Raw genomic sequence first — 55,078 nt, forward strand, 5'->3', positions numbered from 1 at the left:
GGCGGCGGCGCGCTCGGTGCCGACCGGTTCGGGGTGCGGGCGGCCGCGACCACGACAGAACCGATCACCGCGCTGACCACCATCATCATCGCCAGTCCGATCATGCGGTGGCCGGCACGCGTCAAGCGAACATCCATGCGTCCCCCGGGCGGTGGGTGGGCTCACTTCCTCCCGTCCACCATGGGCATGCCGGCGGCGAAAGCCAGCGCCCACGCCGTTGCCGTGTCAACAAATCACGGATAGCGGACGCCTCACGGTCCCTCTCGGGGTCTAGAGCACCTTGGAGAGGAACTGCCGCAGCCTCGGCGACTGGGCGTCCGTGAACACCTGCTCCGGTACGCCGGACTCCACCACGACGCCCTGATCCATGAACGCGACCTGGTCCGCGACCTCGCGTGCGAACCCCATCTCGTGGGTGACCACGACCATTGTCATCCCGGCCTGGGCCAGGTCAGCCATCAACCCGAGCACACCCTTGACGAGCTCGGGATCGAGCGCCGACGTGGCCTCGTCGAACAGCATCACCTCGGGCTTCATCGCCAGCGCTCGCGCAATCGCGACGCGCTGCTGCTGACCGCCAGACAGATTGCCGGGGCGGGCCGCTGCCTTCTGAGTGAGCCCGACCAGGTCCAGCTGTTCGAGCGCGGCGGCTCGTGCCTGCTCAGGGTCGAGCCTCTTGATCTTGCGCAGCGGCAACGTGATGTTGTCGAGCACGGACTTGTGCGGGAAGAGATTGAAGTGCTGGAACACCATCCCGATCCGTCGCCGCAGCTCGTCCGGATTGCCTGTCAGCACTGACTTGCCGGCCAGTTTCACGTCGCCGGCATCCGGTTCGAGTAGCCGGTTGATCGCGCGCAGCAACGTCGACTTCCCGGATCCGGACGGCCCGATCACACACGCCGTACGCCCGGCTTCCACCGCGAGATCCACACCTCGCAGCACCTTGTGATTGCCGAAGGCCAGCTCGACCCCGGTGACCTCGAGGCTGGCCGCGGCAAACTGCGCCCCTTGAGTCAGCTCAGCGGTTTGCATGCGCCAGCTCCTCCAGTACGACGTCCTCCGTCTGGGCCGGGCGGCCCTCCCGGAGGCGCTTGTCGAAGTAGTTCACCAGGTGGGTCAGCGGCACCGTGATCAGCAGGTAGAAGATGCCTGCGAGCAGCAACGGGGACAGGTTCCCATTGGTTGCGGCCGCGTCCTGCCCGATCCGGAACAGCTCGCGCTGACTGGCGAGCAGGCCGAGGAAGTAGACCAGGCTCGACTCCTTCACCAGCGCGATGAACTGATTCACCAGCGCGGGCAGGACCCGGCGTACTCCCTGCGGAATGACGACCAACCGCATCCCGTCCGGATAGCTGAACCCGAGCGCCCGCGCTGCCTCGAGCTGGCCCTTCTCCACGCTCTGGATGCCGGAGCGGAAGATCTCGCCGATGTACGCGGCGGCGATCAGGGACAGCGCGAGGATGCCGAGTGGGTACGGGTTCGGTCCCCACCAGTGCCGGGTGATGGGGGACAGGCCCTGGCCGATCAGCAGGATGGTCAGGATGGCGGGCAGCCCGCGGAAGATGTCGGTGTAGATCTTTGCCGGCCAGCGCAGCCAGCGCTTCGTCGACAGGGCGCACACCGCCACGATCATGCCGAGCAAGGTGCCCAGCACGACCGAGGCGGCCGCCAGGATGAGGGTGTTGACCAGTCCCACCTTCAGCATCTCGGGCAGGACTGCCTTCATCGATCCCCAGTCGAGGAAGGTGTCGTTCAGCGTGGACCAGATGTCCATGGGTCAGCCGGCCACCGGAGTACCGGTCGCCTTCGGGACCGTGAAGCTGACGATGCCGGAGCCCGGCTTGAAGTTCGCCGGCACGGCGCGACCCGGGTAGTACTGCTCGACCAGCTTGGTCCAGGTGCCGTCGGCGATCACCTCGTCGAGCGCCTTGTTCACCGCGTCGCGCAGCTTGTCGTTGCTCCTGGCGACGGCGAAGGCCATCGGCGCGTCACTCAGCTCCTTGGCGGTCAGGATCACGGTGCCGCCACCCTGCTCCTTGGCCATCTTCTCGCCGATCTCGGCGGGCGAGACCCACGCGTCCGCCGTGCCGGCCTTCAGCTGGCCGAGCGCGGCGTTGTAGTTCGGCACGCGGACCGGGTTGAGATTCTTGCCGGTGGCGTAGTCGTCCTGGACGGTGCCCTGGACCACCACCACGCGCTTGCCCTGGAGTTGGTCGAACGACGTGATGCCGGAGTCGTTCGTGGTGTTCAGGCCGAGGTAGCCGAAGTCGTATCCATTGCTGAAGGCAACGGTCTTCTTCCGCGCCTCGGTGACCGTGATCGACGAGCTGCCGAGATCGTACTGTCCGCCGTTCACCTGCGACAGCAGCGCGGAGAAATCGGTTCCGACGAACTCGGGCTTCAGGTTCAGCTTCGCCGCCACCGCGGTGATCAGGTCGTTGTCGAACCCGGTGAACTTGCCGTCCTTCACGTACACGTTCGGCGGCGCGTCGGTCAGCGTCCCGATCCGCAACGTCCCGGACTTGATCAGCCCGAGGTCCGGTCCGCCCGCGGCCGAGTCCTGATCGCTGCCGCAGGCAACCATCGAGACCGCCAACGTGACAACGGCTCCCACCGCGACAACCCGACGAAGGGCGCTGAAGGCGCGCACAAGTATCTCCTCACAACGTCAATGAACGCAGGACAATCCGCCCCGCCATCGCAACCCAACTTCGGTCGCGCACCCGGCATTCCATCCCGACACCTACTGAGACGCCGCCAGAGGGTCCACCCATCTCGTGCTATATCAACGCCTAACGCCCGCAGTGGGCAGGCGACGTTGGGTGCTCAAGCGTGGTGTTTCTCATAGTGGGCAAGGGCATCGGCCGTGCGCCCGGTCCCGTACGCCAGCAGCAACTCGGCCACGGCCGGCGAGTGTTCCGCGGCCGCGGCGGCCGCGCTCTGTATCTCCTCAGCGGACGCGACCGCACGGAAGAGATCCTGGATCTCCCGTACGACGGCCCGTGCGGAAGGCGTCGTGTTCGCGGCCTGTTCAGGCGGGACACCGCCGGGCGCTGATGGCCAGGGGTGACTCGTCGGCGCCGGCATTCCGCCAGGTGTCGCGAACGGCGCCACCGAAATCCTGTTCTCGCCGAGTGAGTGAACCGCTCCTCGTGGCAATTGCGCGGTGGTCGAGCTGGTGTAGGCGCCGGTGGCCGCGCGAATCCTGTCCAGTTCGTCGGGAAGGTGATCAGGCTCGATCTCACCGGCCACGGCCAGGTCGGCGAGCTCGGAGACGGCGCGGAGTCGCGCCACCACCGCGGGGTTGCCGATCTTGACCCGTTGCGCGCTCATCAGCTGCGACAGCATTGGAGCCGACAGCCCGATGACCTGCGCGAGGGCGCTCTGAGTCAGACCAAGAGGCCCGGCGACTCGCCGGACGACTTCACCGAGCGGCTCACCGTACAGCTCGATCTGCTGCTGGATGTTGTGGGCTGTCTGATCCATCGGTGTGATCCCCTCTTCCTGCGCACCCGTCCGTGACCGGCTGCAAACATCTTCGCAGTTGCGAACGCAGATTTCCAGTCCGGGTTTGCAACTGCGGAGAATCCGGGGATACCTGAGCGTGACTTGACATTTGCGATCGCAAACTGCGAGGGTTTGCGACAGCGAATCTCACTGGAGGAAACGATGACGGCTCTGCAGGGACACCGCCGCCCCGCGGTGTGGGCGCTTCTTGCCATCACCTTGACCGCGATACTGGCCGGGCTGACGACCGGGACGGCGCTGGCCGACCCTGATCCGGCGAGCGGCAAGCTCGTCCTCGTGCTGGACTCGTCCGGCTCGATGCAGGAGCCGGCCGGCGACGGGCAGACGAAGATTGCGGCGGCCCGGACCGCGCTGACCCAGGTGGTCACCAAGCTTCCGCCGACCGCTGAGGTTGGTCTGCGGGTGTATGGCGCGACCGTGTTCAAGCGCACCCAGGCGGGCGCGTGCACCGACACCCAATTGACCGTCCCGATCGGCACGGACAACCGGCCGCAACTGCAGGCCGCGATCACGAAGTACAAGCCGTACGGCGAGACTCCGATCGGCTACGCGCTGCAGCAGGCGGCCAAGGACCTTGGCCCGAGCGGCCAGCGCACGATCGTACTGGTCTCCGACGGCGAGGCCACTTGTGCGCCGGATCCCTGCGTGGTGGCGCAGTCGATCGCCAAGCAGGGCATCGATCTGAAGATCGACGTGGTCGGGTTCCGCGTCGGCGGGAAAGCACGGACCCAGCTGCAGTGCGTCGCTCGAGAAGGCCGCGGCGACTACTACGACGCCGATTCGACCATCGACCTCGAGGCCGGGCTGGATCGCCTGTCGACCCGGGCCTTCCGCCCTTTCCGGATCTCCGGTACGCCGGTCCAGGGTGCGCCGCAGCAGGAAGGCGCACCGGTGCTTGCCCCGGGCCACTATTCCGACACGTTCGGGGTGGACAGCACGTCGAAGCACTACCTGATCAAGCGGACCATGACCGGTTCGACGCTGCGGGCCGGAGTGAGCTTCCGACGTCCGTCGGGTGGCAGCTTCGTCATCCAGGCCGAGGTGAAGCTCAACACGCTCACCGGTGAGCAATGTGGCTGGAGCTACCCGAGAGCGTTCGACGGTGATCAGGGCCTCGCCACGGGCACGGCCGCGAGCTGGTCGAAGTACAAGAAGACGGACGACGAATGCGCCGAGTCCGAGCAGCTGGTGCTGACGGTAAACCCGGGCAAGGACTTCCGGGAGATCAAGGGAGTGCCCTACGAACTGCGGATCGACGAGGAGCCGCCGGTGGATTCGACCACCAGCCTTCCGGCGGCGGCCGGCGACCCGGTCTGGGTTCCGATGCCCGGTTCGACCCCGCGCGAGATCGTTCCCGGTTCGAGCTTCCCGGATGCGCCGCTGCTTCAGCCCGGGAGCTACAAGACGACGCTGATGCCGGGCGAGTTGCAGCTCTACAAGGTCAAGGCCGACTGGGGCCAGCGCATCCAGGCGCAGATCACGGTGCCGGAGATGGCCGGCGCCACGGCCGAGGCCATCGACGGGATCCGCTACGTGGACACCGCGCTGATCTCGCCGATCGGTGAGGATGTGTACGCCGTCTTCGCCAAGAAGGTGCCAGGTGGTTCGTACACGAAGGCTGTGCTCACCAAGCGTGGCCTGGTCAAGGCCGTCACGACCAAAGAGATCCGCTACCTGAACCGGAACGGAGCCAACAACCAGGACACCGGCACCTCGACCCCCGGCGAGTACTACATCGCGGTCTCGCTGACCCGGAAAGCCGACGACAAGGCCTTCGCAATCCCGCTGACACTGACCGTCGGCCTCCAGGGCACCGCCGGCACCGGAAAACCGCAGTACGTCGATGGCGCAACGCCGGTCTCGGGCGACTCGGTCACGCCCTCACCAACCGCGGACCCCTCAGCGACCCCCAGCAACGGCAACGACGACGGCAACAACACCGAAGCCGGCGGCCCGGTCCAGGGGAGTGCCGACTCGGGCGACAGCACTCCGGTCGGCCTGATCGCAGGCCTCGGCGGAGGCGGTGCACTCCTCCTGCTGCTCGGAGTCTTCGCAGTACTCCGCCTCCGCAAGAAGCCAGCCACCGCCCAGCCGGGCGTGGCAGCCTGGCAGCCCGGGCAGCAGCCATACCCGAACCCAACCCCGCCGCAGTACCCGAACCAGACCCCGCCGCAGTACCCGAATCATCCGCCGCAGCAGGGCCCAAACCAGAGCCACCAGCAACCGCCCCACCAGCCACCACACCGCTGACGCACGCACGAGCCCGGATTACCCCAGGTGGTCCGGGCTCGGGTCTTCTGACCGCTTGGTGATTCGGCGCGACATCAGCCAGACCCCATTCCGAGCACCCCGGGTGCCGGCGAAGTCCCCCGCGGCACCTCACCAACGCCAGACCACTGGCCGCTGCGCGCTCTGCCCCATGTCGGCCGGTCGACGCTCAGCGCGATGCCGGCCTGTTCGTACTCTGCCCGAGCCTGCCTGGGCCTGTCGGAGCCTGCTGATCAGCCCGGCGCATGTCCTGCCCGTCGGCTTCCGGTGCACCCTGTGCCGCGGCTGGTTGGTTGGGGGTTGGGGTGGTGGCGACCCCTGGGGCGGTAGGTTTCGGTGGTGGAGGCGTTTGCGGGGCGGTATCGGCTGATCGACCTGGTTGGGACCGGGGGGATGGGGTCGGTCTGGCGGGCGTGGGACCTGCGGCGGTCGGCGTACGTGGCAGCGAAGGTGCTTGGGCAGCATGATGCGGCCGCGCTGTTGAGGTTCGTGCGGGAGCAGTCGTTGCGGATCGAGCATCCGCATGTTGTCGCTCCGCATGGTTGGGCGGCCGACGACGACAAGGTCGTGTTCGCGATGGATCTGGTTCGTGGTGGGTCCGTCGCAACTCTGCTCGGTGATCACGGTCCGCTTCCGGCGTCGTACGTGGCGGTCCTGCTGGATCAACTTCTGCACGGTCTGTCCGCGGTTCATGCCGCGGGGGTCGTCCACCGGGATGTGAAGCCGGCCAACCTCTTGCTCGACGTCACCGGTACGGGTAGGCCGCATCTCCGGCTGTCTGACTTCGGCGTCGCGGGACTGGTCGACGAGCCGCGGATGACTCGGCACAGCACGATCCTCGGCACGCCGGGGTACCTGGCTCCTGAACAGCTGGCCGGAGCCGACCCCGATCCACGCCAGGATCTGTACGCCGTAGGTGCCGTGGCCGTCGAGCTCCTCACCGGCGAGCGCCCCGGCTCCGACGGCAAGCTCCCGGCCGTCGACGGTCCACTCGGCGAGTTCATCCACCGGAGTACGGCGACCGATCCGTCCGACCGCCCCGAATCCGCCCACGAAGCGGGCCGCCTGTTGGCCGCCAGCGGTGTACTCCCGCCCTCGGCTACCGCTCCATGGGCTGACGACCCTGACGCTCCGGAAGTCTTCGACCAGCTCCCGCCCCTCCCACGTTTGTGGACCCCAACAGGCCCAGCCCCACAACAACCGGCCCCACAGCCGTCGGCACCGGAGCGCGCGGTTCAACAACAACCAGCTCCGGAACAATCGGCTCTGCAACAAGTGGGTCCGGAGAGGGAGCAGGCTTCGACCGACGGCTGGGGACAGACTCCCGCCGGGGACAGGCGGCAGGCGCCCGCCGAACACGGTGAGCAGGCTCGGGCCGGGCACGGTGGGCAGGCTCGGGCCGGGGGCAGTGGGCAGGCTCGGGCCGGGGGCAGTGGGCAGGCTCGGGCCGGGGGCAGTGGGCAGGCTCGGGCCTGGCGCGGTGGGCAGGCTCGGGCCGGGGGCAGTGGGCAGGCTCGGGCCGGGCACGGTGAGCAGGCCCAGGCCGCGGGCAGTGGGCAGGCTCAGGCCGGACACGGCGAGCACGCTTCGGCTGGACGCGGCGGGCAGGCTTCACTTGATGGCCGGGAGCGGGATGCGGGCGGTCGTGGGGAGCGGGGGTCGGGAGCTGGGCGGTCGCGGGGGGTGTTGGTGGGGATGGCTGTTGTGAGCTTTGTGGGGGCGGCTGGGCTGCTTGGGGCGGCTGGGTGGCTCTTGCTCCGATGACACGAGCCGATGCTTTGGTGACTCGGGCCAATCAGGCTCGGGTTCGGCGGTTGGTGGGGGCGCTCGCGGTCACGACCACGGTTGGGTACGGCGTGCTGACGTATGCGTTCAGCGTGTTGCTGGGGCCAATGAGTCGGGAGTTGGGCATCTCGCCGACGACCGCGGTTGGGGCGTCGACCACTGCGGTGTTGGTGAGTGGGCTGATGTCGATTCCGGTTGGTCGATGGCTGGATGCGCGGGGCGGACGTGGGCTGATGACGTCTGGGTCGGTCTTGGCGTCGGTCGCCGTACTGGGGTGGTCGGAGGTGCAGAGCACTGCGCAGTTGTACGGCGTGTTCGTGGCGATCGGGATTGCGTCGGCGATGGTGTTGTATCCGCCGGCGTTTGCGGTGGTGGTTGCTGTGGCAGCGCCGGCGTCGCGGACGAACGCGATCCTTACCATCACGCTGGTTGGCGGACTCGCTAGTTCGATCTTCCTGCCTTTGACCGGTCATCTCGTGCACGGGTACGGCTGGCGTACCACGCTCGTTCTGCTGGCTGGTCTGCTCGCTGTGACCACGGTGCCGCTGCATCTGTTCGCCGTACGGCGGATTGCGTCGCGGCCCGTGCTCACTGGCCAGCGGACCGGGGCACCTGCGCGGGTTCTGCGGGATCCTGGGTTCTGGTTGCTGGCCAGTGCGTTTGTTGTGCACAGTGCGGCGCTGGCGGTGATCTCAGTGCATCTCGTGCTGTACCTGATCAGCCTGGGGCATCCGCCGGCGCGGGCTGCGACCCTGGCTGGATTGCTGGGGCTGCTGTCGGTGACGGGGCGGTTAGTGACGAGTCTGTCGGCGCGGTGGTTGCCGATGGCGACGATCACCGCGGGGATCCTGCTGGTGCAGGGGGTGGCGATCTCGCTGTTGCCGGTGGTTGGGCGGCACATCGCTGGAGCGGTCGGGTGTCTGGTGCTGTTCGGGCTGGGGTTCGGAGTGTCGTCGATCGCGACGCCGGCGATTCTGCTCGATCGGTACGGCGCTACCGGGTTCGGCACCATCTCCGGGATGCTGACGACGCCGACGACGATCGCGAAGGCGCTCGGGCCGTTGGGTGGGGCCGGGCTGGCCGAAGCGCTCGGGTACCGCCCGCTCGTCCTGACCGTCGCCATGGCCTGCGTGGTCGCGGCCGTCGCGCTCGCGCTCACCCGGCGGATGACACCCCGCCGAGTGACCAAGATGTGACCTGGGTCGTGGTGTGGGTTGTGGGGAGAGGCATACTGGAACCACGAGTGAACCCACTCGCGTGCTCCGGGGTCGGTGTAATTCCGAGCCGGCGGTGACAGTCCGCGACCCGGCCGCTGCGGTTTGGCGGTTGGTTGATCTGGTGGAATTCCAGGACCGACGGTGAAAGTCCGGATGGGAGGCGCACGCGATCGGCGGGTGCGCTCTGGCGTCCGGTGACGCGGCCCGCGGTGGGCAGCGATCCGGCGGGTAGCGACCCAGACGGGGAGCAAGCAGGCCCGCGCGGAGCACCTCGGACGGCAGCGCGTGTGTGCCGGTTGTCATGGCCCCGGTAGTGCGTCCGTGACAACGAGGGGCCGCAGTGAGCAACGCTTCGCCGATTGACGTCGCCTGGATGCGGCGTGCGATCGAGTTGGCCGCGAAAGGTATCGGCGGCACGCATCCCAATCCGGTGGTCGGCTGTGTGATCACCGGCCGGGACGGGCATCCAGTGGGCGAGGGCTTCCATGCCGTTGCCGGTGGCCCGCACGCCGAGGTCGAGGCCCTGCGGATGGCGGGGCCGCTGGCCCGTGGCGGTACGGCGTACGTGACGCTGGAGCCGTGTAATCACACCGGCCGGACCGGGCCGTGTGCCGATGCGCTGATCGAGGCCGGCATCACCCGCGTGGTGTACGCCGTACCCGACCCGAACAACCAGGCTGCCGGCGGTGCCGAGAAGCTCAAGCGCAAGAACATCCGGGTCGAGCAAGGCGTCCTGCAAGCCGAGGCCGAGGCGGTCAACCAGGTCTGGCTGCACAGCGTGCGGGTGGGCCGGCCCTTCGTCACCTGGAAGTTGGCCACCACGCTCGACGGGCGGTCCGCGGCTCCGGACGGCACCAGCCGCTGGATCACCGGCCCGATCGCCCGAGCTGACGTCCACCGGCTCCGGGCCGAGTGCGACGCCATCGCGGTCGGTACTCAGACCGTGCTGGACGACGACCCCGAACTCACGGTCCGCGACGAGAACGACGTACCGGCCGCGCGGCAGCCGTTGCGGGTCGTCGTCGGCGATCGCGAGATCCCACCGACCGCGCGGGTCCGCAACGACCGCGCGGAGACTCTGCTCCTGCCTACCCACGATCCCGCCGAGGTCCTCCGGCAGTTGGACGACCGGCAGATCCGGCACCTCTGGCTCGAAGGCGGCCCGACGCTGGCCGCCGCGTTCCTGCGCGCCCAGCTCGTCGACCAGATCGTCGCGTACGTCGCCCCGGCCGTTCTCGGCTCCGGGTACGCCGCGATCGGTGACCTGGGCGCGGAATCGATCGACCACCTGCGGCGGTTCAAGCTAGCGGACGTCACCCGCCTCGGCGACGACGTCCGGCTGATCCTGACGCCGCTCGAATCGCAAAGGAAGCACTGAATGTTCACCGGAATCGTCGAGGAGCTCGGCACCGTCGAAGCGCTCGACCTGCTCGAAGGTGACGCCGCCCGGCTCACCATCCGCGGCCCGAAGGTGACCGAGGACGCCGGTCACGGCGACTCGATCGCGGTCAACGGCTGCTGCCTGACCGTGGTCGAGACCGGCGACGGTACGTTCACCGCCGACGTGATGCGCGAGACGCTCGAGCGCACCAGCCTGGGCCAGGCGACCAAGGGGTCGCAGGTCAACCTGGAGCGCGCGATCGCCGCCCACGAGCGGCTCGGCGGACACATCGTCCAGGGCCACGTCGACGGCGTCGGCACGATCGCGAGCCGGACACCGTCCGAGCACTGGGAGAACGTCCGCGTCGCCGCACCCGCGAACATCCTCCGGTACGTCGCCGAGAAGGGCTCGATCGCCATCGACGGCGTCTCGCTGACCGTCACCGACGTGGACGACGCGACCGGGACGTTCGGGGTCAGCCTCATTCCGACCACGCTCGAACTCACCGTCCTGGGCCGCAACCAGGTCGGCGACACCGTCAACCTGGAGGTCGACGTAATCGCGAAGTACGTCGAGCGACTGCTCAACGGAGGCACCAAGTGAACCCGGTCGACTGGCTGCTGCACGCCCAGGTGACGATCGCCGGCTCGCCCGTACTGGTCCGCGAGATCGTCGGCAACGTGTTCGGCCTCGGCAGCGCCCTGTTCGGCATGCGCCGGCTCGTCGCCGCGTGGCCGGTCGGCATCGTCGGCAACGTCTTGCTGTTCACCGTTTTCGTCGGCGGGATCTTCGACACCCCGCAGGACAAGGACCTCTGGGGCCAGGCCGGCCGCCAGGTGTTCTTCGCGATCATCAGCCTCTACGGCTGGTACCGCTGGTACCAGACGCGCCACCACGGCTCCGCCACGGCGGTCCAGCCGCGCTGGGCGACCGCACGCGAGCGGTTCGAGCTGCTCGGCATCGGGGTCGTCCTCTATGCGATCGCGTACTTCGTTCTGCGCGAACTGGGCTCGTGGGGTCCGCAGTGGGACGCGTGGATCCTGACCGGCTCGATCCTGGCGACGTACGGGATGGCTCGCGGATTCGTCGAGTTCTGGCTGATCTGGATCGCCGTCGACGTGGTCGGCGTACCGCTGCTGGTACAGGCGAAGTTCTACCCGTCGGCGACGATGTACGTCGTCTACGGACTGTTCTGCGTGATCGGTTTCGCGTCCTGGTGGCAGATCCAGAACCGTGAGCGCACCTCGACTCCCGAACCAGTGGTGGTGGGTTGACATGGGTGACGTACTGAAGCTCGACACGATCGAGCACGCGATCGACGAGATCCGGGCCGGACGGCCGGTGATCGTGGTCGACGACGAGGACCGCGAGAACGAGGGCGACCTGATCTTCGCCGCGTCCAAGGCGACGCCGGAGCTGCTGGCGTTCCTGATCCGGTACAGCTCCGGCGTGGTCTGCGTCCCGATGGAGGGTGCGGAGCTCGATCGGCTCGGGATCCCGCTGATGACTCCGCACAACCGGGAGCGGATGCGTACGGCGTACACGATTTCCGTGGATGCTCGCGACGGCATCAGCACCGGGATCTCGGCGGCCGACCGGGCCCGGACGATCCGGGTACTGGCTGACTCCGCGACCGAGTCGTACGACCTGGTCCAGCCCGGCCACGTGTTCCCGTTGCGTGGGCGCGAGGGCGGCGTACTGGTCCGGCCCGGGCACACCGAGGCGTCGATCGACCTGGCCCGGATGGCCGGGCTGACGCCGGCCGCAGTGATCTCCGAGCTGGTGAACGACGACGGCACGATGAAGCGCGGCCCGCAGCTGCGGGCGTTCGCCGACGAGCACGACCTGGTGCTGGTGTCGATCGACGACCTGATCCGCTACCGGCGGCTGACCGAGTCGCAGATCCAGCGCGTCGCAACGACCACGCTGCCGACCCAGTACGGCGATTTTGTTGCCCACGGCTACCGGAACATCGTCGATGGGTCGGAGCAGCTGGCGTTGGTACGCGGAGAGATCGGTGATGGGCCGACGCTGGTACGGCTGCACTCTGAGTGCCTGACCGGTGATGTGTTCGGGTCGCTGCGGTGTGACTGTGGGCCGCAGCTGGACGAGGCGATGCGGCAGGTCGCGGCTGAGGGTGGCGTCGTGGTTTACCTGCGCGGCCATGAGGGGCGCGGGATCGGGTTGCTGCACAAGCTGCAGGCGTACGAGTTGCAGGACGCGGGACGGGACACGGTCGACGCGAACCTGGACCTCGGGCTGCCGGCGGATGCTCGCGACTATGGGACCGGTGCGCAGATCCTTGCCGATCTGGGGGTGAAGGAAGTGCGGTTGCTGACGAACAACCCCGACAAGCTGGCCGGGGTGCAGGGCTACGGCATCGACGTGGTCGAGCGTCGCGGCATCTCGATCGACCCGACCGAGCACAACCTGCGGTACCTGCGCACCAAGCGCGACCGGATGGGCCACCACCTGCCGGGTGGCGTACTGACCGAAGAGAACGGAGCCGGATGATGTCGGGCAGTGGAGCACCAACCATCGAGGTCGTCCGGGCGGAAGGCGCCCGGGTCGCGGTCGTCGCCGCCCAGTGGCACCCGAAGGTCACCGACGCCCTGGTCGCCGGCGCTCTGCGCGCGCTCGATGACTCGGGCGTCACGGACTACACCGTGATCCGGGTGCCGGGATCCTTCGAGCTCCCGGTCGCGTCATTGCACGCAGCAAAGAACGGGTACGACGCGGTTGTCGCGCTCGGCGTCGTGATCCGTGGGGACACGCCGCACTTCGAGTACGTCTGCCAGGCGGCGACCGAGGGGCTGATGCAGGTCGGCGTGACCACGGGGATCCCGGTCGGCTTCGGCGTACTCACCTGCGACAACGACCCCCAGGCCCTCGACCGCGCCGGCTTGCCCGACAGCCGAGAAGACAAGGGCTACGAGGCAACCCAAGCAGCCCTCTCCACCCTAGTGGCGATCCGAGAGCTGTAGCTGACCTGTCGCACGCGTGAGGTGATCTGCCCCACGCGTGCTACGCAGCCACTCCTGCGTCGCAGCCGCTCCGCGCGCTCCCGCCCGCCCAGCTCTTCCTTGCGGGCTGCTGCGCGCTGCCGCGCGCCCGCGAGCTGCGCGCTGCCGCGCGCGGGTGAGTGCCGGGGCGGGCACGGTCCCGGTGGATTGATGTCGTTACGGGGATCGTGGGTGAATCCGACGCGTGGTCTGCAGGTCGGGTTCGCGGATGACGGTTCAGGTGTGAGCGCGTCGTCTCGGAGGCCATCTGCGGACCGGATTGGGTCGAGTCGTGGCGATCGGCGGCAGCGCGGTTTGCCGAGTCGTGAATCCGTGCGGTCGACACGCGGTTCTAGCAGGCCGCGATCCACGACTCGATGCCTGACGGGATGAGCCGTCCGGCGGGTCGGCGGCCGCCTCCGGGGCCACGAGCCGCCGACCGCGTGGGGACACCACTACTTGATTCGGGTGTGTTGCATTTTCCAGTTGGGGAGCCAGGTTTGGCCGTTGTCTGTGGAGAAGGATTGTTCCCAGGCGGCCTTGTCGACGCCTGGGGTCCAGAGGAAGCGGACGTCGATGGGCCGGCCTTCCCAGATGTCCGGGCCTTCGAAGGTGCCGGTGCCGTCGGGACCGAAGGAGCCGATGACCGGGGTTTCCAGTTGGCCGCGGAGGCTGTTGATCCAGTGGATGGCCCAGGTCTTCGCCGACGGGTTGTAGATGCGGAGGGTCGCGCCCCGGAAGCCTTCGGTGGGGAACCAGCCCTCGTCGAAGCTGATCGCGCCGTCGAAGTACGTCGTGACCTGCATCTCGGACTGCATTTCGTACCACTCGGCCGGCTCGCCGAGCGCGGGGCGGCGGCGCTGGTTGTGCATGTCCCAGCGGCCGACCAGGAAGTCGAAGTCGCCAGTCACCTTCGGTACGTCGAGAGCAGGTGGCGGCGTGGAGCGGCGGGTGAAGTCCATGATCCAGTTGGTTTCCCAGGTTTGACCGCCGTCGTTGGAGTACGCCTGTTCCCAGTGCGCGGTCTCCGGGGTGATGTCCGACCATTCGTAACTGCAGAGGATCGGCTTACCGTCTAGCTCGTCGTCACCAACGAGCCGGCAGCGAGAGCCGTCCTCCGACCAGCCGCCGCGCACCGGCGGGTACAGCCGCATCGTCCGGCTGTCGACCCACCAGATGCTCCACTCCCGCGCGACCGGGTCGAACAGCCGGACCGACAGCCCATACGACCCCTTCGTCGGGAATCGCATCTCGTCGATACTGATGGCGCCGTCGAAGTACGTGTGCGCCGTCGTGGTTCCGTCGTACTCCAGCCACTCGTCGCATCCGGCGAAGGCTTGTTTCAGGGTTCGGTGCCGGACGTCGAAGTACCCGTTCAGGAAGTCGAAGTCACCGGTCACCTTGGTCCATGTCGTCATGCAGCCAGCCTGCGACCAAAACCTGACAATCCATGGCAGTGTTCCGGGTTAACCTCGGAGCATGCGTTCAAGTCGGTTGCTGTCGATCCTGCTGTTGCTGCAGACCCGCCGGCAGCTGACCGCGCGCGAGCTCGCCGATGAGCTCGAGGTCTCGCTGCGGACCATCTACCGCGACGTCGAGGCGCTCGCGGCGGCCGGCGTGCCGGTGTACGCCGATCAAGGGCGGGCCGGTGGTTATCGGCTGGTCGAGGGGTACCGGACCAGGCTGACCGGTCTCACCGAGCAGGAGGCGGCAGCGCTCTTCCTGGTCGGTATGCCGGGCGCGGCCGCGGCTCTCGGGCTGACCGCCGAGACCAGCGCGGCCGAGCTGAAACTCCTGGCGGCGTTGGCGCCGGACCAGCGGGATCGCGCCGGCCGGTTGAAGAACCGCTTCCATCTCGACCTTCCCGCCTGGTACCGGGACGCCGAGACCTCACCACAGCTGTCCGCCGTCGCCGACGCGGTGCTGCATGATCGACGAGTCAAGGTGCTGTACCGCCGATGGGAGGCACCGCGTGAGGTCGAGCGCGTGCTGGAGCCGTACGGGCTCGTGCTCAAGAACGGCAGCTGGTACGTCGTTGCCGCGACCGCCGGCGGGATGCGTACGTACCGGGTCTCCAACATCCTCGAGCTCACGCCCACCGAGGAGGAGTTCGAGCGGGCGGACGGGTTCGACCTGGCCCAGTTCTGGCAGGAGCACCTGGAGGGCTTCGACCAGATCCGCTTCACCGCCGAGGCCGTTGTCCGAGTGTCCGCGCGATTGGCCGGGCAGATGTACGACGTCTCTTACCCGGCTCTGGTCAGAGCGGTAGCCGCCGCGGAGCCCAACGAGGACGGCAGCGTCGTGGTGACGATCCCCATCGAATCCATCCCCAACGCGGCGGCCACCCTCTGCCGCTTCGGCGACAGCCTGGAGGTGCTGGAACCACCAGAACTGCGCACCGAACTGGCAACCCTCGGCCGAACGCTGTCCACCCTCTACTCCTGAGCCGACGATATGTCTGGTAAATATCTTATGAGTTCCGTACTATATGAAATACAGAGGAGATGAGTGCAGGGAGGCACATGATGTACCGGGTGGTTCGTGGTGTGAGTCTGTTGTTCAGTGGGCTGTTCGCCGGCTTCCTGGTGTGCGTCCTGGTGCTCGAGAATTCGCTGCGGGGTTTCGATGCGTCGGTCTACACGCAGGTGCGGCTGGTGGAGCTGGACTCGCTGGACACGCTCGCGTCGGTGACCTTGATCCCGGCGATCGTGACCACTGTCGTACTGGCGATCCGGTCCCGGGGCACCGATCGCCGGGTAGTGCTGGTGGCGTTCGCGTTGCTGCTCATCGTGTTCGCGACGACGCTGGCGATCAATCTTCCGATCAACTCGGATCAGGCGTCGTGGTCGGTGCAGAACCCGCCGGCCGACTGGTCCGGTGTGCGTGACCACTGGCAGGTCGCCCACCTGATCCGCACCGTTGCCGCGCTGCTCGCCTTCGGTTCATTGATCGCGTCCGCGCTCACCCATCGTGCCCCTGCGCATCACGATGCCCGGCCTGATCCCGTTGTCAGTGCGCGGATCAGGTCGTGAGGGACGGCGTGGGCGGTGTTGCCGCCGTACCCGGTGGTGGTGTGGGCCATCGTGAGGGAGTTGAGGAGAGCTTCCTCGACCGATTCGGTGACCGCCTGGAACGGTTCGCGGAGGTCGCGGTCGGCAAAGACTCCACGGCGAGTGGTGAAGGCGATCGCGTAGTCGCCACTGCCGGGTGCGTAGTCGGAACCCACGCGAGCCAGAGCGAAGATCGCCCGCCGAGCGAGCCGACCCAGCTGACGGGCATCGACCCCAAGGTCCGTGGCGACGACGATCATGCAGGAGTTTCCTTCGGCGTCGATCGGCTCGGCCGGGATCGGGGTGCCGAGGACGGTGAGCAGCCCGGAGAAGTTCGATTGCACGAGGGCGCCGACCGTACCGTGCTCGACGACGCGGGACGCCGTACCGATGCCGGCCTTGAAACCGAGGGCCGCGGTACCGGTGCCGGCTCCGACGCACCCCTCGGCGGGAAGGTCTGACGAGGCGGAGTCGAGGGCGGCGTGGACGTGCTCCGGGGTGATCGGGCGGCGGCGGATGTCGGAGAGGAACCTGTCATTGGTCTCGCCGACGACCGGATTGAGGCTGGTCGCCTCCGGGTCACGATCGAGCAGCCAGCCGACCAACGCGTCGGCGACCCGGAAGACACTGAGCGTCCCGGTCAGCAGGATCGGCGTCTCGATCACCCCGAGCTCGTCCACCTGCGTCGACCCGACGAGTTTCCCGTACCCGTTGCCGACCGCCACCGCCGCGGGCAGGCCGTCGGCGTATCCGGGCGGCACGATCGCGGTGACACCGGTGTTCAGATCACCGGTGGCGATCGTGGTCTGGCCGACCCACACACCTGGTACGTCGGTGATCGCGTTGAGTGGACCGGTGGGCAATGAGCCGACGACGACGCCGAGATCACGCACTCTCCTGCCTGTCTGCATCAGGCGTGGCGTCCTAGCGGAGACCGGTCGCCCACGAACCACAAGTGACCGAACGGGTCCGCGAAGGTGCCTTGGCGGTGCGGACCCCACGGCATCTCGTGGACGCGCACCGGGTCGCCCCGGTCGTCGGCGCCGGCCTCGACGGCGCGCTCTACGAAGGTCTCCGGATCATCGACGAAGACCTCGACCCGGACGGTCGGGGCACCGGTGCCCGCAGGTGTGTCCCACCCGTTGTTCTCCGGTTCGCCGAGGAAGAAGGCCGCGCCACCGACCGTGAGGCCGATCACGCTGCCGAGGTTCCACAACTGCTCGGCGCCCAGGGCCCGTGCGTACCATTCCGCGGCCGCCGGGGCGTCCGGGACCGCCAGCATCACCGAGATCTGTACTTGCTCGTCCATGACCCCAGTAACCCACGGTTGAGGTCCGGTGGGCGGACCTGAGGGTCAAGTCCTGGGCGCGGCCCTCTAGGCTGGGCGGGCGATGAAGAGTTTTGAGGAGCTGTTTGCCGAGCTGGGTGAGAAGGCGGCGACGCGGCCGGAGGGTTCCGGGACCGTGGCGGCGCTGGACGCCGGCGTGCACGCGATCGGCAAGAAGCTGGTCGAGGAAGCCGCCGAGTCCTGGATGGCTGCCGAGTACGAGAGCAAGGACCGGGCCGCGGAGGAGCTGTCACAGCTGCTCTACCACGCCCAGGTGATGATGCACGCGCTCGGACTGGACCTCGACGACGTGTACCGACATCTGTAGGAGCGCCCCGACAGACACCGGTTCACCTCTTCGAAGAAAGGGCAGTGCCATGCTGCGCGTCGCAGTACCCAACAAGGGCTCGCTGAGCGAGGCCGCCATCGAGATGCTCACCGAGGCCGGCTACAAGCAGCGCCGGACCACCAAGGACCTCACGCTCACCGACACGGCCAACGAGGTCGAGTTCTACTACCTGCGCCCACGCGACATCGCCGTGTACGTCGGCGCGGGCACCCTCGACGTCGGGATCTCCGGCCGCGACCTGGTGCTCGACTCGCACGCGGACGCCGACGTGATCATGGGCCTCGGGTTCGGCTCGTCCACGTTCCGGTTCGCCGGCCGGCCGGGTGCCGCCGACTCGATCAAGGACCTGGCCGGCAAGCGCATCGCCACGTCGTACGCCGGGGTCCTGCAGGATCACCTGGCCGAGAACGGGGTCGAAGCCGCCGTGGTCCGCCTGGACGGCGCGGTCGAGTCGGCCGTCCAGCTGGGCGTCGCGGACGTGATCGCCGACGTCGTCGAGACCGGTACGACGCTGCGCCAGGCCGGACTGGAAGTGTTCGGCGACCCGATCCTGCAGTCCGAGGCGGTGCTGATCAAGCGGAACGGTGTCGAGACCCCACCGAACGGGATCCAGCAGCTGGTCCGCCGGCTCGAGGGCGTTCTGATCGCCCGCAACTACGTGATGATGGACTACGACATCCGCGCCGAGGATGTCGACGCGGCGACCGCGGTCGCGCCCGGACTCGAGTCGCCGACGGTCTCACCGCTGCACCGGCAGGGCTGGGTCGCCGTCCGGGTGATGGTTCAGCGGGCCGACGCACAGCGATTGATGGACCAACTGTGGGAGGTGGGCGCGCGTGCCATCCTCACCACGGACATCCACGCCTGCCGGATCTGACATGACCGCGCCCGGCCGGCTGTTCAGCTTCCACCCGCGGATCGTGTCGCTGATGGCGGCCGGGATGGGCCTGTCGCTGATCGCGGTCTTCGGGGTGATCTGGTTCCGGTTGCCGGAGGACGCGCGGGACACGTTCAGCTGGTTCCAGCGGCTGACGTTGCTGGCGTTCTTCGGCGCGATCCTGTGGATCCTGTACCGGATGACGACCCTGCGGGTGACGGCGTACGCGGACCGTTTGCACGTGCGCAACGTGTTCAAGTCCTACACGCTGCCCTGGACCGAGGTGTCCGCACTGCGGTTCCGCTCCGGCGACGCCTGGCTCCAGCTCTTCGATGCCGACGGCAACCGGCTCGGGATCCTCGCGGTCCAGGCCGCCGAGGGGCTCCGGGCCGGCCGGGCGGCGAAGGAACTGGCGGCGGTCGCCCGTGAGCACGGCGCCGGCCCGGCCACCAAGAAGACTGACGCCTAGGCGGACACCCGGAACGTCGTCGTGTGCGACTCACCAGGCTTCAGCACGACGAGGTTCTGCCCGGTGATGAACGCGTTCGGCGGGCAGGTCATCGGCTCGACGGCGAGCGCCGTACGCCCGATCGCGGCGCCGGTGTAAAGCTGCAGCCACGGCGTGTCACTGGACAGGACCGCGCGAGCGCCGGAATCCGGGTCGCTCAAAGTGACCGACCACGAGCCGCCACCGAGCCCGGTGAACGTGTTGTCGATCTCGAGGCCACCGATCGCCCGGCCCGACCGGAAGTCGTACGGCGACCCGTCAACCGGAGCCAGCCCGATCGGCATCATCCGTTCGGGAGACACCTCGAGCCACTCCGCCGCGCTGAACTCCAGCACGCACTCGTCGATCACCCGGCCGACGCTGAGGTAGGGGTGCGTCCCATACCCGTACGGCGCGTCACTCGAGCCGACGTTGGTCGCGGTGGCGGTCACGGTCAGTCCGTCGTCGCTCAGGCGGTAGCCGAGTCGGAGATCGAGCTGATGGGGGTATCCGGGCTGGCCGTGCAGCCGGTGACCCGCCTCGACGCTCGCGGCATCGCCGTCCACCCGGGACCAGTTCGCCCACCGGGTCAGGCCGTGGATCGCGTTCTGCCGGGCCGGCTCGGTCAGGTACAGCTGCTGGTCGATGTCCTCGAACGAGTACTTCCCGTCCGTGATCCGGTTCGGCCACGGGAACATGTGCTGCCCGATCCCCGCGTGCGCCGGCTCGTCCTCGCCGTACCCGAGCAGGACCGGGCGGCCGTCGTACGTCAGCCCGCGCAGGCCACCGCCGACGCTGACCACAGTCGCCTCGTAGCCGCCGGCCTCGATCGTCCACTGCTCCCCGGAGGGCAACACGCTCATACCCCCATCCTGACAAAAGTTCTTCGTGGTTGCTGTCCATCGGGGGCGAACCCGTTCGTGGTGATGCTGTAATCACGCCTACAGGAGGTTCTGATGAAGTACATGCTCTTGATCAACGCCGGCGAGCTCGACCTGAGTGGGGGAGCGGTCGGATGTGAGCCCGAGGACTGGATGCGGTTCGACAAGGAGATCACCGACTCCGGAGTGGTTGTGGCGTCGGAGTCGCTGGCGGACCTGGTCACCGCGACCCGGGTACAGGTCGCGAACGACGGCAAGCGGACCGTGACGGACGGGCCGTTCGCCGAGACCCGTGAGGTGCTCGGCGGGTTCTACGTGATCGACGTACCCGATCTGGACGTCGCTCTCGACTGGGCGGCCAGGTGCCCGGGCTCGCGGGCCGGCGGCTCGGTGATGGTCCGCCCGGTCGCGGAGTTCTGAGGTGGACCAGGTCGAGGAGGTCTTCCGGGAGGAGCGCGGCCGGCTGCTGGCAGCGCTCGCCCGGCGGTTCGGCGACCTCGACCTGGCCGAGGAGGTCACCTCGGAGGCGATCGAGGCGGCGCTGGTGCGCTGGCCGGTCGACGGCGTACCGCGGAATCCGGGCGGCTGGCTGATGACCACCGCCCGGCGGAAGGCGGTCGACCGGTTACGGCGGGACCAGGTGTACGCCGCCAAGCTCGCCGTACTGCAGGTCGAATCGGACCGGGCGGAGCTGCCGCGTCCAGGTGGTGGGTTGCCGGACGAGCGGTTGGAGTTGTTCTTCACCTGCGCGCATCCGGCGCTCGCTCCCGAGGACCGGGGTGCGCTGACGCTGCGGTGCCTGGCCGGGCTGACCACGCCGGAGGTGGCGCGGGCGTTCCTGGTGCCGACCGCGACGATGGCCAAGCGGATCGTCCGGGCGAAGACGAAGATCCGGGAGGCGCGGATCCCGTTCCGCGTCCCCGGCCCGGACGAGTTGCCCGAGCGGCTGCCGGGCGTACTGCAGGTGATCTACTCCGTCTTCACCGAGGGGTACGCCGCCAGCTCCGGCCCGTACCTGCAACGCCTCGACCTCGCCGAGGAGGCGATCCGGCTGGCCCGGATCCTGAACCGACTGCTCCCGGATGAGCGCGAGGTCACCGGCCTGCTCGCCCTGATGCTGCTGATCCACGCGCGCCGCGACGCCCGCAGCGAACCCGACGGCTCGATCGTCCTGCTCGAGGACCAGGACCGCAGCCGCTGGGACCAGGACATGATCGTGGAGGGCCGCGAGTTGGTGGTCGCCGCACTTACCGGCGGCCCCGCCGGACCGTACGCCGTCCAGGCCGCGATCGCCGCCCTCCACGACGAGGCAGCCGACTTCGCAGGCACCGACTGGCCGCAGATCGTCATCCTGTACGACGTCCTGCTGGCGATCGACCCATCTCCGGTGATCGCGCTCAACCGCGCAGCCGCGATCGCGATGCGCGACGGCCCCGAGGCCGGCCTGGCGCTGCTGGACGAGCTGGCCGCGGAGCCGCGACTCCGGGACTACTACCCGTCCGCACTCGCCCGCGCCGACCTCCTGCACCGCCTCGGACGCTTGCCCGAGGCAACCACGGCGTACGAGCGGGCGCTCGGCCTGGCCGGGTCGGAGCCCGAGCGGGCCCATGTCCGTGACCGACTGGCCGAAGTGGAGCAGACTGTGGCCCATGGAGACGGTGTATGAAGCAGCGGGTGGGGCCGAGGGGATGCTTCGGCTGGCGCATGCGTGGCATGAGCGAGTGATGGCGGACGAGGTCGTGAGCCACGCGTTCCACGGTGGAGCGCGACCGGACCACACCGAGCGGCTGGCGGCGTACTGGGGTGAGGCGCTCGGCGGGCCGCCGGCGTACTCCGGGAACTACGAAGACGAGACGTATGTCGCCCGGTTGCACAGCGGGAACGGTGAGCACGACGAGATGAATCGCCGCGCGATCGCCTGCTTCGATGAGGCGGTCGCGGATGCCGGGCTGGCCGGGGACGGCCGGTTGCCCGCGGTGCTGCACGACTACTTCGCCTGGGCGACCACCACCACGATGTACAGGCATTCGGGCGAGGACATCCCCGACGGCCTCAGCATCCCGCACTGGTCGTGGGGCGGTCTGGAAGAGTGACGGACCGTCTGTCCAGAGTCGCCCAGGGGTGGGACGAAGCAGCCGACGGCTACGAGGCGTACTTCGTCCCCCGCTTCGCCCCCTGGGTGAGGGCCGCGGTGGATGCGCTCGATGGGCTCCCTGACGGACCGATCCTGGTGCCGTGCTGCGGCACGTTCCCCGAACTCGACCTGCTTGCACCGCGATTCCCCGACCGGAAGATCGCCGGCATCGACCTGTCCGCGGAGATGGTGCGGCTAGCTCGGGAGCGAGCGAGCCGGCTGCCGCTGGTCGAGGTCCTCCAGGGTGACGCCGCCACCCTCGACCCACGATGGTCCGCCGCCTGCGCGGCTGTCGTATCTGTCTTCGGCTTACAGCAACTGCCCGACCCGAAAGCCGCCATCCGATCCTGGTACGACGCACTCCGGCCGGGCGGCCGCATGTGCGTCGTCTTCTGGCCCGAGGTCACCGAGGAGACCGGGCCGTTCGCCTTGGTCGCCAAGGTGATCGGTGTCCGGAGCGACCACTCCTGGGAGGACGGACTGCTCTCGGACCTCGACCGTGCCGTCATCGAGCGGGACGAGCTCGTGTCCTACCCGATGACCCACGCCGACGCGGCGGAGTACTTCGACACCGCCAACCGCTCCGGATCGATGCGAGCGCTCGGGTTGGCGCGTGGCGACGCCTACATGGCGGAGCTGCGAACGGAGTACCTGAAGCTGGCGCCGGCGGGGGAGTGGACCCACCATCCGCGGGCGCGGCTGATCTCGGTCAGGAAGCTGCCGAGTCGTGAGGCGGTAACGCCACCGACTTCGTGATGATCTCGAGCGCCGGGTCGTGCGGGACCGTCGGGTTGCCGTCGACGATGACATGCGCGCGGGAGCGGGTCGCCTGGTCGGCGAAGTGGTCGCGCTCCCACCGCATCCACTCCAGCCAGTGGTCGCGGAGGGCCTCGCCGTCGCGCTCGATCCCACGATCCAGCCGGACCTCGTTCGACGTTTCGATCCACAGTCGCAGGGACTGCCAGTGACCGGCGTCGCGGTCGCAGGACGTGACGCCCTCGACGATCAGGAGCTCGACGGTGACGGGTACGACATGGAGCTCGGCGTACGCACCGACATGCCAGTCGTAGCGGCGGTAGCGGCCCTCGCGTCCGTCGGCGATCCGCTGCAGCACGTGGTCGCGCAGCAGGCTGAAGCCGCGGACGGCGCCGTTCCAGCCGTCGTACAGGTCGTCCATGTGGATGACGTAGGTATGCAGTCCGCGGGCCTCGGCCCGGGCCTGCACGTTCGCGGCCAGGCAGGACTTGCCGGATCCGGCCGGTCCGTCGATGCCGATCAGTCTGGTCCGGCCGAGGTGCGGAGGGCCGGCCTGGACGTTGTCCAGGAGGGAGTCGATGGTCAGGGGCGAGCCGTGGTCAGGGGCTTTGTCAGTTGATTCCATGTCGTTTCAGAATGTCCTCGATCTCGTCGAACTCCGACGATTCCTGCTGCTTGGCCTTGGACCCCTTGGACGGCTTGGCAGCTTTGGCGGGAGCGGCCGACGCGGGTGCGGGACCCGTCGCGGTCAGCTCACCCGCGGGCGAGGCGGGTTTTGACTTCGGTGCCTTCTCCGGACGACGACCGCGGGCCACGCCGGAAACGACGTACAGCACCACGGAGACGCCGAACAGTGCGACGCCGGCCCAGACCGTCGGCGAGAAGATCAGGTGGGTGACCCAGCTCACGGTCGAGCGGATGACGTCCCAGACCAGCTCGAGCAGCCCGGTCAGGTACAGCGAGACCGGGAGCAGGGACCAGGCCACCCCGCGCGTGCCGGCCGCGACCCCGCGGCGCCGCCACGCGGCCCACGAGCCGATCAGGCCGAGCAGCGTCAGGCCTACGCAGAACGGCAGCAGCGTCAAATCGTTGAAGTCAGGCACATACCCAGGCTCGCACAGTCGGCGCCGGAACCAAGAGGGGAAGAGCCCTGACGTACCCCTGAAACTGGGGTCCGGACCGCCAGGCCATCACATCCGGGTCCTACCGGGCTCGCCCAGGCGTGGCGCGGCCGATCCGGGGCGATTGTGATGGCCTGGCGGTCCGGACGTCCCCCACTCACCAACCTCCCGTACACCCGCGCTGCGTCGCCGGGACCCGGCTCGTCGGCGCCGATTCGGGGTGGTTGGTGAGCGGGGGCGGTCCGCGGGAGAGAATGCAACGGTGCAACCAGAACGGCGACTGGCTTTTACCGGGTTCGACAACGATGACGGCTCGGCTGATCCGGCGCTGGCCAGGGCGCTTGCGCAGGGTGATCACGGCGCGGTGCTGTCGGCGCTGACCAAGGCGCGGCTGCTGGTGCCGGTGGTGGCGATGCTCGGCGAGGTCGAGTACGACGAGAACGGTCTGGCGCACGACAAGACGTCGGACATGGCGGTCGCGTTGCTGCAGGGGCAGGACGGCCGGAACGCGTTGCTGGCCTTCACCGGGACCGAGAGCCTCGCGCGCTGGAGTCCGGAGGCTCGGCCGATGCCGGCGCAGACCCAGCTGGTCGCGACCGCGGCCATCCAGGAGGGCGCCGCCGCGATCGTCCTGGATATCGCCGGCCCGGCGGCCGGGGTGATCGAAACCGACGACGTACGGCGCTTGGCCGCCGGCCTCCAGGTGGTTCGCCTGGAAGACGGCGGCTACGCCTGGATCGGCACCCCAGAGCCAGCGGACGGGTGAGCCTCAGCCGACCGGCTTCGAAGCCGTGGGTGACACCGGCCAGCGCGGTGACCGCGCCGGCACCGGTGCCGTAGACCTTACGGACGTCGGTGAGCTGGACCGGCGTGCTCACTGCGAGACCAGTACGTCGGTCTTGCGGTGGTAGGACTCGTTGGTCCACCAGAGGATCGCGACGACCATGCCGAGGCCGATGTCCGACCACAGCCACCAGGGCCAGTCGAAGTGCCCGAAGACGGCGAGGATCACCCAGATCACGAACTGCACGACACAGGTGACCAGCCAGACCGCGCTGACTGCTCGCAGTGCGGTGGTGAGACCGCGCGGCGGGAGTGCGTCGGCCACTCCGTCGAAGACCTGACGGAGCTCGCCGCGGGTGCGGGCCGCGTCCAGGTGCTCGAACCGGTCGAGTGCCTGCGGCGGCGTGAGCTTGCCACGCCGTACGGCGCTTTCGAGCTTGGACGCGGCCGACCGCCGGTCGGAGGCGGACAGCTGAAGCTGGTCGGGGAGCAACAGCGGGTCGAGGACGGTGTTCATCAGCTTTACCTGCTTTCTCGAGGGGTATTGTGAAAAAGCGTAGGGATTGAACAATTTCCGCCCCAGGGTGTTCGGGGCCCTGTCCGGGGTGGTGCTAGTACCCCTCTTCAGGGCGGCCGGCGTACGCGAGGATGGAGACCATGACCGAGAACCTGCCGCCGGGGCTGGCACTCGCGTGGGGTGTGCAGCCGGTGCAGCGGCGTGGGCCGAAGCCGGCCTTGTCGGTCGACCGGATCGTGGCGACCGGGATCGAGTTCGGCGACCGACAGGGGTTCGAGGCGATCTCGCTGCAGAAGATCGCGGCGCACTTCGGGGTCAGTACGAACGCGCTGTACAGGTACGTCCGATCCAAGGACGAGCTGATCGTGCTGGTGCACGACAAGGCGGTCGGACTACCGCCGGCGCTTCCGTCCGGCTGGCGGGAGGCGGCGACCGCGTGGGTGAAGGCCCAGGTTCAGCTGTACGCCGAGCGTCCCTGGCTGCTCGATGTGCCGATCCGTGGCGCGCCTGTCACGCCGAACCTGCTGCGCTGGGTCGAGGCGATACTCCAGGCGCTGGCCGAAACCGGGCTCAGCCAGCACGACAACCTTGGTTGCCTGGTGCTCCTGGACGGGTACGCGCGCAACTACGCCAGCCTGGCCCGGCAACTCGGTGCCAGCGACAACACGCCCGTACAGGCCGAGCAGGTCGGCCGCTTCCTCGTGCCTCGGCTGATCGAGGACGGCTACCCGATGCTGACCGCCCTCTACACGAACCAAGAGTACGAGGACGGCCTCGACGACGACCTGGAGTTCGGCCTGACCCGGATCCTCGACGGTATCCAGGTCCTGATCGGGGCCTAAGGCAACACGATCCGGACCGGGCCGTCGGCGCGAGCCGCGACCCACTGCCGGTGGAATTCGCTGCCGGGGGCAACTTCCGGGCGGCGGTGCGGTTCGGTGCGCAGGTTGACCGGCGCGGTCAACGTGGTCGCCGTCTGCGCGCGTACGCCGTTCGCCCGCGCGTCAGCGATCACGTCCGCCAGCGCTTGCGCGGCCGGCCTGCGCTGGTGGTCGACGGTGAACAGGCCGAGGTCGTACTCGCGGTCCGGAAAGTCCAGCAGCCGCCGGTCGATGTCATGCGACGACCACCAGGTGACACCCCAGAGCGCCGGATTCGGCAGCACCGTCTCGACCGTCCGCCGGGTGAACTCGGCCTGCAGTTCCACCGGGATGTCCGGCCCGGGTACGCCGATCTCCTGCAACCACACGGGTCGCGCGGGATCCAGCGAGGTCGCCGCAGCGAGCTCGACCAGGTAGTCCGCATGGCTGAGCGTGGCCGGCCCAAGAGGACCGTCCACCCGTGAGACTCCGTTGAAAACCCACGAGTGGACAGTGCTCAGGTCACCCAGATCCACGACGTCAACGGGATGGAAGGGGTGGTCCGCCTGGTACCAGGCGTCGTCGAACAGCGAGTGCAGGGCGAGTACGTCGGGCGCCGCCTTCTTCACCGTGGTGAGCAGGTCCTGCGCCCAACCGGTCGAGCTCTCGAAGTTCGTCGGGCTGTCGGGCCAGAGGTTGTTGACCTCGTTCCCGAGCGTGATCGCGAAGACGTTCGGCCGCGTCGCGACCGCTCGCGCCACGGTGTCGACGTACGCCGAGAGCCCGTCGCGGATCGTGGAATCGTCGAACAGGCTGGCCTTGTGCCAGGTGAGCACCCAGGACGGCAGGAAGTCGAAGCTGGACAGGTGCCCCTGGATCAGGTCGACCGCGACGGTCAGTCCGTGCTCGGCGGCCGCGTCGATGGTGTCCAGCAGGTCCTCGATCGCACGCTCGCGGATGATCGCCCGGTTCGGCTGGATCCAGGGCCAGACCGGGAACAACCGGACGTGGTCCAGGCCGATCCCGGCCAGGTCCGCGAAGTCCCGGCGTACGGCGTCGCCATCGTAGTCGAGCCAGCTGTAGAACCAGCCGGCCGACGGGACGTGGTTCGCGCCGAACCGGGGCAGCACGGAATCCGAGGGCATGCGGACGATGCTAAAACGGTTTAGGACCGACGGGCAACTGAGGGTCCGGTTCCGGCCTTGGCCGGCCCGCCTCAGGACGGGGGAGCGGTGGACTCGCGGACGGTCAGGACCGGGTCGGCGGTGCGGCGGTTGATCACCTGGGTGGGGTCGGCGATCGTCTCGAGGAGGACCTCGGCCGCCTGCCGGCCGAAGTCGAAGGTGTCCCGGGACAGCGCGGTCAGGGCCGGATGCATCAGCTGGGTCAGGATCGAGTCGTCGAACGCCACGATCGACAGGTCGCCAGGGACCGAGACGCCCATCTCCATCGCGACCCCGAGCCCGGCCACCGCCATCACGTCGCTGTCGTAGACGATCGCGGTCGGGCGATCGGCCTGGGACAGCAGCTTGCGCGTGGTCGCCGCGCCTTCCGCGTCGCTGAAGTCGGTGGTCAGCGAGGGTGCATCGAGCAGCCCGAGCCTCGGTGCGGCGTCACGGACGGCCCGGATCCGGCGCTGGGTGTGCTGGAAGACCGGCGTACCGGCGACGTGGGCGATCCGGCGGTGACCGAGCGCGGCCAGGTACTCCACGATCGAGAGCATCGCGTCCCGGTCGTCGGCCCAGACCGAGGCGAGCGCGCCCTTGCCGCCACGGCCGCCGATCACGACGGCCGGCAGCTCCAGCGCCTTCAGCTCGTCGACCCGCGGGTCCTTCACGGTCAGGTCGACCAGGATCACGCCGTCGACCCGGTGCTCCGAGGCCCAGCGCCGGTACACCTCGAGCTCGGTCGCGGTGTCCTCGACGATCAGCAGCTGCAGCGAGATCGACTCCGCGGACAGCCCGGACTGCACGCCCGACAGCAGGTGAGCGAAGAACGGCTCGACCCCGAGCGTGCGGGCCGGCCGCGCGATCACCATGCCGACCGAGTCGACCCGGCCCTCACCCAGCGCGCGGGCAGCGCTGTGCGGCCGCCAGCTCATCTGCTCGGCGATCTTCAGGATCCGCTCCCGGGTCGCGTCGCTGACACCCGGCCGCCCGTTCAGCGCGAACGACACCGCGCCCTTGGACACCCCGGCCCGATTCGCGATGTCCGCGATCGTCGGTCTCGCCATCGTCGTACCTCCTGAGTGTCGCGCCCTTGACAGCGGATTCTACGATGTGGATAGTTCGGGAGCTATACCGGTTTATCAATTCCAGGAGAATCCATGCGTAGACGTCGTCTGGTGCCGGTGGCCGCTCTTGCCGCCGCCGCACTCACACTGGCTGGTTGCGGCCTTGGCTCCGAGGACTCCGGCAGTAGCGGCGGCGCCAAGCCGACCGTCGACGCGAACGCCCAGGTGACCGGTGAGGTCAGCTTCCAGACCTGGGCGCTGAAGCCGAAGTTCACCTCGTACGTCGAGGGCGTGATCAAGGACTTCGAGGCGAAGTACCCGGGCACCAAGGTCACCTGGCTGGACCAGCCGGGCGACGGTTACGACAAGAAGGTGCTGAGCCAGGCCTCGGCCGGCCAGCTGCCGGACGTGACCAACCTGCCGCCGGACTTCGCGCTCTCGCTGGCCAAGCAGGACATGCTGCTCGACGTCGGCGCCGCGGACCCCAAGATCAAGGACGAGTACGTCGAGGGCGGCGTGCAGGCGTACGAGTACCAGGGCATGGACGGCACCTTCGGCTACCCCTGGTACCTGAACACCGACATCGACTACTGGAACGCGACCAAGTTCGCCGCGGCCGGACTGGATGTGAAGAACCCGCCGAAGACGTTCGACGAGCTGCTCGCGGCCGCCAAGGTCATGCATGACAAGACGGGCGGCAAGGAGTACCTGATGAGCCGGCTGCCCGGCATCGGTGACTTCACCAACGCCGGCGTCAAGATCCTGTCCGACGACGGCAAGAAGTTCGTCTTCAACACTCCCGAAGCCGCCGCGCTGCTGGACAAGTATCGCGACGCGTACAAGGCCGGCTACCTGCCGCGCGACATCCTGACCCAGGAGTACCTGGGCAACTCCAAGCTCTTCACCCAGAGCAAGGTCGCCTGGACCACCGGCGGCGGCAACGCCATCCAGGACTTCCAGAAGGACAACCCGTCGCTGAAGGGCAAGGTCGTCCCGTCACCCGCGCTCGACACCCCGCCGCTGTACGTGCAGGGCCTGTCGGTCTCGGCCAAGACGAAGAACCAGGCGGCCGCGATCGCGCTGGCCCGGTTCGTCACCAACGCGGAGAACCAGGCCGCGTTCGCCAAGATCGTGAACATCTTCCCGTCCACGAAGGCGTCCGCCTCGGACCCGTACTTCTCCCAGAGCGACGGTACGCCGGAGAGCGACGCGAAGGTGCTCGCGTTCGAGTCGCTGGCCAAGGCCAAGGTGCTGCAGCCGCCGGTGATCAGTGGCGCCACCAACGACTTCATCGGGCAGCAGATCTCGCTCGCGATCTCGGGCAAGCTCTCGTCCCAGGCGGCCCTCGACGCGGCGGTGGCGAAGGCCAACCAGCTCCTCACTCAGTAATGCGTTATCAGCGGTGGTTCACCCCGTGGGTGCTGGTCGTACCGGCACTCACGTGGTTGCTGGTGTTCAACCTCTGGCCGTCGATCAACACCGTCATCCTGTCGTTCACCAACGCCAGACCGATCGGCGGCGGCACCTTCGTCGGGCTGAAGAACTTCGAGACTCTCCTGCACGACGAGCAGTTGCGCTGGGCGCTGCTGAACAGCGTCATCTACATGGTGGTCTGCCTGCCGTTCCTGACCGTCCTGCCGCTGCTGCTCGCCGTACTGGTGGAGAAGAAGCTGCCCGGGATCACGTTCTTCCGGACCGCCTTCTACACCCCGGTGGTGGCCTCGGCCGTGGTGGTGGCGCTGATCTGGCAGTGGATCCTGGACGACCGCGGTCTGGTCAACGGCCTGGCCGAGAAGCTCGGGGTCATCTCCGGTCCGTTGCCGTTCCTGTCCGACCAGTGGCTGTTGTTGCTCAGCGCAATCAGTCTGACGGTCTGGAAGGGGTTGGGGTACTACATGATCATCTACCTCGCCGCGCTCGGGAACGTCGGCCGTGAGCTGCACGAGGCGGCCGCGGTCGACGGTGCCGGACCGTTCCGGCGGTTCGTGCACATCACGATCCCGGGAGTCCGCGGGACGATGATCCTGATCTCGATCCTGATCTCGGTGTCGGCGCTGCGGGTGTTCTCCGAGCTGTTCATCCTCAGCGGTGGCAAGGGCGGTCCGGGCGGGCGGGACAACTCGGTGGTGATGCTGATCCAGCAGTACAGCCAGGGCTTCGAGGGCAACCTCGGGTACGCGTCGGCGTTGTCGATCGTGCTGTTCTTCGTCACCGTCGTACCGATGCTGGTGCTGGCCCGCCTGAACCGTCGAGGAGCCGAAGCATGAGTGTTGTCACCGATCCGGCCCGGCCGGCTGTTGTCGCTTCGGATCCTGGTACGCCGGGGGGCCGCAAGCGCCGGAGTGGTTCGTTCGGGTTCAACACGGTCTCGCCGCGCGAGAAGGTGGTCCGCTACCTGCTGCTGGTGTTCGTGCTGCTGATCACGATCGGGCCGTTCCTGTGGCAGTTGTCCACGTCGCTGAAGGGATCCGGGGAGGACATCTACACCCGGATCCCGCGGCTGCTGCCGGCCCAGCCGACGTTCGATCACTACAAGGCCGTGACCGACACGATCCCGGTCTGGGATTACGCGCGGAACTCGCTGGTGGTCGCCGTACTGGTTGTCGGTGGCAACGTCATCGGCGCGTCGCTGGCCGGGTTCGCGTTGTCCCGGTTGCAGTTCCGCTTCCGGCGGCTGGTGCTCGGGTTGTTCCTGGCGACGCTCGTACTGCCGGGCGAGGTCACGATCATCTCGCAGTACGTGACGGTGCGGGAGTTCGGGCTGGCGAACACGCTGTTCGGTGTCGCGTTGCCCGGCATGATCGGCGCGCTGAACGTGCTATTGATGTACAACGCGTTCCGGTCGCTGCCGATCGAGGTCGACCAGGCCGCGATCGTCGACGGCGCGAACGCGTGGCAGCGTTTCCTTTATATCGGCCTACCGTCGGTGCGGGGGACGATCAGCGTGGTCGCGATCTTCGCGTTCATCGGTGCGTGGGACGACTTCCTCTGGCCGCTGATCGTGCTCACGGATCCGGACAAGTACACGCTGACCGTCGGTCTGCAGTACCTGTCCGGCACCTTCAGCAACAACCCCCGCCTCATCGCCGCCGGCACGATGATCGCCTTCATCCCCATCGTCATCGTCTTCGCCACCCTCCAACGCTTCTTCTTCAAAGGCGTCGAGGAGGGCGCCGTCAAGGGCTAGCCCGAGCCCCACGCGTGCTCCCGGGGCGAGCGGTCGGCTCGGCCAGTCGTCGGGGGCTTGGACCGGGACCGGTGGGCCTGAACAGGTTATTGCCTGTTCACGCCCACCGGTTGTTGTTCAAGCTCCCGGCTAGGCGCCGCCGTGAAGCCCGGCGGTGTGCGCTGCCGCGCTTCATCAACCACACCGCGGTCCCGGGGCAAGGTGGTTGCTTCAGGCTGCTCGCCGGCGTGTGTGGTTGTCCCACACCGGCCAGGCCGGCCTCACCGAAGTCACCGTCGACCGCGGGGTGCTCCCGCGGTCACCCGCGCATCGTGCACGGTGCGCGCTCGGGTGAGGTCGGCCAGTCGTTGGGGGCTTGGACTGGGTGCGGTGGGCTTGGACAGGTTATTGCCTGTTCACGCCCACCGTTTCCTGTTCAAGGCACCGGCTGGTGTTCCGTGTCGGGGACCCATTCGAGGAGGTCGCCAGGTTGGCAGTTGAGGGCTTGGCACATGGCTTCCAGGGTGCTGAAGCGGACTGCTTTGGCGCGGCCGTTCTTCAGGACCGCCACGTTGGCGGGGGTCAGGCCTACCTTCTCGGCGAATTCGCCGACGCTCATCTTGCGCTTGGCGAGTTCGACGTCGATGCGGACCACGATCGGCATCAGATGACTGCTTCCATGTCGGTGCGCAGCGTCGTCGCCTGTTGCAGCAGCGCTCGCAGTACGACGACCAGCAGGATGAGTACGCCGCCGACCAGGACCATCCCGGTCATCACGATCGGCAGCGCCGGATCGGTGGCCAGTAGACCGAGGTATACGTACACACCGAAGAACAGCACCCAGCCGACGCCGAGCGTGCAGACGATCGCGTCGACCCACGCGAACGCCGCCGCGCTGAAGATCCGGTCCGCCGTGACGAGCGTGAGCAGTTTCCAGGTGCACACGATCACGACCTGGACACACATCAACTCGACGATCGACCAGATCGTCAGCGGCCAGCGCAGGTAGGCCAGCTCCGGATCCTCCCGCGCCATGTACGCGAACTGTCCCGGCATGCTCATCACCTGCGCGACCACCAGCCCGGCGAACAGCAGGACGAGCAGGACGCGGAGCGGCAGCACCACCCGATTCAGCAGTCTCATGGATCGACTGTCGGCTGTTATCTATCGATTGTCGATATTCTGAAAGTCCCATGATCACGAACTCGTTCGTAACGAACATGTTCGTTATTGTCGAGGGCATGATGGATGAACCCAGGAGTCGGCGGGAGCGGCCGGCTAAGGCGGCGTTGACGCGGGGCGGGATCGTGGCGGCGGCGGCTGAGGTGATGCGGGCCGAGGGGCTGGGGCGCGTGACGATGCGGCGGTTGGCGTCGGAGCTCGACACCGGGCCGGCCTCGCTCTACGTGTACTTCCGCAACACGGCCCAGCTGCACGCCGCCGTACTCGACGATCTGCTCGGCGCGGTGGACTTGTCGCCGGTCGACGCACCTGGTGATTGGCGTGACCGGCTCGAGGCGGTGCTGACGTCGTACACGCGGGTGCTGTTCGAGTACCCGACGCTCGCTCAGTCAGCGGTCACCGCGCGGCCATCCGGGGAGAACTACCTGAGGTTGGTGGAGGGGTTGCTGGCTCTGCTCGACGAGGGCGGCGTACCGCCGGGACAGGCAGCTTGGGGCCTCGACCTGCTGCTCCAAGTGGCGACGGCGACGGCTGCTGAGCATGCGGGCGGTGACGACCCGGAGCAGTGGGATGCGGTGGGCGCTGCCCTGCGCGCGGTCCGGCCGGAGACGCACCCGCGGATCGCCTCGCTGGGGGAGGACCTGCTGAGTGGCCCAGGACCGGCCCGGGCGTCGTGGGGGATCCGCGTTCTGATCAACGGAGTGCTCGCCACTCCACGTACGGGAGGGAACTGATTATGCATCACGAGATCGCAATCGTCGGCGCCGGGCTGGGTGGCTTGACGCTGGCGCGAGTACTGCACGTGAACGGCATCGACGCCGCTGTCTACGAGCTGGACGCATCACCAACGGCCCGCACCCAGGGCGGCATGCTCGACATCCACGAGGACTCCGGCCAGGCAGCGCTGCGAGCGGCCGGCCTGTACGACGACTTCCTGCGCATCGTCCTGCCCGGCGGCGAAGCGATGAAGATCTACGACCGGTACGCCGTACTGCACCACTCGGATGAGCGCGAAGACGGCGGACGGCCCGAGGTGCACCGCCGCGACCTGCGCGACCTCCTGATCGACAGCCTCCCGGGCGGCATGATCCGTTGGGGCTCGAAGGTCGTCGACATCACGGACGGCAGCGGCCCAGGTCCAGATGCGAGTCGGGCGGTGCGGCTGGCGGATGGTTCAGGTCCGCGTTGGGAGGTGCGGTTGGATGACGGCAGTTCGTTCACCGCCGAGCTGCTCGTCGGTGCCGACGGCGCGTGGTCCAAGGTCCGACCACTCGTCTCCGACGCCACACCGACGTACGCGGGCCTGTCTTTCGCCGAACTGGACCTCCTCGACCCCGACCTCCGGCACCCCGAGAGCGCCGAACTGATTGGCGGCGGCCTCATGTTCGCCCTCGGCAACGGCTGCGGCTTCCTCGCCCACCGCGAACCCGACCGCCTCCACGTGTACGCCGCCCTGCAGACAGACGCGGCCTGGTCCGCCGACGACATCACCAGGGACGCCCTCCTGGCCGAGTTCAAGGACTGGGATCCCCGCTTCCTCCGCCTCATCCACGACGCGGACACCGAGCCGTTCCCACGCGCGATCCACTCCTTGCCGATCGGCCACCAGTGGAAACGGGTCCCCGGCATCACCCTCCTAGGCGACGCCGCCCACCTCATGTCCCCCTTCGCCGGCGAAGGCGCCAACCTGGCCATGCAAGACGGAGCCGAACTGGCAGCAGCCCTCCTAGCCCACCCCGGCGACACCGAAGCAGCCCTGACCACCTACGAAGCAGCCCTCTTCCCCCGCTCCGAACTTTCGGCCGCCGAATCCGCCGCCAACCTCGACCTCTGCTTCGCCCCCGACGCCCCCGCAGGTCTGCTGAACTTCTTCACGAGCCACGCCTAATAGTTGGCCCGAGGTCACTCGCCCCGCTCGAGGCAGAACTCGTTGCCTTCCGGATCCGCCATCACGACCCAGCCCCCAGGAGTCGACTCCCGCCGGTCGTCAAGGATCCGCGCCCCCAACCCCACCAGCCTGGCAACTTCCTCCTCCTGCGACCCCTCCGCAGGCAGGAGATCAAGGTGAATCCGGTTCTTCACAGCCTTCGCCTCGGACACCTCGACGAACACCAGACGCACGCCTTCGTCCTCATCGTGCGCAACAAGCCAAAACGGATTCCCCGGCATCTCCACCAGCGACGCCGGCCACCGCGTAACCCCACTCCAAAACCGCGCCAGCCCCGCAGCATCCCCACAATCAAACGTCACATTCAAAACCGCACTCCGCACATCCACCTCGATTCACCCGGACCCGTGCAGGCAGCGTCACAGAACCCCCTGAACCCGTCCACGGGATATGCGCTGCGCCTTTGACGCCGCAAACGACCTCACCAACTCCCTGCCGGTCGGTGTGCTCGCGGTTCCATGCACCTTCGGCACCCACGTACTGCAAAAGTAGGCGCAAGTGTATACTTTTGCAGTATTGAGAAGGAGGTTCGAGGTGTCTCTCCTGGATCTGGCTGGCCTTGCGAGTGAGCAGTGGGGTCTTGTGACGACGGCCCAGGCTGGCGGCGTGGGGGCGTCGACACAGACGATGGCTCGCTGGGCGAACGAGGGTGCGCTGACTCGTCTGAGCCATGGCGTCTACAAGGTCGCAGGGAGCTCATACGACCCCCGTGACGAACTGCGGGCCGCTTGGCTGGCGCTCGACCCTGGGCGTCTCGCGGCGGAGCGGCTGGTTTCCGAGCCGATCGACGCTGTCGTCTCGCATAGCGCAGCTGCTCGCGTGCACCGTCTAGGCGACATGAGCGCGGACAGACATCAGTTCATCGTTCAGGGGCGCAAGCAAACGCGGCGGGCGGACGTGCAGATCCGGCGCAGGAGTGGCGGGATCGATCCGAACTCCTGGCGAGTCGTCGACGGCCTCCCGACGACAACTGTGCTGACAACTATCGTGGATCTGGCCACGGACCATGTCGATGGGGGACACCTGGCCGGCGTCGTTCGCGACGCCATCGCGACCTCTGCTGTCGATCTGCGCGAGCTCAGTACGGCGCTCAGGCCTTTCGCCCATCAGTACGGCGGGCGTCTCGGCGACGGCGACGCTCTCATCGAGCGCTTTCTGGACGAGGCCGGGATCCCTCAATCAATGCTGGACGCTGCAGACCTCTTGACGTCGATGTCGCGGGCCGCCTTCTCGGATGCGGACCTCCGAGAACTCGCAGAGAAGCTGGCCAGCTCCGACGTGCGCAAGATGCTCGAGGCTCTGTCCAAGCCCAGCACGCAGCGCAACCTTGCTCAGCTGAACGAGACCCTCGAGGCGCTCCGGAGAGCCGCCGGATGAGAGATCAGCCGTATCGCAACGCGGCAGCTTTCCGCGCCGGCGTCGAGGCACGGATCAAGGCTGAGGCCAAGGCGCATCGGACCCGAACAATGGAAGAAGTCCGACGACAGTTTCTGCTGCAGCGATTTCTCGCTCGCGTGTTCGCCGATGCGGAGACGGGCTGGGTCCTCAAGGGAGGCACCGGACTGCTGGTTCGGGTGCCAGACGCACGACACAGTAACGACATCGACCTCCTCTACCCGGACCCCGAAGGACAGCTGGTCGACGCGGTCGCGGATCTACGTCGTCGAGCTGCAATCGCGCCAGCCGGCGATCTGCTGGGATTTGAGCAGGCGGAGCCACGCCTCGGTGGAGGCCAAGGTGTGGACCACGTTGTGGCACAGGTGAAAGTGTCCGCCTATCTCGGCGTCACTGAGTACGGCCGGTTTCCGATAGACCTGTCGCTGAATCAACGGATCGCGGAGCCGGTCGAGCGTCGGCGTCCGCGGCCGGTTGTCGAGCTACCGGGCTGCGACCCGCTGCCGGAGTTCGTTCTCTACCCACTCGCCGAGCAGATTGCCGACAAGCTCTGCGCGATGTATGGGCTGTACGGTCCGAACCGGGACCAGCCCTCGACGCGTTACCGCGACCTGGTGGACCTGGTCATCATCGTTACCCACGAGGCGATCGACGCGATGAGAGCGACGGAAGCGCTGAACGACGAGGCCAAGCGGCGTGAGCTCAACCTCCCACACAAGCTCGTGGCTCCGAGCGAGCACTGGGAAGCCGGGTACGCGCGCACCGCGTCCGGAACCATGCTGACCCCTGAACTCCGGACGATCGACTCCGCCCTGGAAACCGTCGCCAGATGCATGGAGCCAATCCTCGGGGGAACGGCGGAGGGCACTTGGAATCCAGCGTCGATGCGGTGGGAGTGAGGTCAATCGCTCGCCCGGGGTCCACGGGTTGTCGATGAAGCGCGCGTGGGTGGGCTACCTGCGTGCCGCGGTGGGGTGGACTGCGCCGGTGTATTTCTCGCCGGGGCCTTGGCCTGGCTCGTCCGGGACGGAGCTGGATTCCTTGAAGGCCAATTGGAGGGAGCGGAGGCCGTCGCGGAGGGGGGCGGCGTGGTGGTGGCCGAGGGAGGGGGCGGCGGCGTCGAGGAGGCCGGCCAGGGCGTCGATGAGGGAGCGGGCTTCGTCGAGGTCTTGGTGGTCGGGGAGGTCCTCGGCCAGGCCGAGGTTGACGGCTGCCGCGCTCATCAGGTGCAGGGCCGCGGTCGAGATGATCTCTACGCTGGGTACGTCGGCGATGTCGCGGGAGACTGTGGACAGCGGGTCCGGGCGGCCCTCGTCCGCGGCAGCTGGGTGGTCGGCGTCCGCGGCCGCCGGCTGATCGGAGCGGTCCGGCTGCGAAGTGGCACCTGAGTCGTTCATGCTGCTACTCTTGCACGGCGACCGACCTGGTCCGCTGGTGACCCCTGAGCGGAATACTCGAGGGACTCCAGTGGTTCAAGTCCAAGCGGAGGGCCACCTCCCACCCAGTCGATGAAGAGTCGGCGGGTCCCGGTCACGCTGAGAGATTCTGGAGGACATCCGGAGAATCGAAGCGATCGTACGGCGTACCACCCGGAGGGGTTGGGGCGTCGTCGATCTGGGAATTGGGCCTTCGTGTGATCGCACGAGGGCCCTCGTGTTTTCCAGGGGCTGTCGGTGATCACGAGGTGGCACCAGTACGAGGACAACCCAGGAGGACCCATCACCATTGAACTGCGCGTCAACGAGCGCATCCGCGTTCCCGAGGTGCGACTGGTCGGACCGAACGGTGAGCAGGTAGGCATCGTCCGGATCGAAGACGCACTTCGGTTGGCACAGGAAGCTGATCTCGACCTGGTCGAGGTTGCGGCCACGGCACGTCCGCCGGTCTGCAAGCTGATGGATTTCGGCAAGTACAAGTACGAGACCGCGCAGAAGGCGCGCGAGTCCCGCCGGAACCAGACCAACACCGTCATCAAAGAGATGAAGCTGCGGCCGAAGATCGACCCGCACGACTACGAGACCAAGAAGGGTCACGTCGTTCGGTTCCTGCGTGCCGGGGACAAGGTCAAGATCACCATCATGTTCCGCGGTCGTGAGCAGTCCCGCCCCGAGCTGGGGTTCCGGCTGCTGCAGCGGCTGGCCGAAGACGTCAGCGAGCTCGGCTTCGTCGAGTCGTCGCCGCGTCAGGACGGCCGGAACATGATCATGGTGCTCGGACCGCACAAGAAGAAGTCCGAGGCGCGCGTAGACGTGGAAGCCGAGAAGGCCAAGAAGCAGGCCGAGCACGAGGCCGAGCAGGAGGCCGAGCGGCTGGAGCGGGCCGAGCAGCTGAAGCAGCACGAGGCTGAGCGGGCCGCCGGAGCAACGAAGAAGCCGAAGGGTCCGGCAGACAACCTCGATCCGGAGTGATGTGTCGCTCCGGTCGTCAGGCCGGAGCCGTCACCCGATCGAGTCAACGAAAGAAACCAGGAGTACATAGCCATGCCGAAGATGAAGACCCACTCGGGGATGAAGAAGCGTGTCCGGATCACGGGCTCGGGCAAGCTGCGCCGCGAGCAGACCGGCAAGCGTCACCTCGCCGAGGCGAAGTCGACCAAGCGCAAGCGCCGCCTTTCCGGCACCGTCGAGGTCGCGCCGACGCATGTGAAGAAGGCCAAGAAGCTCCTCGGTCTCTGAGGCTCGCTGTCTCCGGGCCTTCATCCCGCCCTTCCCCCGAACATCCCCGCCGAGTGGGCGCAGTCCGTCTCCGGCGCAGAAATACAAGGAGTAACACCTCATGGCACGCGTGAAGCGGGCAGTCAACGCCCACAAGAAGCGCCGGGTCGTACTCGAGCAGGCCAGCGGTTACCGCGGCCAGCGCTCGCGGCTGTACCGCAAGGCCAAGGAGCAGGTCACCCACTCGCTCGTCTACGCCTACCGGGACCGCAAGGCGCGCAAGGGTGACTTCCGCAAGCTGTGGATCCAGCGGATCAACGCCGCGGTCCGCGCCGAGGACCTGACCTACAACCGGTTCATCCAGGGCCTGCGGCTGGCCGAGGTCGAGGTCGACCGCAAGATCCTCGCCGACCTGGCCGTCAACGACCCGGCCGCGTTCTCCGCGCTCGTGCAGGTGGCCAAGGCCGCCCTGCCGACCGACGTGAACGCGCCGAAGTCCGACGTCTCCGCGGCCTGAGCACCACCCCTTCAGTAAGCACTCCCAAGTGGCGAGCCCTGGTCTGCTGACCGCACAGTCCGTGCGGATCAAGCAGGCCCGGCGGCTCGCCACTCGTGCGTTCCGGCGCAAGTCCGGCCGCTTCCTCGTCGAAGGACCCCAGGCGGTCCGCGAGGCTCTCGAACACCGCGAACTCGTCATCGAGGTGTACGCCGAACCGGCCGTCGCCACCCGGCACCGCGATCTCCACGACCTCGCCGCGGCCGCCGGCGTGCCCTGGTTCGAGGTCAACCGTGCCGCCGTCGAGGCGCTCAGCGAGACGGTCACCTCCCAGGGTGTCGTCGCCGTGTGCTCTCTGGTGGATGTGCCGCTCGCGCTCGGACCCACCGTGAAACTGGTCGCGGCCGGGGTCCAGGTCCGTGACCCCGGGAACGTCGGCACCCTGATCCGGACCGCGGACGCGGCCGGCGCCGATGCCGTCGTACTGTCGTCGGAGTCCGTCGACCCGCACAACCCGAAGGCGGTCCGGGCCAGCGTCGGCAGCATCTTCCACGTGCCGGTCACCACGGACGTCGACATCGTCACCGCCGTACAGACTTGGCATGAGCAGGGCCTGCAGGTGCTCGCCGCCGATGGGTACGGCGCCACTGACCTGGATACCTGTATCGACAACGGCACCCTCGCGAAACCCACCATCTGGTTGTTCGGCAACGAGGCACACGGCCTCCCCGACGACATCAACGCGATCGTCGACCACTCGGTGAAGGTCCCGATCTACGGCCGCGCCGAGTCCCTCAACCTCGCCACCGCCGCCGCGGTCTGCCTGTACGCCTCGGCCCGGGCGCAGCGCCGGTGACGGAGCTGCCGTTCGACGTGCCGGGACGCTTCTGGCGCGGGAACCTGCACACGCACTCGGACCGCTCGGACGGCGCGTTGCCGCCTGCGGAGACCGCCCAGGTGTATCGGGAGGCCGGGTACGACTTCCTGGCGATCACCGATCACTTTCGGCCGGAGTACGGGTTTCCGATGACGGATACGCGGGAGTTGCGGTCGGACGGGTTCACCACGCTGCTGGGGGCTGAGCTGCACGCACCGCGGACCGAGGTGGGCCAGTCGTGGCACATTGTGGCGGTCGGGTTGCCGCTGGATTTCCGGCCGCCGACGGAAGCGGAGACGGGGCCTCAGCTGGCGCGGCGGGCGCGGGCGGCGGGGGCATTCGTCGGGATGGCCCACCCCTCGGCCTCGCTGCTGACGGCGATCGACGCCGAGAGTCTGGACGCGGCCCACTCGGTCGAGGTCTACAACGCGCTGGCCGACCGGGAGAACCGTGGCGACAGTTGGCACCTCACCGATGTCCTGCTGAACCGCGGTCACCGACTGACGACGTACGCCGCAGATGACGCGCACCTGCAACCCCAGGACCCGCCTCCGTGCCAGGCGTGGGTCCACGTCCGCGCCGCGGTACTCGAACCGGACGCTCTGGTGCAGGCGCTCAAGGCCGGCCACTTCTACTCGAGCACCGGGCCCGAGTTGCACGACGTACGTATCGAAGGTGACGTGATAGTCGTCCGTTGCTCGCCCGCGACAAAGGTACTGCTGAGCGGCGGCACTCCCGGTGCAGAGGTTGCCCAGGGCACCGAGCTGAACGAGTGCTCGCTCTCGGTGACCATGTTCCGCGGCACCCATTGCCGAGTCACCGTCGAGGACGCCTCCGGCGGCCGCGCGTGGACCAACCCGATCCACCTGCCATCACAGCGCCATAGTTGACGGCCCGACGGGCCGCATGTCAGCGTTGGCTCAGCGCGCGCCAGGGCGCCTCCTCTCCGCGGCAAGCACCGAGTGCACCTGGAAAAAAAGCAAGATCCATGACGGCCGGTGAACCCTTCGGGACGGCCTGATTCAGCGGAGCGGGCTGCCCTGGAAGGACCGTCGATGTCGACCACACCGCTGCCCGCCAAAGCCAGCCTCAGTCAGCTGCGCGCGCGGGCGAAGGATCTCCGCAAGGCCGTGACCAAGGGCCGCCCGGACGCGATCGAGCGAGCCCGCACCCATCACCCCGCCTACAGCGAAGAAGCGTTCACGCTGCGGGACGCGCAGTTGACCATCGCCCGCGAGTACGGCCTGGCCAGCTGGCCGGAGCTGATGGAGAAGGTGGCCACCGAACTGGTCGAGGGCCGCGAACTGCACCGGTACTTCGGTGTCGAGCTGAACAACGAGACCTGGGACCTGCTCGAGCAGATCGACGAGACCAGCCCGCTCCTCGACCAGGAACGCGTTCTGTACGGCGCGTACGCCGCCTGCCTGCACTGGCTCGAAGCCGGGAACGAGGCGAACCACGCCCGCGGCGAACACCTGATCGCCCGGGTCGCGCTCCGGATCGGCCGCGCCGACCTGGGCCTGGAGCACGCACGGCGTTGTCTGCAACTCGTCCAGGACCATCCGGATCAGATGGACGATTGGGACGAGCCGTTCGCCCGGGAAGCCCTCGCGCGTGCCCTCGCGGCGACCGGCTCAACAGCTCAGGCGCGAGCTGAGCGCCGCCGGGCGGAGGAGCTCACGGAGCTGGTCACGGATCCCGGCGACCGCGAGGTGCTCGTGACCGAACTCGGCAAGGAACCGTGGTTCGGGCTCACTTCTTGAGGCGCGCCTCGAGACCGTCGAGCAGCGTGTCGAGGCCGAAGACGAAGGACTCGTTGAATGTCGTGTTGATGTCCCGGTCGGCCCGTCGCCGGACCGATTCCTGCATGTCGGGGAGGTCGGCGGTGAGGACTTCAGCCTGCTGCAACAGCTCGCCCGCCATCTGGTTCAGGGACTGGCCCGCCCTCCTGGCCATCTCGCGGGTCGCGACCTCGGAGCTCGCGGTGCCGAGCACGTAGGACATCACGCTGCCCATCGCGAAGTCGACGTCCCGGCCGGAGAATCCGGCCGCGCCGAACAGCACCAGGCCGCGCGCGCCGAGCGTCATCGCCTTCGGTCCGACGCTCGGCCTGGTGTACATCACCTCGGGCAGCCAGGGGTGCCGGAGTACGGCCGCACGCAGGCTGTGGCCGAACAGCATCGCCCCGCTGCGCCAGCCGGCCAGCTCCGGGTCCGGTACGTCGATCTCGCCCCAGATCTCGTCGATCAGCAGGTCGATCAGATCGTCCTTGGTGGGAACGTGCCAGTAGAGGCTGGTCGCGCCCGCATCGAGCTTGGCGGCCAGCTTCCGCATGCTCAACCCGGCCAGACCTTCGGCGTCGAGGGTGGTCATCGCGGTCTGGACGATCTGCTCCCGGGTCAGCGTCTCGCGGGCGGGCGCAGCGGCCCGGGACTTGCTCCAGATCGACTCCATGACCCCATCCTAGCTAATCCACTGGAACACTGTGCGAGTTCGTCGTACAGTGTGCGAGTGACTAGTACACCGTTCGAGTCCCCTGCTTCTCATTCATCAGCGACCGGCCATCCCCGCCGCTGGTGGATCCTGCTGATCCTGTGCCTGAGTCTGATGGTTCTCGTCGTCGACAACACCGTGCTCAACCTGGCCATCCCGTCCCTGATGCGGGACCTGGACGCGACCCCCGCGGACATCCAGTGGGTGATCGACGCCTACATCCTGGCGTTCGCCGGGCTGCTGCTGACCGCGGGCAGCCTGTCCGACCGGTTCGGGCGGCGGAAGATGCTGCTGCTCGGACTGGTGATCTTCGGTGCGGCCTCGCTGCTCGCGACGCTGGCCCAGAACCCGTGGCAGCTGATCGCCTGCCGCGGGCTGATGGGTGTCGGCGGCTCGCTGCTGATGCCGAGCACGCTGTCGCTGCTGTTCACGGTGTTCCCGCCGGAGGAGCAGCGCAAGGCGATGGCCGGCTGGTCGATGGTGGCGATGGTCGGCGTGGTCGCCGGTCCGACGGTCGGCGGCGTACTGCTGAACCACTTCTGGTGGGGCTCGATCTTCTGGCTGAACGTGCCCATCGCCGTACTCGCGATCATCGGAACGCTGGCCATGATCCCCGAGTCGAAGGGCCCGGCGCGGAACGTCGATCCGGGTGGTGCGGTGCTCTCGATCATCGGTATGGCCGCGATCGTCTGGGCGATCATCTCGATCCCGGCCGACGGACTCGGCTCGGCGAAGGTGGTGGGTGGGTTGGCCGTCGGCGTGGCCGGGCTGACCGGGTTCGCCCTGTGGGAGAAGCGGAGTGAGCATCCGATGGTGCCGCTCGCGCTGTTCCGGGACCGGAACTTCAGTGGTACGAGCTTCTCGATCGTCCTCTTGTCCTTCACCGCCGGTGGGTTGCTGCTGGCCCTGACGCAGTACCTGCAGTTCGTGCTCGGGTACACCCCGCTGAAGGCCGGCCTGGCGCTGATTCCGTACGCCGTTGCCGCGACGGTGTTCAACGCACTTGGGGCGACCCTCGGGAAGAAGATGGCGGATCGCGCGCTGATCGTGATCGGTCTGGCGATCATCGCCGGCAGCTTCGGCATCCTGACGCAGGTCTCCGACTCGAGTGGGTACGGCCTGCTGATCATCGGCCTGCTGGTCATGGGTGTCGGCGGTGGTCTGGCCGGTCCGGCGGCGTACACACACCTGATGCAGGCCGTGCCGCCCGAGCATCGCGGGGTCGGATCCGCGATGAACGACACCGTTCAGCAAGCGGGTGCCGCGTTGTCGGTCGCCGTACTGGGCAGTGTGCTGGCTGCGGCGTACTCCTCGTCGCTGCCGGACTCCGTTCCCGAACCAGCCCGTAAGTCGATCGCGGACACGCTCGCGCTCGGCCCGGATTTCCTGGCTCCGGCCCGCACCGCCTTCACCGACGCCATGTCGATCTCGATGACGGTCGGGTGCATCGGGGCGCTGGCCGGTGCGGTGGTGGCGTTGGTAGTTCTGCCCCGTCGGCAGGCCGCGGAGCAGGCGGCTGACGCTGTCCCAGCGGTGAATGACGTGGTGCACTGAAACGGCTGAGTCCACAGGTTGTGGACAGCCGATTCACGCTCTCGGTGTTCTGGTTCCTAGACTGCAATCCGCAGAAGTTCCGAACCCGAGAGCGAGCCATGTCCGGTCCCAACACTGATTACGACCCGGTCGAAGTGACGCCGCTGCATGCCGAAGAGCTGGAGCGGAGCCGCGACGAGGCGCTGAAGGCGTTTACCGGGGCGGTCGATCTGGCCGCCCTGCAGGAGGCGAAGGTCGCGCATCTCGGCGAGAAGTCGCCGATCGCGCTGGCCAACCGGGAGATCGGCGCGCTGCCCCCGCAGGGTCGCAAGGAGGCCGGACAGCGGATCGGTGCGGCCCGCAAGGCCATCAACGAGGCCTTCTCGGGCCGCCTCGCCGTTCTCGAGGCCGAGCACGAGGAGCGGATGCTCGCCACCGAGCGGGTCGACGTGTCGCTGCCGTGGCACACCCCCGAGCTCGGCGCGCGGCACCCGCTCTCGCTGATTTCCGAGCAGGTCGCGGACGTGTTCACCGCGCTCGGCTGGGACGTCGCCGAAGGCCCAGAGGTCGAGTCCGAATGGCTGAACTTCGACGCCCTGAACTTCCAGCCCGACCACCCGGCCCGGCAGATGCAGGACACCTTCTTCGTCGAGCCGGCCGGCTCCGGCAAGGTGCTGCGCACGCACACGTCCCCGGTGCAGGCCCGCTCGATGCTGACCCGCAAGCCCCCGATCTACGTGATCTGCCCGGGCCGCGTGTTCCGCACCGACGAGCTGGACGCGACCCACACGCCGGTCTTCTACCAGGTCGAGGGCCTGGTGGTGGACGAGGGCATCACGCTCGCGCACCTGAAGGGCACGCTCGACCACTTCGTCGTCTCGATGTTCGGCGAAGGCCTGGAGGCCCGGCTGCGGCCGAACTTCTTCCCCTTCACCGAGCCGTCGGCCGAGGTGGACCTGAAGTGCTTCGTCTGCCGCGGCGCGTCCGTCGGCAACCCGGACCGCCCGTGCCGCACCTGTGGCAGCGAGGGCTGGATCGAGTGGGGCGGCTGCGGCGTGGTGAACCCGCGCGTCCTGCGGGCCTGCGGCATCGACACCGACCGGTACTCGGGCTTCGCCTTCGGGATGGGGCTGGAGCGGACGCTGATGTTCCGCAACGGCGTCGAGGACATGCGGGACATGGTCGAGGGTGACGTGCGGTTCAGCCGCCAGTTCGGGATGGAGATCTGATGCGGGTCCCACTGTCATGGCTTCGTGAGTACGTCGACCTGCCGGCCGAGGTGACCGGCCGTGGTGTCGCGGAGAAGCTGATCCGGGCCGGCCTCGAGGTCGAGACCGTCGAGGAGTCGGACCTGACCGGCCCGCTCGTGGTCGGCAAGGTGCTCACGTTCGAGGACGAGCCGCAGAAGAATGGCAAGACCATCCGCTGGTGCTCGCTCGACATCGGCAAGGACGAGCCGCAGTGGGTTGTCTGCGGTGCGAACAACTTCGCGGTCGGCGACCTCGTGGTCGTCGTGCTGCCCGGCGCGGTGCTCCCGGGCGGGTTCGCGATCTCGGCGCGCAAGACCTACGGCCACGTCTCCAACGGCATGATCTGCTCCAGCACGGAGCTCGGCCTCGGCGACGACGGTACGCACGGCATCGTCGTACTGGAGCCGGGTGAGGCCACGCCCGGTGACGACGCGATCGAGCTGCTCTCGTTGCGCGACGACGTCCTCGACATCGCGGTCACGCCGGACCGGGGCTACTGCCTGTCCATCCGTGGCGTGGCGCGCGAGGCGGCCACGGCGTACGGCGTTCCGCTGAAGGACCCGGCCGGCCTGACGCTGACCGGCTCGGGCGACGGGGGCTACCCGGTGCGCGTCGACGATGCCGAGGGCTGCAGCGTGTTCGTCACCCGCACGGTGACCGGTATCGACGCGAAGGCGCTGTCGCCGCGGTGGATGCAGAAGCGGCTGCTCGCGGCCGGGATGCGGCCGATCTCGATCGGCGTCGACGTGACGAACTACGTGATGCTCGAGCTCGGCCAGCCGATCCACGGGTACGACAAGGACCGGCTGAGCGGCGAGATCGTCGTACGGCGGGCGACCGCCGGCGAGAAGCTGATGACGCTGGACGACCAGACCCGCGAGCTGGACACCGAGGACTTGCTGATCACCGACGACTCCGGCCCGATCGGTGTCGCGGGAGTCATGGGTGGTGCGTCCACCGAGATCTCCGACGCGACCACCGACGTGGTGATCGAGGCCGCGCACTTCGATCCGATCGTGATCGCCCGTGCGTCGCGACGGCACAAGCTGTCGTCGGAGGCGTCCCGGCGGTTCGAGCGCGAGGTCGACCCGCTGCTGCCGCGGTACGCCGCCCAGCGGGTCGCCGACCTGCTCGCCGACCTGGCCGGCGGCACCATCCAGCCGGACGAGACCGTCATCGACACCCACGCCCTGCCCGAGCCGGTCACCATCCGAGCCGACCACGCCGCCCGCGTCGCCGGAGCACCGATCTCGATCGAGGAGACGATCCGCCACCTCGAATCGGTTGGTTGCAAGGTTGCGCCGGCCGCGTCGGATGCGATCGCGGCGCCGCTGGCAGCGGGTGCGCATGCTCCGGCTCTGGTTGTTGCTGGAGAGACTTCGACACTCGCCGGCGACGATCTGCTGACTGTGACTCCGCCGTCGTGGCGGCCGGATCTGCGGGATCCCAACGACTTTGCCGAGGAGGCTATTCGGCTGTTCGGGTTCGACAACGTTCCGTCGATCCTGCCGACTGCTCCGGGTGGTCAGGGCCTGACGGTGTCGCAGCGTCGCCGCCGCCGGATCGCGACCGCGCTGGTCGGGGCCGGCCTGACCGAGGTCGTGTCGTACCCGTTCACCGGCGAGGCCGACTTCGACGCGATGGGGCTGCCCGCCGACGACTCTCGCCGTACGACGGTCAAGCTGGTCAACCCGTTGTCCGACGAAGAGCCGTCGATGCAGACCACGCTGCTCGCGACCCTGCTCCGGACCGCCGAGCGCAACGTCGGCCGCGGCGCCGCCGACCTGGCGATCTTCCAGACCGGCCTGGTCTTCCACCCGAAGCCGGACCCGAAGCCCGCGCCGCTGCTGTCGGTCGCGCAGCGCCCGAGTGACGCCGAGGTCCAGTCCCTGGACGACGCTCTGCCCGAGCAGCCGCTGCACGTCGGTGTGGTGCTGACCGGGTCGGCGACCCCGACCGGTTGGTGGGGCAAGGGCCGTCCGGCCGGCTGGTCCGATGCGGTCCAGCTCGCCCGGATGATCGCCGCGTCGGTCGGCGTCGAGCCGGTCGTGAAGAACGTGGAGCTGGCGCCGTGGCACCCGGGCCGGTGTGCGGAGTTCTCCGTCGACGGCAAGGTGGTCGGTCAGGCCGGCGAGCTGCATCCGAAGGTCTGCCAGGCATTCGGTCTGCCCGCGCGGTCGAGTGCGGTCGAGCTCGACCTCGATGCGCTGATCGCCGCCGGTCCGGAGTCGATCACGGCCGAGCCTTTCTCGTCGTACCCGGTGGCCAAGGAGGACGTGGCGCTGATCGTCCCGGCCGACGTGGCCGCGGCGGACGTGCAGGCGGCGCTGGTCGAGGGTGCGGGCGGGCTGCTGGAGTCGATCCGGCTCTTCGACCTGTACACCGGTGAGCAGATCGGCGAGGGAAAGAAGTCGCTCGCGTTCGCGCTCCGGTTCCGTGCACCGGACCGCACGCTGAAGGAGAACGAGGTCGCCGACGTGCGGCAGGCCGCGGTCCAGGTGGCCGTCGATCGCTTCGGCGCCGTCCAGCGGGTCGGCTAGTCCCATGAGCACGGGCGCGGCGGCGCGCTTGCGGCGGGCAGTGCGATGAGCGCCGGTCACCCGCGGGTGGCGGTTGCTGCGCCGAACAAGGCCGCGGCGGATGCGGGTGTGCGGGTCGCGGCCGAAGGTGGGAACGCGGTGGACGCGGCGATCGCGGCCACGCTGGTGACGATGGTGAACGAGATCGGCGTGGTCTCGCCGGCCTCAGGCGGTTTCGTCACCCTGCAGGTGGCCGGCGGCGACGCGGTCACCATCGACGGCTGGGTGGAGATGCCCGGCCGCGGCCTGCCCACCGAGCGGTTCGGCCAGGGCGTCTGGGACGTCACTACCGACTACGGCGGCGGTACGACGACCACCGTCGGCCACGGGTCCGTGGCGACGCCCGGCGGGATGAAGGCGCTCGACCTGGCCCACCAACGGTCCGGGAAGGCGCCCTGGCGCGAGGTCGTCCAGCCCGCGATCGATGTCGCCCGCAACGGGTTCCCGCTGAGCCGGACCTCGGGCTACTACCTGGGCTTCACCCACGAGATCATCTTCGGCTGGCACCAGCCGAGCCACGGCGTCGTGCACTCCGACGACGGTTCGGTGATCAAGGCCGGCACCACGGTCGTGATCCCCGAGCTGGCCGAGGCGCTCGAGCTGATCGCCCGCGATGGCGCCGAGACCCTGTACACCGGCGAGCTCGCCCAGCTCCTGATCCATGACATGGCCCAGAACGACGGCATCCTCACCGCGCAAGACCTGGCCGCGTACGAGGCCGTCGTACGACCGGCGCTGATGGTCCGGCAGAACGGCTGGCGACTGGCGACCAACCCGCCGCCGGCCGTCGGCGGCGTCGCGGTCGCGGCGATGCTGGCGTTGCTCGACGGCGTGCCGGCGGACGGCAGCTGGCGGCAGTCCGAGATCGAGCGGCTCGTCGAGGTGCAGCACGCCGTACTCGGGCGGCGGCTGGCGGAGCTGGACGCGGAGGATCAGCGACAGCTGGAGGGCAGGAAGCTTTTGGACCTCGCCGCGGCCGGCGATCTGCGGGCATTGACCTCGCCGAGTACGGCGACTGTCTCGGTGGTCGACGACGAAGGCGATGCCTGCGCGATCACGGTGTCGTCCGGCTATGGCTCGGGCGTACTGACGCCAGGCACCGGGATCTGGCTCAACAACGCCCTCGGCGAGCAGGAGCTGCTGCACGGCGGCCCGCACAGCCTGGCGCCAGGCACTCGGCTCACCTCGAACATGGCACCGAGCGTCGCGCGCCGCGAGAGTGACGGCGCGGTCCTCGCGATCAGCTCACCGGGTTCGGACCGGATCCCGACCGCGCTGGCCCAGGTCTACGCGCTCTACACGCATGGCGGGTTGCCGCTGCGCGAGGCGGTCGAGCATCCGCGGCTGCACGTCCGCGTCCGCGAAGACGTGGTCGTCGACTACGAGGACGACCTGCCGGTGTCCGGCTCGACCTCGCTACCGACCCGGCCGATGCCGCCGCACTCGATGTACTTCGGCGGCGTCGCGGCCGCCTTCTGGGACCCGGCCGACGGCTTGCTCGCGGTCGGCGACCCGCGCCGCACCGGAGCGGTTGCCATCTCGCCGGACCAGTAAGGTCAACCCTCAGTCCACTGAACCGGAAGGCAGCCGATGCGGGACCCCGAGCTCTCCGTCGTCGTACCGATGTACGACGAGGAGGACGTGCTGCCGATCTTCTTCGACCGGATGCGCCCGCTGCTCGACAGTCTCGGCATCAGCTACGAGGTGCTCGTCGTCGACGACGGCAGCCGGGACAAGACCGCCGCGCTGCTGCTCGAAGCCGCCAAGGACTGGGCCCAGCTCCGCGTCGTCAGACTCCTGCGGAACAGCGGTCATCAAGCCGCTCAGTCGGCCGGCTTCCGGCGCGCCCGCGGTCGGTACGTCGTCACGATCGACGCCGATCTCCAGGACCCGCCCGAGGTCATCGCCGAGTTCCTGGAGACCGTGCGTGCACAGGACGTCGATGTCGTGTACGGCGTTCGCTCGGACCGCTCGAGTGATTCGTGGGCGAAGCGGACGACGGCCCGGCTGTACTACCGGCTGATGTGCCGCCTGGTCGGCAAGAACATCCCGTTCGACGCGGCCGACTTCCGCCTGGTCTCGCGCCGAGTGGTCGACGCGGTCAACGCACTGCCGGAGGACGGCCGGGTGTTCCGGTTGGTGATCCCCTGGCTGGGGTTCCCGAGCACCGAGGTGAAGTACGTTCGCGCCGAGCGGGCCGCCGGGACGACGAAGTACAACCTCTCCAAGATGCTGCGGCTCGCGTTCGACAGCGTGACCGCGTTCTCGGCCGCGCCGCTGCGGCTCGCGACCTGGCTCGGGCTGCTCGGCGGCGGGATGTCCGCGCTGTTCGTCATCGGCGCGCTCGTCATCAAGCTGACCGGTCGCGGCGTCCCGGGCTGGACGTCGACAGTGCTCGCGGTCAGCGTGATCGGCGCGATCCAGCTGTTGTGTCTCGGTGTGCTGGGTGAGTACGTGGCCCGGTTGTTCCAGTCCAGCCAGCGGCGGCCGCAGTTCCTCGTCGGGTACGACAGCCTCGAAGACCAAGGGCATCAGGAACCGGTCCACCACAGATGAGGCGGTTGCTCCCGTGGCTGCTGCCGTTGCTGGTCGCGGCCGCCGGGCTCGCGTCGGTCGATGTCGGCCCCGGCCCGATCCTCAAGTACGCCGGCTACTTCGCATTCGCGATCGCACTGCCCGGCACCCTCCTGCTCCGCGCGGCCTGGCGTAGTACCGGCAACTGGGCGGAGGATCTCGGTCTCGGCGCCGTGGTCGGCGCGACCTGGCAGCTGATCGGCTGGGCGATCTTCACCGCCCTCGGCTGGCAGCGTTGGCTGATCGTCTGGCCGGCGTTGGTGCTGATCGCCTTCGCTTTCGTACGACGGGATTGCTGGCGGATCGCGGATCCCAAGCCGTTGCCGGCCGCCTGGACCTGGGGACTGGCCGTCTCGTCGGCGGTCGTGCTCGGCGCGGCCACCCTCGGCGTGATGGCGTACCACCCGATGCCGCCGAACGGATCGGCGTACTACCCGGACCTGCTTTACCACCTGTCGATGGTGCAGGAGCTGACCCGGTCGGTGCCGCCGGAGCTACCGCAGGTGGCGGGGGAGCGGCTGGAGTACCACTGGTTCGCGAACGCCGACATGGCCGCGGCGGTGGACATCACCCGGCTGACACCGATGGTCGTGCTGTTCCGGCTGTGGCTGCTTCCGTGGCTCGTGGTCGCGCTGCTGGTGTGCGCGACGCTGGCGCGGATCGTCAGTCGGACCTGGTGGACCGGCGTACTCGCGGCCCTCGCGCTGGCGGCGCCGCAGCTGTACCTGTTCGTCGACACGAGTGTGAATCTGGCGCCGCCGGTCAGCTTCCTCAGCCCGTCGCAGACCTTCGGGCTGGTCGCCGGTGTGACGGCAGCGGTGTTCCTGATCGAGTTGTTGTTCAGGAACGCGCGGGGCTGGTTGTGGGTGGCCACCATCGCGGTCGCGATCGTCGGCGGTGGGTCGAAGCCCACAGTGCTGCCGCTGCTGGCCGCGGCGGTCGGGCTGGCCGCGGTGTACCTGCTGGTGACGACCCGGCGGGTGCCGTGGCGGCTGGTCGCGACGGCGGCGTCGCTGGTCGCGGTGGGTGCCGCAACGCTGGTGACGGTTGCCGGGAGCACCAATGGATCGGGGCTGCAGTTCCTCGCGGTGCTGAAGTCGCTTCCGGTCTACACGGCCGCGACTCACGATGCGACCCCACCGGGCGAGGGTGGTCTGATCTTGCCGGCCCTGGCGCATGGCGCGGTGATCGGGACGCTCACGCTGCTGCTGGGTTTGCTGCTCACCCAGCAGGCGATGGCGTTGGTCGGCTTCGGAGTCGCCGGCCGCCGGGATCCGGTCGCGTGGTTCCTGCTCGGCGCGATGATCGCCGGCTGGGCGGGATACCTCCTGATCGACCATCCGTCCGTGAGCGAGTCCTACTTCATCTACACCACCGCGCCGTTCAGCTTGGCGGGTGCGGGCTGGTTCGCGGCGACGAGTGTCCGCGCCGCCGCTAGGCCTGTCCCGATAGCAGTGACTGCGTTCGTCCTCTCCCTCGTGTACGCCGTTCTACTGGTGTGGGCGAGAGGTGTGCCGGCCGCGTCACCGGGCCGTCAACTCTGGCTGAGTACGCGCGTGCTCCTCGTCGTACTCGCGTTGACGATTGTGCTGCTGGTGGTGTGGCGGCTGTTTCTCCGGCAGGCGGGTGGCGGGCTGCTCGTCGTACTGGTGCTGCTGGCGACGGCGCCGCTCAGTTCGTTCCTGCAGAGCGCGGTGCATGGGGATACCGAGAAGGCGCCGACGTACCGGGCGGCCCGGTGGTGGGTGTATCCCGATGAGGCGACGGCGGCGTTGTGGCTCGGAAAGAATTCCGCGCCGACCGATGTGGTCGCTGCCAATACGTGGTGCCGGCCGGCAGGCCCGCAGACGCCGGGGTGTGACGCGCGCGGGTATCTGGTCAGCGGCATCGCCGGTCGCCGGACACTGATCGAAGGCTGGGCGTACACGAACCAGGCGATGGCCGCGCAGGGTGTCGGCGGCCGGCGCTACACCGAGCAGCCGTCGCCGTGGCCCGACCGCGTCGCCCTCACCAACCAGGCACTCGCGGCGCCGACCGCGGACGTGCTGCGGCGGCTGCGCGACGAGTACGGCGTTCGCTGGTTGTACGCCGATGCCCGCGACGGGACCGTGTCACCCGCGCTGGACCGGCTGGCCGTGCTGCGACACAGCGCCGGAAAGGTTCGGATCTTCGACCTCGGAGAGTGATTGTCCCGTAACATTGGGTCTGCGTAGACCGTTACCTCTACGCAGGCCCGCCCGCCCCGCGGCCGATGCATGCGGCAACGTGATTGCTCGGGAGGGCGGCACTTCATGCGGGCGACACGACCCGGCCATCGGCCGGCCCGAGGCGGCCGCGCGCAGCGCGGGCTGTGCGCGGCGCTCGCGCTCGGCCTCGCCTTCCTCTCCACCTCCTCCGCCGTCCGGCCGCCGGAGGCGGCCGGCTATCAGGTGCCCTCGGCACCTTTCACCCAAGGTGACAGCGCGACGGCAACCATGCCGGGGTCGGGGCTGAAGCAGACAATCACGGTGACCGGGCAGACTGAGCTGGGGGATGCGACCACGGTCGGCGTCCGCGGGACCGGGCCGACCACCTACCAACCCGCGCTCGCCACGACCACGCCCGCGCAGGATCTGATCGTCAACACCGGCACATGTGCGTCCACTGGGAGTTGTGGTGACCGCGGCACGGTGACGATCGCGTTCAGCCGGCCGGTGCGCAACCCGGTGCTACACCTCGCGGGCATCGGCGGCGCGGTGACCCAGACCGTGAGCGGCACCCCGACCGCCCAGTCCGAGCTGCACTCGATCCTCAAGCTCACCACCGCCGGCCTCAGCCTCACCAAGGTCGGCCAGGGCAATAACCTCGCCGTCAGCAGTGACACGATCACCGCGGCCAACCACGACGCCGGCCCGAACTGCGTCAACGCCAAGACCGGCACCGGCCCCGACGCCTCCGCGACTGCCGCCTGTGGATCGGTCCGGGTGAACGGCGTCGCCACCTCGATCACCTTCGATGTCACCGCGTTCTTCACCCAGCACCCGAAGCTCCCGGCCTTCAACACCGGGTCCTCCGGTGACGCCTTCTCGATTCTCGCGTCCACGGGCGAGGACTTCGGCGATGCCCCGGCGTCGTACGGCGCCGCCTGGTCCGTGCTCAGCGACGTACGACTCGGCAAGGACGCGACTGAGGACAACATGACCGTCGCCAACGGCACCACCGGCCCGACCACACCGGACCAGGCCGACGACGGCGTCACCTTCGAGCCGCTCCGCACCACAGCGACCACCTACGCCGCCGAGCTGAAACTCACCGGCGCCTCGACGGCCGGCCGGGCGTGCGCCTGGATCGACCTCGACCACGACGGCACCTTCGACCCGGCCGAACGCTCCTGCGCCGCGTTCGCTTCCGGCCAAGGCGCCGTCACCCTCAACTGGTCGGAGCTGAGCCCACGCGCGGGAGCGACGTACGCGCGGGTGCGGGTCGGCTACACCGATGCGCAGGTGGACAAGCCGACCGGTCCGTCCGACGCCGGCGAGGTCGAGGATCACCCACTGGTGATCACGCCGCCGCCACCGCCGATCCTGCTGGATGACACTGCGACCACCGCGTTCAACACCGGCATCACGGTCGATGTCCTCGGCAACGACAAGCCGGGTGACCCGGGGACGCCGTTGAAGCCCGGGACGCTGTGCCTCGTCGACGGCAAGAACTGTGTGGTGATGGTGAACGTCGTCGGCCAGGCCAAGTACGTCGCCCAGAACAGCAAGATCCACGTCGAACCGGTGCCGGGCTTCGTCGGCTCGGGCACTCCCGTCGCCTACCGCGTCGCCGACAGCAACGGAACGATGGCGACCGCGAAGCTGACCCTGACCGTCGCGCTGCCGGCCCACCCGGTCGCCACGCCTGACACCGCGACCACTCCGCAGAACGTCAGCATCCCGCTCAAGCCGCTGACCAACGACCGCGCGGCGCCCGGCGTGAAGCTCGTTCCCGCCTCGGTGGTGCTCCGTGACCCGGCCGACGCGACCTTCAAGAAGAAGGTGGTGATCGCCGGCGAGGGCGAGTACGCCGTGAAGCCGGACGGCGGCGTGGACTTCGTACCGACACCGCAGTTCACCGGCGTGGGTACGACGATCGGCTACCGCGTCACCGACAGCACCAAGCAGACCGCCGAGTCGACGCTCACGGTCACGGTCACGCCGGTGAAGCCGACCGCCAGCGGGGATTCCGTCTCGACCCCGTTCGACACCGACGCCGTCGTACCCGTGCTGGACAACGACCTGCCCGGATCGCCAGACGCGCCGCTCGATCCCGCCAGCCTGCGGCTCGTCGACCCGGTCAGCCAGAAGCTGGTCGACAAGATCACCCTGGCGCGGCAGGGGACGTACCTGGT

General features: G+C 68.4%; 58 protein-coding genes and 1 riboswitch (2 of these 59 running past the window's edge). Of the genes, 39 read left to right on the forward strand and 19 right to left on the reverse strand.

From position 1 onward, the window contains the following. The 5 genes from AB0E63_RS14430 to AB0E63_RS14450 form a co-directional block, all read right to left on the reverse strand. Nucleotides 1–137: the beginning of a polysaccharide deacetylase family protein gene (locus AB0E63_RS14430; protein WP_360365420.1), read on the reverse strand. It extends 601 nt beyond the left edge of the window; only the first 137 of its 738 coding nucleotides appear in the window; its start codon is at nt 135–137; the stop codon falls past the left edge of the window. A 133-nt stretch (nt 138–270) separates the two neighbouring features. After that, on the reverse strand, nt 271–1,032 hold the full coding sequence (locus AB0E63_RS14435; protein WP_360365421.1) for an amino acid ABC transporter ATP-binding protein: 762 nt from the start codon (nt 1,030–1,032) through the stop codon (nt 271–273). After that, complete coding sequence (locus tag AB0E63_RS14440) at nt 1,019–1,774, reverse strand: amino acid ABC transporter permease (RefSeq protein ID WP_360365423.1); 756 nt, start codon at nt 1,772–1,774, stop codon at nt 1,019–1,021. The genes AB0E63_RS14435 and AB0E63_RS14440 overlap by 14 nt, the downstream gene beginning before the upstream one ends. 3 nt (nt 1,775–1,777) lie before the next feature. Beyond that, nucleotides 1,778–2,650: an ABC transporter substrate-binding protein gene (locus AB0E63_RS14445; RefSeq protein ID WP_360365425.1), complete on the reverse strand. Its 873-nt coding sequence runs from the start codon at nt 2,648–2,650 to the stop codon at nt 1,778–1,780. Between the two features lie 176 nt (nt 2,651–2,826). Next, complete coding sequence (locus tag AB0E63_RS14450) at nt 2,827–3,486, reverse strand: DNA-binding protein (RefSeq protein WP_360365427.1); 660 nt, start codon at nt 3,484–3,486, stop codon at nt 2,827–2,829. A gap of 183 nt (nt 3,487–3,669) precedes the next feature. Here AB0E63_RS14450 and AB0E63_RS14455 point away from each other — a divergent pair, with 183 nt between their 5' ends. From AB0E63_RS14455 to ribH, 8 genes are all read left to right on the forward strand, one after another. After that, entirely contained in the window at nt 3,670–5,778 is a 2,109-nt protein-coding gene (locus AB0E63_RS14455) for a VWA domain-containing protein (RefSeq protein WP_360365429.1), read from the forward strand. Between the two features lie 357 nt (nt 5,779–6,135). Further along, a complete protein-coding gene (locus AB0E63_RS14460) occupies nt 6,136–7,560 on the forward strand; it encodes a protein kinase (RefSeq protein WP_360365431.1) in 1,425 nt (474 codons plus the stop codon). Next, a complete protein-coding gene (locus tag AB0E63_RS14465; protein WP_360365433.1) occupies nt 7,557–8,777 on the forward strand; it encodes an MFS transporter in 1,221 nt (406 codons plus the stop codon). The genes AB0E63_RS14460 and AB0E63_RS14465 overlap by 4 nt, the downstream gene beginning before the upstream one ends. Before the next feature lie 57 nt (nt 8,778–8,834). Further along, a riboswitch (FMN riboswitch) is annotated at nt 8,835–8,968 on the forward strand. Nucleotides 8,969–9,138: 170 nt separating this feature from the next. Beyond that, a complete protein-coding gene (gene ribD, locus AB0E63_RS14470) occupies nt 9,139–10,176 on the forward strand; it encodes a bifunctional diaminohydroxyphosphoribosylaminopyrimidine deaminase/5-amino-6-(5-phosphoribosylamino)uracil reductase RibD (RefSeq protein ID WP_360365434.1) in 1,038 nt (345 codons plus the stop codon). Next, nucleotides 10,177–10,782 carry a riboflavin synthase gene (locus AB0E63_RS14475; protein WP_360365436.1) on the forward strand — a complete coding sequence of 202 codons (606 nt, stop codon included), beginning with the start codon at nt 10,177–10,179 and terminating at the stop codon, nt 10,780–10,782. It abuts the gene before it with no gap. After that, on the forward strand, nt 10,779–11,453 hold the full coding sequence (gene pnuC / locus AB0E63_RS14480; RefSeq protein ID WP_360365437.1) for a nicotinamide riboside transporter PnuC: 675 nt from the start codon (nt 10,779–10,781) through the stop codon (nt 11,451–11,453). Before AB0E63_RS14475 ends, pnuC begins: the two co-directional genes overlap by 4 nt. 1 nt (nt 11,454) lies before the next feature. After that, entirely contained in the window at nt 11,455–12,693 is a 1,239-nt protein-coding gene (locus AB0E63_RS14485) for a bifunctional 3,4-dihydroxy-2-butanone-4-phosphate synthase/GTP cyclohydrolase II (RefSeq protein WP_360365439.1), read from the forward strand. Further along, nucleotides 12,693–13,163 carry a 6,7-dimethyl-8-ribityllumazine synthase gene (gene ribH, locus AB0E63_RS14490; RefSeq protein ID WP_360365441.1) on the forward strand — a complete coding sequence of 157 codons (471 nt, stop codon included), beginning with the start codon at nt 12,693–12,695 and terminating at the stop codon, nt 13,161–13,163. Before AB0E63_RS14485 ends, ribH begins: the two co-directional genes overlap by 1 nt. A 473-nt stretch (nt 13,164–13,636) precedes the next feature. Here ribH and AB0E63_RS14495 read toward each other — a convergent pair whose 3' ends face one another. Then, the gene (locus AB0E63_RS14495) at nt 13,637–14,599 is read right to left on the reverse strand and encodes a hypothetical protein (RefSeq protein WP_360365443.1); all 963 of its coding nucleotides are present in this window, start codon (nt 14,597–14,599) and stop codon (nt 13,637–13,639) included. A gap of 61 nt (nt 14,600–14,660) precedes the next feature. Between AB0E63_RS14495 and AB0E63_RS14500 the strand changes: the two genes are divergently transcribed. Both AB0E63_RS14500 and AB0E63_RS14505 read left to right on the forward strand, forming a co-directional pair. Then, nucleotides 14,661–15,626: a WYL domain-containing protein gene (locus tag AB0E63_RS14500; RefSeq protein ID WP_360365445.1), complete on the forward strand. Its 966-nt coding sequence runs from the start codon at nt 14,661–14,663 to the stop codon at nt 15,624–15,626. Nucleotides 15,627–15,703: 77 nt separating this feature from the next. Beyond that, on the forward strand, nt 15,704–16,213 hold the full coding sequence (locus tag AB0E63_RS14505; protein WP_360365447.1) for a DUF1772 domain-containing protein: 510 nt from the start codon (nt 15,704–15,706) through the stop codon (nt 16,211–16,213). On the opposite strand, the gene AB0E63_RS14510 is transcribed toward AB0E63_RS14505, so the two are convergent. Together AB0E63_RS14510 and AB0E63_RS14515 are read right to left on the reverse strand one after the other, a co-directional pair. Beyond that, nucleotides 16,165–17,124 (reverse strand): P1 family peptidase, encoded by a 960-nt coding sequence (locus AB0E63_RS14510; protein WP_360365449.1) that lies wholly within the window; start codon nt 17,122–17,124, stop codon nt 16,165–16,167. The two genes, AB0E63_RS14505 and AB0E63_RS14510, sit on opposite strands and share 49 nt — an antisense overlap. 17 nt (nt 17,125–17,141) lie before the next feature. Further along, nucleotides 17,142–17,540, reverse strand: a complete 399-nt coding sequence (locus AB0E63_RS14515; protein WP_360365451.1) for a VOC family protein — start codon at nt 17,538–17,540, stop codon at nt 17,142–17,144. An 82-nt stretch (nt 17,541–17,622) separates the two neighbouring features. Here AB0E63_RS14515 and AB0E63_RS14520 point away from each other — a divergent pair, with 82 nt between their 5' ends. The 3 genes from AB0E63_RS14520 to AB0E63_RS14530 are packed head-to-tail and all read left to right on the forward strand — an operon-like array spanning nt 17,623 to nt 19,253. Beyond that, nucleotides 17,623–17,886 carry a phosphoribosyl-ATP diphosphatase gene (locus AB0E63_RS14520; RefSeq protein ID WP_360167066.1) on the forward strand — a complete coding sequence of 88 codons (264 nt, stop codon included), beginning with the start codon at nt 17,623–17,625 and terminating at the stop codon, nt 17,884–17,886. A 49-nt stretch (nt 17,887–17,935) separates the two neighbouring features. Next, nucleotides 17,936–18,784 carry an ATP phosphoribosyltransferase gene (gene hisG, locus AB0E63_RS14525; protein ID WP_360365453.1) on the forward strand — a complete coding sequence of 283 codons (849 nt, stop codon included), beginning with the start codon at nt 17,936–17,938 and terminating at the stop codon, nt 18,782–18,784. Nucleotide 18,785: 1 nt separating this feature from the next. Continuing rightward, nucleotides 18,786–19,253: a PH domain-containing protein gene (locus tag AB0E63_RS14530; RefSeq protein WP_360365455.1), complete on the forward strand. Its 468-nt coding sequence runs from the start codon at nt 18,786–18,788 to the stop codon at nt 19,251–19,253. On the opposite strand, the gene AB0E63_RS14535 is transcribed toward AB0E63_RS14530, so the two are convergent. Continuing rightward, complete coding sequence (locus AB0E63_RS14535) at nt 19,250–20,134, reverse strand: aldose 1-epimerase family protein (RefSeq protein ID WP_360365457.1); 885 nt, start codon at nt 20,132–20,134, stop codon at nt 19,250–19,252. The two genes, AB0E63_RS14530 and AB0E63_RS14535, sit on opposite strands and share 4 nt — an antisense overlap. A gap of 93 nt (nt 20,135–20,227) precedes the next feature. Between AB0E63_RS14535 and AB0E63_RS14540 the strand changes: the two genes are divergently transcribed. The 4 genes from AB0E63_RS14540 to AB0E63_RS14555 are packed head-to-tail and all read left to right on the forward strand — an operon-like array spanning nt 20,228 to nt 23,042. Beyond that, nucleotides 20,228–20,572, forward strand: a complete 345-nt coding sequence (locus AB0E63_RS14540; RefSeq protein WP_360365459.1) for a YciI family protein — start codon at nt 20,228–20,230, stop codon at nt 20,570–20,572. A gap of 1 nt (nt 20,573) precedes the next feature. Continuing rightward, nucleotides 20,574–21,818 (forward strand): RNA polymerase sigma factor, encoded by a 1,245-nt coding sequence (locus AB0E63_RS14545; RefSeq protein WP_360365461.1) that lies wholly within the window; start codon nt 20,574–20,576, stop codon nt 21,816–21,818. Continuing rightward, nucleotides 21,802–22,245, forward strand: coding sequence for an oxidoreductase (locus AB0E63_RS14550; RefSeq protein ID WP_360365463.1), 444 nt, complete (start codon nt 21,802–21,804; stop codon nt 22,243–22,245). Before AB0E63_RS14545 ends, AB0E63_RS14550 begins: the two co-directional genes overlap by 17 nt. Continuing rightward, nucleotides 22,242–23,042 (forward strand): class I SAM-dependent methyltransferase, encoded by an 801-nt coding sequence (locus AB0E63_RS14555; RefSeq protein WP_360365465.1) that lies wholly within the window; start codon nt 22,242–22,244, stop codon nt 23,040–23,042. The genes AB0E63_RS14550 and AB0E63_RS14555 overlap by 4 nt, the downstream gene beginning before the upstream one ends. Here the strand turns inward: AB0E63_RS14555 and AB0E63_RS14560 are convergent. Continuing rightward, a complete protein-coding gene (locus tag AB0E63_RS14560) occupies nt 22,996–23,667 on the reverse strand; it encodes a hypothetical protein (protein WP_360365467.1) in 672 nt (223 codons plus the stop codon). The genes AB0E63_RS14555 and AB0E63_RS14560 overlap by 47 nt on opposite strands. Beyond that, nucleotides 23,654–24,145: a hypothetical protein gene (locus AB0E63_RS14565; protein ID WP_360365469.1), complete on the reverse strand. Its 492-nt coding sequence runs from the start codon at nt 24,143–24,145 to the stop codon at nt 23,654–23,656. The genes AB0E63_RS14560 and AB0E63_RS14565 overlap by 14 nt, the downstream gene beginning before the upstream one ends. A gap of 280 nt (nt 24,146–24,425) precedes the next feature. Between AB0E63_RS14565 and AB0E63_RS14570 the strand changes: the two genes are divergently transcribed. After that, complete coding sequence (locus AB0E63_RS14570; RefSeq protein ID WP_360365471.1) at nt 24,426–24,929, forward strand: SseB family protein; 504 nt, start codon at nt 24,426–24,428, stop codon at nt 24,927–24,929. A gap of 108 nt (nt 24,930–25,037) precedes the next feature. Here the strand turns inward: AB0E63_RS14570 and AB0E63_RS14575 are convergent, their stop codons facing one another. Then, entirely contained in the window at nt 25,038–25,463 is a 426-nt protein-coding gene (locus AB0E63_RS14575; protein WP_360365473.1) for a DUF1707 domain-containing protein, read from the reverse strand. Between the two features lie 140 nt (nt 25,464–25,603). Here AB0E63_RS14575 and AB0E63_RS14580 point away from each other — a divergent pair, with 140 nt between their 5' ends. Beyond that, nucleotides 25,604–26,305, forward strand: a complete 702-nt coding sequence (locus tag AB0E63_RS14580) for a TetR/AcrR family transcriptional regulator (protein ID WP_360365475.1) — start codon at nt 25,604–25,606, stop codon at nt 26,303–26,305. Here the strand turns inward: AB0E63_RS14580 and AB0E63_RS14585 are convergent. Both AB0E63_RS14585 and AB0E63_RS14590 read right to left on the reverse strand, forming a co-directional pair. Beyond that, on the reverse strand, nt 26,302–27,468 hold the full coding sequence (locus AB0E63_RS14585; RefSeq protein ID WP_360365477.1) for a glycosyl hydrolase: 1,167 nt from the start codon (nt 27,466–27,468) through the stop codon (nt 26,302–26,304). The genes AB0E63_RS14580 and AB0E63_RS14585 overlap by 4 nt on opposite strands. Nucleotides 27,469–27,539: 71 nt before the next feature. Further along, the gene (locus AB0E63_RS14590) at nt 27,540–28,556 is read right to left on the reverse strand and encodes a LacI family DNA-binding transcriptional regulator (RefSeq protein WP_360365479.1); all 1,017 of its coding nucleotides are present in this window, start codon (nt 28,554–28,556) and stop codon (nt 27,540–27,542) included. A 93-nt stretch (nt 28,557–28,649) separates the two neighbouring features. Between AB0E63_RS14590 and AB0E63_RS14595 the strand changes: the two genes are divergently transcribed. The 3 genes from AB0E63_RS14595 to AB0E63_RS14605 are packed head-to-tail and all read left to right on the forward strand — an operon-like array spanning nt 28,650 to nt 31,743. Beyond that, nucleotides 28,650–29,945 carry a sugar ABC transporter substrate-binding protein gene (locus tag AB0E63_RS14595; RefSeq protein ID WP_360365481.1) on the forward strand — a complete coding sequence of 432 codons (1,296 nt, stop codon included), beginning with the start codon at nt 28,650–28,652 and terminating at the stop codon, nt 29,943–29,945. Beyond that, nucleotides 29,945–30,823 (forward strand): sugar ABC transporter permease, encoded by an 879-nt coding sequence (locus AB0E63_RS14600; RefSeq protein WP_360365483.1) that lies wholly within the window; start codon nt 29,945–29,947, stop codon nt 30,821–30,823. Before AB0E63_RS14595 ends, AB0E63_RS14600 begins: the two co-directional genes overlap by 1 nt. Continuing rightward, entirely contained in the window at nt 30,820–31,743 is a 924-nt protein-coding gene (locus tag AB0E63_RS14605; RefSeq protein ID WP_360365485.1) for a carbohydrate ABC transporter permease, read from the forward strand. Before AB0E63_RS14600 ends, AB0E63_RS14605 begins: the two co-directional genes overlap by 4 nt. A 415-nt stretch (nt 31,744–32,158) precedes the next feature. On the opposite strand, the gene AB0E63_RS14610 is transcribed toward AB0E63_RS14605, so the two are convergent. Further along, nucleotides 32,159–32,386, reverse strand: a complete 228-nt coding sequence (locus AB0E63_RS14610) for a helix-turn-helix transcriptional regulator (RefSeq protein WP_360365487.1) — start codon at nt 32,384–32,386, stop codon at nt 32,159–32,161. Then, nucleotides 32,386–32,865, reverse strand: coding sequence for a DUF2975 domain-containing protein (locus AB0E63_RS14615; protein ID WP_360365489.1), 480 nt, complete (start codon nt 32,863–32,865; stop codon nt 32,386–32,388). Before AB0E63_RS14615 ends, AB0E63_RS14610 begins: the two co-directional genes overlap by 1 nt. A 98-nt stretch (nt 32,866–32,963) precedes the next feature. On the opposite strand from AB0E63_RS14615, the gene AB0E63_RS14620 reads away from it, so the two are divergent. Then, on the forward strand, nt 32,964–33,638 hold the full coding sequence (locus tag AB0E63_RS14620) for a TetR/AcrR family transcriptional regulator (RefSeq protein ID WP_360365491.1): 675 nt from the start codon (nt 32,964–32,966) through the stop codon (nt 33,636–33,638). Between the two features lie 2 nt (nt 33,639–33,640). After that, complete coding sequence (locus AB0E63_RS14625; protein WP_360365493.1) at nt 33,641–34,792, forward strand: NAD(P)/FAD-dependent oxidoreductase; 1,152 nt, start codon at nt 33,641–33,643, stop codon at nt 34,790–34,792. 14 nt (nt 34,793–34,806) lie between these two features. On the opposite strand, the gene AB0E63_RS14630 is transcribed toward AB0E63_RS14625, so the two are convergent. Then, nucleotides 34,807–35,181 (reverse strand): VOC family protein, encoded by a 375-nt coding sequence (locus tag AB0E63_RS14630; RefSeq protein ID WP_360365495.1) that lies wholly within the window; start codon nt 35,179–35,181, stop codon nt 34,807–34,809. Between the two features lie 205 nt (nt 35,182–35,386). On the opposite strand from AB0E63_RS14630, the gene AB0E63_RS14635 reads away from it, so the two are divergent. Then, nucleotides 35,387–36,229, forward strand: a complete 843-nt coding sequence (locus AB0E63_RS14635; protein WP_360365497.1) for a type IV toxin-antitoxin system AbiEi family antitoxin domain-containing protein — start codon at nt 35,387–35,389, stop codon at nt 36,227–36,229. Further along, on the forward strand, nt 36,226–37,146 hold the full coding sequence (locus tag AB0E63_RS14640; protein ID WP_360365499.1) for a nucleotidyl transferase AbiEii/AbiGii toxin family protein: 921 nt from the start codon (nt 36,226–36,228) through the stop codon (nt 37,144–37,146). The genes AB0E63_RS14635 and AB0E63_RS14640 overlap by 4 nt, the downstream gene beginning before the upstream one ends. A 54-nt stretch (nt 37,147–37,200) precedes the next feature. On the opposite strand, the gene AB0E63_RS14645 is transcribed toward AB0E63_RS14640, so the two are convergent. Further along, entirely contained in the window at nt 37,201–37,644 is a 444-nt protein-coding gene (locus AB0E63_RS14645; protein ID WP_360365501.1) for a DUF1844 domain-containing protein, read from the reverse strand. A 276-nt stretch (nt 37,645–37,920) separates the two neighbouring features. Between AB0E63_RS14645 and infC the strand changes: the two genes are divergently transcribed. The 6 genes from infC (at nt 37,921) to AB0E63_RS14675 (ending at nt 42,037) form a co-directional block, all read left to right on the forward strand. Beyond that, nucleotides 37,921–38,655 carry a translation initiation factor IF-3 gene (infC, locus tag AB0E63_RS14650; RefSeq protein ID WP_360365503.1) on the forward strand — a complete coding sequence of 245 codons (735 nt, stop codon included), beginning with the start codon at nt 37,921–37,923 and terminating at the stop codon, nt 38,653–38,655. Between the two features lie 72 nt (nt 38,656–38,727). Beyond that, on the forward strand, nt 38,728–38,922 hold the full coding sequence (rpmI, locus tag AB0E63_RS14655) for a 50S ribosomal protein L35 (RefSeq protein ID WP_360365505.1): 195 nt from the start codon (nt 38,728–38,730) through the stop codon (nt 38,920–38,922). Nucleotides 38,923–39,022: 100 nt separating this feature from the next. Then, nucleotides 39,023–39,418, forward strand: coding sequence for a 50S ribosomal protein L20 (rplT, locus tag AB0E63_RS14660; RefSeq protein WP_360365507.1), 396 nt, complete (start codon nt 39,023–39,025; stop codon nt 39,416–39,418). Nucleotides 39,419–39,446: 28 nt separating this feature from the next. Further along, nucleotides 39,447–40,253 carry an RNA methyltransferase gene (locus AB0E63_RS14665; RefSeq protein WP_360365509.1) on the forward strand — a complete coding sequence of 269 codons (807 nt, stop codon included), beginning with the start codon at nt 39,447–39,449 and terminating at the stop codon, nt 40,251–40,253. Next, a complete protein-coding gene (locus AB0E63_RS14670) occupies nt 40,250–41,164 on the forward strand; it encodes a CehA/McbA family metallohydrolase (RefSeq protein WP_360365511.1) in 915 nt (304 codons plus the stop codon). The genes AB0E63_RS14665 and AB0E63_RS14670 overlap by 4 nt, the downstream gene beginning before the upstream one ends. Before the next feature lie 165 nt (nt 41,165–41,329). Further along, on the forward strand, nt 41,330–42,037 hold the full coding sequence (locus tag AB0E63_RS14675) for a hypothetical protein (RefSeq protein WP_360365513.1): 708 nt from the start codon (nt 41,330–41,332) through the stop codon (nt 42,035–42,037). Here the strand turns inward: AB0E63_RS14675 and AB0E63_RS14680 are convergent. Beyond that, a complete protein-coding gene (locus tag AB0E63_RS14680) occupies nt 42,027–42,728 on the reverse strand; it encodes a TetR/AcrR family transcriptional regulator C-terminal domain-containing protein (protein ID WP_360365515.1) in 702 nt (233 codons plus the stop codon). The two genes, AB0E63_RS14675 and AB0E63_RS14680, sit on opposite strands and share 11 nt — an antisense overlap. A gap of 57 nt (nt 42,729–42,785) precedes the next feature. On the opposite strand from AB0E63_RS14680, the gene AB0E63_RS14685 reads away from it, so the two are divergent. From AB0E63_RS14685 to AB0E63_RS14715, 7 genes are all read left to right on the forward strand, one after another. Beyond that, nucleotides 42,786–44,321, forward strand: coding sequence for an MFS transporter (locus AB0E63_RS14685; protein ID WP_360365517.1), 1,536 nt, complete (start codon nt 42,786–42,788; stop codon nt 44,319–44,321). A gap of 98 nt (nt 44,322–44,419) precedes the next feature. Beyond that, nucleotides 44,420–45,529 carry a phenylalanine--tRNA ligase subunit alpha gene (gene pheS, locus AB0E63_RS14690; RefSeq protein WP_360365518.1) on the forward strand — a complete coding sequence of 370 codons (1,110 nt, stop codon included), beginning with the start codon at nt 44,420–44,422 and terminating at the stop codon, nt 45,527–45,529. Beyond that, the gene (gene pheT, locus AB0E63_RS14695; RefSeq protein ID WP_360365520.1) at nt 45,529–48,090 is read left to right on the forward strand and encodes a phenylalanine--tRNA ligase subunit beta; all 2,562 of its coding nucleotides are present in this window, start codon (nt 45,529–45,531) and stop codon (nt 48,088–48,090) included. The genes pheS and pheT overlap by 1 nt, the downstream gene beginning before the upstream one ends. Before the next feature lie 45 nt (nt 48,091–48,135). Beyond that, on the forward strand, nt 48,136–49,683 hold the full coding sequence (locus AB0E63_RS14700; protein WP_360365521.1) for a gamma-glutamyltransferase: 1,548 nt from the start codon (nt 48,136–48,138) through the stop codon (nt 49,681–49,683). A 36-nt stretch (nt 49,684–49,719) separates the two neighbouring features. Then, complete coding sequence (locus AB0E63_RS14705) at nt 49,720–50,685, forward strand: glycosyltransferase family 2 protein (RefSeq protein WP_360365523.1); 966 nt, start codon at nt 49,720–49,722, stop codon at nt 50,683–50,685. Next, on the forward strand, nt 50,682–52,889 hold the full coding sequence (locus tag AB0E63_RS14710; protein WP_360365525.1) for a hypothetical protein: 2,208 nt from the start codon (nt 50,682–50,684) through the stop codon (nt 52,887–52,889). Before AB0E63_RS14705 ends, AB0E63_RS14710 begins: the two co-directional genes overlap by 4 nt. Nucleotides 52,890–52,994: 105 nt before the next feature. Further along, nucleotides 52,995–55,078, forward strand: the 5' end (the start) of a protein-coding gene (locus tag AB0E63_RS14715) for a tandem-95 repeat protein (protein WP_360365526.1). 3,754 nt of this gene lie beyond the right edge of the window; 2,084 of the gene's 5,838 nt are visible here — the first part of the coding sequence; its start codon is at nt 52,995–52,997; its stop codon lies off the right edge, out of view.

The sequence above is a fragment of the Kribbella sp. NPDC026596 genome (assembly GCF_040638415.1).
Taxonomy (GTDB): Bacteria; Actinomycetota; Actinomycetes; order Propionibacteriales; family Kribbellaceae; genus Kribbella.

Excerpts from the sequence above, each read along its gene's own strand:
- AB0E63_RS14435 (WP_360365421.1), bottom strand. The coding sequence starts at position 1,032 with ATGCAAACCGCTGAGCTGACTCAAGGGGCGCAGTTTGCCGCGGCCAGC.
- AB0E63_RS14440 (WP_360365423.1), bottom strand. The coding sequence starts at position 1,774 with ATGGACATCTGGTCCACGCTGAACGACACCTTCCTCGACTGGGGATCG.
- AB0E63_RS14450 (WP_360365427.1), bottom strand. The coding sequence starts at position 3,486 with ATGGATCAGACAGCCCACAACATCCAGCAGCAGATCGAGCTGTACGGT.
- AB0E63_RS14455 (WP_360365429.1), top strand. The coding sequence starts at position 3,670 with ATGACGGCTCTGCAGGGACACCGCCGCCCCGCGGTGTGGGCGCTTCTT.
- AB0E63_RS14465 (WP_360365433.1), top strand. The coding sequence starts at position 7,557 with ATGACACGAGCCGATGCTTTGGTGACTCGGGCCAATCAGGCTCGGGTT.
- AB0E63_RS14475 (WP_360365436.1), top strand. The coding sequence starts at position 10,177 with ATGTTCACCGGAATCGTCGAGGAGCTCGGCACCGTCGAAGCGCTCGAC.
- AB0E63_RS14485 (WP_360365439.1), top strand. The coding sequence starts at position 11,455 with ATGGGTGACGTACTGAAGCTCGACACGATCGAGCACGCGATCGACGAG.
- ribH (WP_360365441.1), top strand. The coding sequence starts at position 12,693 with ATGTCGGGCAGTGGAGCACCAACCATCGAGGTCGTCCGGGCGGAAGGC.
- AB0E63_RS14495 (WP_360365443.1), bottom strand. The coding sequence starts at position 14,599 with ATGACGACATGGACCAAGGTGACCGGTGACTTCGACTTCCTGAACGGG.
- AB0E63_RS14500 (WP_360365445.1), top strand. The coding sequence starts at position 14,661 with ATGCGTTCAAGTCGGTTGCTGTCGATCCTGCTGTTGCTGCAGACCCGC.
- AB0E63_RS14505 (WP_360365447.1), top strand. The coding sequence starts at position 15,704 with ATGATGTACCGGGTGGTTCGTGGTGTGAGTCTGTTGTTCAGTGGGCTG.
- AB0E63_RS14515 (WP_360365451.1), bottom strand. The coding sequence starts at position 17,540 with ATGGACGAGCAAGTACAGATCTCGGTGATGCTGGCGGTCCCGGACGCC.
- AB0E63_RS14520 (WP_360167066.1), top strand. The coding sequence starts at position 17,623 with ATGAAGAGTTTTGAGGAGCTGTTTGCCGAGCTGGGTGAGAAGGCGGCG.
- hisG (WP_360365453.1), top strand. The coding sequence starts at position 17,936 with ATGCTGCGCGTCGCAGTACCCAACAAGGGCTCGCTGAGCGAGGCCGCC.
- AB0E63_RS14530 (WP_360365455.1), top strand. The coding sequence starts at position 18,786 with ATGACCGCGCCCGGCCGGCTGTTCAGCTTCCACCCGCGGATCGTGTCG.
- AB0E63_RS14535 (WP_360365457.1), bottom strand. The coding sequence starts at position 20,134 with ATGAGCGTGTTGCCCTCCGGGGAGCAGTGGACGATCGAGGCCGGCGGC.
- AB0E63_RS14540 (WP_360365459.1), top strand. The coding sequence starts at position 20,228 with ATGAAGTACATGCTCTTGATCAACGCCGGCGAGCTCGACCTGAGTGGG.
- AB0E63_RS14550 (WP_360365463.1), top strand. The coding sequence starts at position 21,802 with ATGGAGACGGTGTATGAAGCAGCGGGTGGGGCCGAGGGGATGCTTCGG.
- AB0E63_RS14560 (WP_360365467.1), bottom strand. The coding sequence starts at position 23,667 with ATGGAATCAACTGACAAAGCCCCTGACCACGGCTCGCCCCTGACCATC.
- AB0E63_RS14575 (WP_360365473.1), bottom strand. The coding sequence starts at position 25,463 with ATGAACACCGTCCTCGACCCGCTGTTGCTCCCCGACCAGCTTCAGCTG.
- AB0E63_RS14580 (WP_360365475.1), top strand. The coding sequence starts at position 25,604 with ATGACCGAGAACCTGCCGCCGGGGCTGGCACTCGCGTGGGGTGTGCAG.
- AB0E63_RS14585 (WP_360365477.1), bottom strand. The coding sequence starts at position 27,468 with ATGCCCTCGGATTCCGTGCTGCCCCGGTTCGGCGCGAACCACGTCCCG.
- AB0E63_RS14590 (WP_360365479.1), bottom strand. The coding sequence starts at position 28,556 with ATGGCGAGACCGACGATCGCGGACATCGCGAATCGGGCCGGGGTGTCC.
- AB0E63_RS14595 (WP_360365481.1), top strand. The coding sequence starts at position 28,650 with ATGCGTAGACGTCGTCTGGTGCCGGTGGCCGCTCTTGCCGCCGCCGCA.
- AB0E63_RS14600 (WP_360365483.1), top strand. The coding sequence starts at position 29,945 with ATGCGTTATCAGCGGTGGTTCACCCCGTGGGTGCTGGTCGTACCGGCA.
- AB0E63_RS14605 (WP_360365485.1), top strand. The coding sequence starts at position 30,820 with ATGAGTGTTGTCACCGATCCGGCCCGGCCGGCTGTTGTCGCTTCGGAT.
- AB0E63_RS14610 (WP_360365487.1), bottom strand. The coding sequence starts at position 32,386 with ATGCCGATCGTGGTCCGCATCGACGTCGAACTCGCCAAGCGCAAGATG.
- AB0E63_RS14615 (WP_360365489.1), bottom strand. The coding sequence starts at position 32,865 with ATGAGACTGCTGAATCGGGTGGTGCTGCCGCTCCGCGTCCTGCTCGTC.
- AB0E63_RS14620 (WP_360365491.1), top strand. The coding sequence starts at position 32,964 with ATGATGGATGAACCCAGGAGTCGGCGGGAGCGGCCGGCTAAGGCGGCG.
- AB0E63_RS14625 (WP_360365493.1), top strand. The coding sequence starts at position 33,641 with ATGCATCACGAGATCGCAATCGTCGGCGCCGGGCTGGGTGGCTTGACG.
- AB0E63_RS14640 (WP_360365499.1), top strand. The coding sequence starts at position 36,226 with ATGAGAGATCAGCCGTATCGCAACGCGGCAGCTTTCCGCGCCGGCGTC.
- AB0E63_RS14645 (WP_360365501.1), bottom strand. The coding sequence starts at position 37,644 with ATGAACGACTCAGGTGCCACTTCGCAGCCGGACCGCTCCGATCAGCCG.
- rpmI (WP_360365505.1), top strand. The coding sequence starts at position 38,728 with ATGCCGAAGATGAAGACCCACTCGGGGATGAAGAAGCGTGTCCGGATC.
- rplT (WP_360365507.1), top strand. The coding sequence starts at position 39,023 with ATGGCACGCGTGAAGCGGGCAGTCAACGCCCACAAGAAGCGCCGGGTC.
- AB0E63_RS14675 (WP_360365513.1), top strand. The coding sequence starts at position 41,330 with ATGTCGACCACACCGCTGCCCGCCAAAGCCAGCCTCAGTCAGCTGCGC.
- AB0E63_RS14680 (WP_360365515.1), bottom strand. The coding sequence starts at position 42,728 with ATGGAGTCGATCTGGAGCAAGTCCCGGGCCGCTGCGCCCGCCCGCGAG.
- pheS (WP_360365518.1), top strand. The coding sequence starts at position 44,420 with ATGTCCGGTCCCAACACTGATTACGACCCGGTCGAAGTGACGCCGCTG.
- pheT (WP_360365520.1), top strand. The coding sequence starts at position 45,529 with ATGCGGGTCCCACTGTCATGGCTTCGTGAGTACGTCGACCTGCCGGCC.
- AB0E63_RS14700 (WP_360365521.1), top strand. The coding sequence starts at position 48,136 with ATGAGCGCCGGTCACCCGCGGGTGGCGGTTGCTGCGCCGAACAAGGCC.
- AB0E63_RS14705 (WP_360365523.1), top strand. The coding sequence starts at position 49,720 with ATGCGGGACCCCGAGCTCTCCGTCGTCGTACCGATGTACGACGAGGAG.
- AB0E63_RS14710 (WP_360365525.1), top strand. The coding sequence starts at position 50,682 with ATGAGGCGGTTGCTCCCGTGGCTGCTGCCGTTGCTGGTCGCGGCCGCC.